The sequence below is a fragment of the Streptomyces sp. NPDC018833 genome (assembly GCF_044390825.1).
Taxonomy (GTDB): Bacteria; Actinomycetota; Actinomycetes; order Streptomycetales; family Streptomycetaceae; genus Streptomyces.
The window spans coordinates 172,132-228,912 of sequence record NZ_JBIRZM010000005.1; the positions used below are offsets into that span (position 1 = coordinate 172,132).

Below are 56,781 nucleotides of genomic sequence, written 5' to 3' on the forward strand. Positions count from 1 at the left end.
ACCGCGACGTAGGCCTTTTCGTGGCCCGGCAGAGAGACCCGGCCGCGCAGCACCCCATCGGGGTCGCGCTCGATGCGGTCGAGCAGGCGGCGGTAGATGCCGGCCATGGCGGCGACGCAGGCGCCGCTGCGGCGGTCGAGCATGGGCAGCAGCCGGTAGCCCTCGGCGAACAGCGCGCGGGCGCGGCGCACTTCGAAGTGGACCAGTCCGGCGAAGTCGGCCCCGGCAGGCGGGGTCGTGCGGTGGAAGCCTTCGGCGCAGCCGAACTTGGCGAGGTCGTCGGCGGGCAGATAGCTGCGCCCGTTGGCAGCGTCCTCGCGAAGGTCGCGGAGGATGTTGGTCAGTTGCAGGGCGAGCCCGAGCGTATCGGCGTACTCCGCGGCGCGTTCCGCCCCCCGCACGCCCGGCTGGGTGCCGAACACGCCGAGCGAGAGCCTGCCGATGGCGCCCGCGACGCAGCGGCAGTAGACCTTGAGCTCGTCCCAGGTCTCGTACTCCTCGCCGCGTACATCCATCAGGACACCGTCGATGAGCTCGTCGAGTCCGCCCAGCGGCAGAGGGAAGCGCTGCGCCGCGTCGGCGAGCGCGACGGCAACGGGGTCGGTCTCGTCGTGGTCGACGGTCCCGTTGCGGACGCGTTCGAGCAGACTGCGGGTGTCCTCCAGCCGGGCCTTCTTGGCCTCGGGCGTCAGGGCACCGTCACCGATGTCGTCGACGCGCCGGGAGAACGCGTACAGCGCCGACATGGCCTGGCGCTTGTCGGTCGGCAGCAGTCGGATTCCGTAGGCGAAGTTGCGGGCCTGCTGCCCGGTCACGGCCTCGCAGTAGCTGTACGCGGCCTGCACCGGCGCGGGCATCTGGGGCGATCCCTCCATCGTCCGGTTCATCCCTCTCTACGCGCTCTTCGCAAGACCACTCCCGTTTCGCGCAGCACATGGGCCTTTGCGGCTTTGGGTGGTCCGGGCAGCACATCATGTCCGGCCGCGGCGATCGCGGCGAGGGCGGCGCGCCCACCGCCGACGAATCCCGCGAGGAGCAGTCGCAGTCTGCCGTGGACGCTGCCCACCAGAGCCGTGCCCTCGTCGAGGAGGTCGCGGGCCCGCTGGGCCTCGTAGGCGATCAGCGCCCGCACCGAGGCGTTCGCCGTCGGGGCGGCGAGGTCGGACTCGGTGACACGGAAGCGGTCCAGGTCCTCGGCGGGCAGGTAGACGCGGTCGCGCGCGAGGTCCTCGGCGACGTCCTGGAGGTGCTCGACGATCTGCAGTGCGGTGCACACGGCGTCGGAGCGGCGGATGCGCTCGGGGCTCGTCGTGCCGGTGATCTCCAGGACCGTCCGGCCGACGGTGTTGGCCGACAGTTCGCAGTAGGCCACCAGGTCGTCCCAGGTCTCGTAGCGGCGTACGAGCTGGTCCTGCCGGTTGGCGGCGATGAGGCCGAGGAAGGGCCCGGGGGTGAGCGAGCGGCGGCGGACGGTGGGGCGCAGGGCACGCAGTAGCGGGTGCCGCGGGGTCCGGGCGGGGTCGAAGACGCGGCGCAGGTCCGCCTCGAAGGCGTCGAGGAGGGCGAGCGGGTCACCGGCCGCATCGGGCGCGACGCCGAGCCGGCGGGCGTCGGCGCCGCCGGGAGCGAGGTCGCCGTCACCGATGTCGTCGACGAGCCGGGCGTATCCGTAGAGGGCCATGAGGTCGTCGCGCCAGGCGCGCGGGAGGAAGAAGGGAGCTACGGGGAAGTTCTCGTCGGCAGCCTTGTCGAGGGTGGCACGGGTGGGCGCCTGGCGTGTCTCCCGGGCGGCTGTCATTGCACACTGCCCACTGCGACGGCGACGGCGCAGACCTCGCAGAGCTGGAGAGATCCCGTCATGGCCGTCACATCTCCCGTTCTACACTCCGAACCAATACATCCCATTTCGGACACGCCGCCGCGTTTCCCTGCCCCCGACGGTCGTCCGCACCCGGAGGGGAGAGGAGAAATTGCCGTACTTGCCGCGATTCAACTCCGCTACACCTTACGTGGTACACGGTGCGACGCGGCTCCGGGGCCACCTCGCGCGCCCGGCCTCAACGCCCCGAATCGACGCAACCTGCCCCGCGTGCACCGAACTTGGTCATTGATCGACGATCCGCGCGAATCCACGGCGGCAGGGGATCTCGCACGAAGGCCCGCCACCTCGGCCGGCGGCGGGGCCCGGTGCTGACCTACTTGCCGGTCTCCTTCTCGTACGCCTTGATGACCTCGTCGGTCGGGCCGTCCATCAGCAGCTCGCCCTTCTCCAGCCACAGCACCCGGTCGCAGGTGTCCCTGATCGACTTGTTGCTGTGGCTGACCAGGAAGACCGTGCCGGCCTCCTTGCGGAGCTCGCGGATGCGCTCCTCGGATCGGATCTGGAAGCGGCGGTCGCCGGTGGCCAGCGCCTCGTCGATCATGAGGACGTCGTGGTCCTTGGCTGCGGCGATGGAGAAACGGAGCCTGGCCGCCATGCCGGAGGAGTACGTCCGCATGGGCAGGGTGATGAAGTCGCCCTTCTCATTGATGCCCGAGAAGTCGACGATGCCCTGGTAGCGCTCGCGGATCTCCTCGCGCGACATACCCATGGCCAGGCCGCCGAGTATGACGTTCCGCTCGCCCGTGAGGTCGTTCATCAGGGCGGCGTTGACGCCGAGCAGGGAGGGCTGGCCGTCCGTGTAGACCCTGCCGCTCTCGGCGGGCAGCAGACCGGCGATCGCCCGCAGCAGTGTCGACTTGCCGGAGCCGTTGGTGCCGATAAGTCCGATCGCCTCGCCGCGGTAGGCGGTGAAGGACACACCGCGGACGGCGTGCACCTTGCGCACCCCGCGGGACTCGCCCTTGTCGCGGCGCAGGATCCGGCTCAGGGCCGCGGTGGCGCTCCCCTTGCCGCCGCTGCCCGCGTTGACGCGGTAGACGATGTGGACGTCGTCGGCGATGACGGTCGGCACGCGTGCGGCGGACCCGTTGTCGTTCTTGTCGTCAGCCACGGCCGTAGCGCTCCTCAGCCTTCCAGAAGTACACGAAGCCCGCGAAGCCGATCACGACGGCCCAGCCGAGGGCCGACGCCCACACGTGCGAGGGCAGGTTCTCGGAGCCGTAGCCGTCGATCAGTGCGAAGCGGACGAGGTCCATGTAGACGGCCGCCGGGTTGTACATCAGGACGTCGGCGATCCAGGCGGGCCTGTCCGCGAGCATGACCGGGATGGAGAACATCACACCGGAGGCGTACAGCCAGGTCCGCATGACGAACGGCATCAGCTGGGCGAGGTCCGGGGTCTTCGCGCCGAGCCTCGCCACGATCAGGGCGAGGCCGGTGTTGAACACGAACTGCAGGGCGAGCGCCGGGACCACCAGCAGCCACGACCAGGTCGGGAAGCTGCCGAACGCCACCACGATCGCGACCAGCACGATCATGGAGAACAGCAGCTGCTGGAGCTGCTGGAGCGCGAAGGAGATCGGCAGCGAGGCCCGCGGGAAGTGCAGGGCACGCACGAGGCCCAGGTTGCCCGCGATCGCCCGGACGCCGGCCATCACCGAGCTCTGTGTGAAGGTGAACACGAACACACCGGTCACCAGGAACGGTACGTAGACCTCTACCGGCATGCCCCGGCTGGCCTTGAGGATCAGGCCGAAGATCAGGAAGTAGATCAGGGCGTTGAGCAGCGGGGTCGCCACCTGCCACAGCTGGCCGAGCTTCGCCTGGCTGTACTGGGCCGTGAGCTTGGCCTGCGAGAAGGCCAGGATGAAGTGGCGCCGCCCCCACAGCTGCCTGACGTACTCGGCGAGGCCAGGACGGGCGCCGCTGACCGACAGCCCGTACTTGGCGGCGAGCTGTGCCGGCGAGAGGCCGTCGTCGGGTGACGGCGTGGGGCTCATCGCGATGGCACCGTCATGGGTTGTGTCACTCACAAGTTGAAACTTTCGTGTTCAAGATGCGCGGCGGTTCGGGGCTCCGTGTGTCCATCGGGGACCTCGGCCCAGATGCTCTCAGAACCGAGCTTGTCAGACGACAGGAGGTCGGCCCAGCCGTGTGAGCCGCCACACAGTACGCCACTTCATGGGGCGGCGCGGCCCGCAGGGCGTCCGCCATCCCTCCGCGAACCCCGCGAACCACGCCTTCAGCGCGGGCACCGTGGGCCGGCGCAGCAGCGTGAGCAGCACCCAGACGCCCAGGTAGACGGGGATCAGCGGCGCGGGCAGATTGCGGCGGGCCACCCACACGCGGTTGCGGGCCACCATGCGGTGGTAGACCGCGTGCCGCGAGGGCGGCAGGGTCGGGTGGAGCAGGACGATGTCCGCGCGGTAGTCGATTGCCCAGCCCGCGTCGAGGGCGCGCCAGGCGAGGTCGGTCTCCTCGTGCGCGTAGAAGAACTCGTCGGGCAGGCCGCCGACCTCCTCGATGACCTCGGTCCGCACGGCGTTGGCACCGCCCAGGAAGGTCGTCACGCGCGAGGAGCGCATCGGGTCCGAGGCGCGCAGCCGCGGGACGTGGCGGCGCTGGGTGAGCCCGGTGTCCGGATCGGCGATGCGGAAGCTGATGATGCCGAGCCGGGGGTCGGCGTCGAAGGCCTGGCGCACCAGCTCGCCGGTGTCGGCGCCTGCCAGCAGGCCGTCGTCGTCGAGGAAGAGCAGGACGTCGACGTCCCGCCCGGACGGCCCGAACGCCTCGATGCCCACGTTGCGTCCGCCCGGGATGCCCAGGTTCTCGGGCAGCTCCACGGTCCGCACGCCTTCGGGGACGTCGAGCACCGGGGCACCGTTGCCGACGACGACGACCTCGATCCGGTCGCCGTTCTGCTTGGCGACCGAATCGAGGAGTGCGCGCAGTTCGTCGGGGCGGTTGCCCATGGTGATGACGACCGCGCCCAGCTTGAGCGGAGCCGTCATTTCAGCCTGCTCGACGCCAGGATCGAGACCAGGTGCAGCAGTGTCTGCAGCAAGGCGATGCCGGCGAGGACGGCCACACCGAGGCGCGAGAAGAACAGGTCGTCCCTGACCGTGTCCAGGATCGCCAGGACCAGGATCAGCAGGGAGGCCTCGATCCCGAGGACGAGCCGGTGGAACCTCAGCGCCGCTGCCGCCCTGCGGGCCAGCGCCATGCCGGACGAGCGCGGTTCGGACGCCGCCTCCTTGACCGGCGGCAGCCCGCCCTGGTGACGCGCGACGCCCACGAGGTCGGTCTCGGCCTTGATGAGGATGGCGCCGAGGGCGGCCAGGGTGCCGAGGAACGCCCACAGCCAGTCGATCCGGCCGGGCCCCCACAGGTCGGCGGCGCGCAGACCGAAGCCGACGAGGACCGCGGCATCGCACAGATACGCCCCGACCCGGTCCAGGTAGACCCCGCCGAGCGAGAACTGCTTCTTCCAGCGGGCCACCTCGCCGTCGACACAGTCGAGCAGCAGATAGAGCTGGACCGCCACCACACCGAGCACCGCGCCCCAGATCCCCGGCACCAGCAGAGCCGGGGCCGCGAGGACGCCGAAGACGGTCATCAGGTAGGTCAGCTGGTTCGGCGTGACCTTGGTGGTGACCAGGACGCGGGTGATGCGCAGGGAGATCTCGCGCATGTACAGGCGGCCGCCCCAGTGCTCTCCGCTGCGCCGGTCCTTCACACCTGCCGGGTGAACGACCGGTCGGAGTTCAGCTACGGATGGTCTTGGCATAGTCGGCGTACGCGTCCCTGATCTGGTCGTCGGTGAGGTCGAGGTGCTCCAGGACGGTGAACCGTCCCGGGCGGGTCTGCGGTGCGTACTCCACGGCGCGGATGAACTCCTCCGTGGAGAACCCGATCTCCTGCGGCAGCACCGGCAGCCCGTGCCGGCGCAGCACGTCGGCGAACTGGGCCGCGTCCTCTCGCGCGCCGCGCAGGTGCATCGCGAACGCGGCGCCGAGTCCCACCTGCTCGCCGTGGCTGGCGGCCCGCTTGGGGTACAGGAGGTCGAAGGCGTGGCTGATCTCGTGGCAGGCGCCCGAGGAGGGCCGGGAGTCGCCGCTGATCGACATGGCGATGCCGGAGAGGACCAGGGCCTCGGCGAGGACGGTGAGGAACTCGTCGTCACCGACGCCGCCGGGGTGGCGCAGCACGGCCTCGCCCGCAGTGCGGGCCATGGCGGCGGCGAGGCCGTCGACCGGTTCGCCGTTGACGCGGTGGGCGAGCTCCCAGTCGGCGATCGCCGAGATGTTGGAGATCGCGTCGCCGATGCCGGAGCGGACAAAGCGCACGGGGGCGTCGCGGACCACGTCGAGGTCGATGACCATGGCGATGGGCGACGGGACTCCATAGGAGCCGCGGCCGTTGTCGTTGTCGAGGATGGAGATCGGGGAGCACAGGCCGTCGTGTGCGAGGTTCGTCGCGACGGCGACGAGCGGGAGGCCGACCCGGGCCGCGGAGTACTTCGCCACGTCGATGATCTTCCCGCCGCCGAGGCCCACGACCGCGTCGTACCGTCTGCCCTTTATGTCGTCGGCCAGCTTGACGGCCGAGTCGATGGTGCCGTCGCAGACCTCGTACCAGTCGGCACCCGGCAGCGCGGGTGCCAGGCGCTCGCGCAGCGCCCGGCCGGAGCCGCCGCTGACGGCGAAGGCGAGCTTGCCGGATGCGGAGATGCGCTGGTCGGCGAGGAGCGAGGCCAGATCGTCCAGGGCGCCCGCGCGGATGTCGACGACTACGGGTGACGGGATGAGCCGGGTCAGTACAGGCACGCGATCCCACGGCCCTTCGCGAGGTCGTCGTGGTTGTCGATCTCGACCCACTTGACGTCGCCGATGGGGGCCACGTCGATCGTGAAACCTCGGTCGACGAGTTCCTGGTAGCCGTCCTCGTAGTAGAGGTCGGGGTCCCGTTCGAAGGTGGTCTTCAACGCGTCGGCGAGGTCGGCCGCCGCGTCGGGCTCGATGAGAGTGACACCGATGTACTCGCCGGTGGCGGCCTCGGGGTCCATCAGCTTGGTGATCCGCCGGACGCCCTTTCCGTCGGCGGTGACGACCTTCATCTCCTCGTCGGCGAGGTGCTTCACCGTGTCGAGGGCGAGGATGATCCTCCGGCCGTCGCCGCGGGCGGCGAGCAGCGTCTTCTCCACGGAGACGGGGTGCACGGTGTCGCCGTTCGCGAGGATGACGCCCTCGGCGAGAACGTCACGGGCACACCACAGGGAGTAGGCGTTGTTCCACTCCTCGGCCTTGTCGTTGTCGACGAGGGTGAGCTTCAGGCCGTACTTCGCCTCCAGCGCCGCCTTGCGCTCGTAGACGGCCTCCTTGCGGTAGCCGACGACGATCGCGGCCTCGGTGAGCCCGATCTCAGCGAAGTTGCCGAGGGTGAGGTCGAGGACGGTGGTGTCGCCGTCCACAGGCACGAGGGCCTTCGGAAGCGTGTCGGTGTAGGGGCGAAGACGCCTTCCGGCACCGGCTGCCAGTACGAGGCCGATCATGCGGGTTCTCCTTCGTCATGTACTGCGGGTGCGCCCGAGGACACCCAGAAGCGGATGCTCTCGGCCAGCACCACGAGCGCGACGGCCACGGCGATGACCGTCAGCGCGATGGTGAAGTCCGTGTTGTTCAGCAGGAAGGCCAGCAGCGCGACCGCCAGGACCCGCCCCTCGTGCCCGCCGATCGCCCGCACGAGCCAGTGCGGGGGCGCGCCCGTGCCACCGCGTATGCGGTACACCGTGTCGTAGTGATGGTAGGCGACGGCCGCCACCAGCCCGAAAGCTGCCGGTAGCGCCCCGTTCACCTCCGCGTGAGCGGCGAGGATCATGACGGTGCCGTATTCGGCGGCCCGGAACACCGGGGGAACCAGCCAGTCGAGGGCGCCCTTCAGGGGCCGCGCGACCGCGATGCCCGAGGTGACGGCGTACACGGCGGCCGCGACGACGGTCCAGACGGACCCGAAGCCTGTGAAGCCGGCCGTGGCCAGGACGGCGGCCGCGCCGGTGACGGCGGCGGCGAGCGGTATGAGCCCGGGCAGGCTGCGCACCGGCTGCGCTGCGGCACGCGCCACCTGAGCGGCGAGCGGGCCGGAGTCGGCGAGGTCCGCGAGCGCCTGGGCGGCGCGGTCGGTCCGGTGGGCCCTGCGGGTGAGCGAGCGCAGCACGCGCCCCGCGGTGGTGTAGCAGGCGGCGAGCGAGCAGCCGACCAGCAGCGCCCAGAAGACGATCCGCGGCGTGGTCACGGCCGTGAGCACCGCGATCATGGCCCAGCGCTCGCCGATCGGCAGCACTATCATCCGCCGCACCCACACGGTCCATCCGACGCTGTCGAGCTTGCTGGACAGGGCGGCCGTGGGACTCGTGTTCGCGGTGGCGTCGTGGTTGGCCTCGTTGAACGAGAAGTCGACGACGTGCCGACAGGTCTGCAGGACCATGGCGCCGAGAGCGAGCGCCCATACGTCGTCGCCCCCGCGGGCGGCGCCGAGGGCGAGGCCCGCGTAGTACGCGTACTCCTTGGCCCGGTCGAAGGTGGCGTCCAGCCAGGCGCCCATCGTCGAGTACTGCAACGAGTAGCGGGCCAGCTGGCCGTCCGTGCAGTCCAGGACGAAGGAGACCAGCAGCAGCAGGCCTGCCGCGACGAAACCGAGGCGGGTGCCGGTCGCCGCGCATCCGGCGGCGATCAGCGCGGTGAGCAGCGAAGCGGTGGTGACCTGGTTCGGGGTCAGGCCGCGGCGCGCGCACCAGCGGGCGATGTAGCGGGAGTACGGGCTGACGCAGAAGGTCGTGAAGAAGCCGTCGCGTGCCTTGACGGCGGACCGCAGCCGGACGGCCTCGTCGTCGACGGCCTCGACCGCCGCGCGGGCGCGGTGCCTGTCCTGCGCCCCGGCGGGCACCTCGGCGACCAGAGAGCCGAGGTCGGGATGGTGGACGGTGGTGCCCGCGTCCTCCAGGGCCGTGGCGACGTCGTCCACGAGCCCGTCACCGGTGACGGCGGCCGCACCGGCGGGCACGGTCGCCGCGATCGTGCGCACGGCCGTGTCGAGTGCGGCGCGGGCGGCGGGCTGGGCGGTCAGTGCTCCGGTGACGGCGGCGGCCGGGAACCGCGGGTCGGTCAGCGCCAGCCGCAGGGCATGCACATGACCCACGAACCGGGGATCGACAAGGGCGATCCGCTCGCCCGCGGGCACGGCCGTGACCAGGGCCGCGGTGTGCTCGGGGCCGCCCGCGACGCGCACGTCGAAGCCCAGCGACCGCAGATCGCCTTCGAGCGGCGATCCGGGTACCGGCGTACCGGTGAGGATGGCGGTCGACAGACGAACTCACTCCTTGGAGCTGACGGTGCAAAGACGCGGCGGCTCGGCCCGGTCCCCGGGCGGCGGCACGTCGGCTGAGGCTATCGGATGGAGGGAAGCGGGAATTCATCGGCCGTTCACGCCTCGGAGGTCCGCCGGGATCATCATGGTCGATCACCGCCTCGCCGGACAAACCGCGGACGGCCGCCGCACGAGCTACCGGGCCCCGGCCCCGGCAGGAGGGGCGGCCCCGTCGTGCCGTGGTCCGCCGGGCCCGGCGGACCTTCGTCTGCGGGTGAGGTTGCCGACCCGGCCGGGGAGGCGACGAGACCCAGCCCGGGGGCAAGGCGACCGTCCTGGCCAAATTGGGGCGTTCTGCCCATCTGTGCGTGAGGCACCCGCCCGAGATGGGCTGCCCCCGTCTGCGCGCGAGGCACCGAGGCCGGCAAAGTGGCCGAACCCCACCGCGCGCCTGGCCTGGCCCCGCCGGGGAGGGGCGGCCGGTGGCGGAACCTCCTAGGGTTGCCGTTGTGACGTGGCTGATCACAGGTGGAGCGGGGATACATCGGCGCGCATGTGGCGCACGCCATGGCGGCGGACGGTCAGCAGATAGTGGTGCTCGACGACCTCGCGAGGTCACCGGCCGTCCTTTCGTGCCGGTGATCGAGGAGCGCAGGGCCGGGGACCCGCGAAGGCGGTCGCCTCGGTCGATCTGATCACCAAGGAACTGGGCTGGACGGCCTCGTACGGGGTCCGCGAAATGGTCGAGTCCGCCTGGGAGGGCTGGCTCCGGCGGCACCCGACCGCCGTTGCGACCACTGCGGCCGACCGATCGCACAAGCCTCTGCCCTGCCAACATTTCCGCAGGTCAGAGCATATGACAACGGTGTTCAGTGCCGTGTTGACCATACCCCCCGCCCGTAGTTCACTGAGGGCCGGAAGGACACGCCGGACGTTCGCTGGGAGGCATCCTCATGGGGGCTGGGCACGACCACGGGCACACGCACGGCGGGCCGCCGCCGACGGGGACCGCGGCCGCGGCCTACCGGGGACGGCTGCGTATCGCGCTCTCCATCACTCTGGGTGTGATGGTGATCGAGGTCGTCGGTGGTGTGCTGTCCGGCTCGCTCGCCCTGATCGCTGACGCGGCCCATATGGCGACGGACGCCGTCGGACTGGCCATGGCGCTGCTCGCCATCCACTTCGCCAACCGTCCGGCCGTACTGAACCGCACATTCGGACTGGCGAGGGCGGAGATTCTCGCGGCGCTGGCCAACTGCCTGCTGCTGCTCGGCGTCGGCGGCTACCTCGTGTTCGAGGCGGTCGAGCGTTTCATCACACCGACGGAGACCCGCGGCGGCCTGACGATCGTCTTCGCGGTCATCGGCCTGGTGGCCAACATGGTGTCGCTCTCCCTGCTGGTGCGCGGGCAGAAGGAGAGCCTGAACGTCCGCGGCGCCTATCTGGAGGTGCTCGCCGACGCCCTCGGCTCGGTCACCGTGCTCGTATCGGCGGGCATCATCCTGGCCACGGGCTGGCAGTACGCCGACCCCATCGCGTCCCTCGTCATCGGTCTGATGATCGTTCCACGGACGGTGCGGCTGCTGCGCGAGACACTCGACGTGCTGCTGGAGGCGGCACCGAAGGGCGTCGACATGGGTGAGGTCCGGGCCCACATGCTGGCGCTGCCCGGCGTGGAGGACGTTCACGATCTGCACGCCTGGACGATCACCTCGGGCATGCCGGTGCTCTCCGCCCATGTGGTGGTGGCACAGGAGGTGCTGGACGCGGTGGGGTACGAGAAGCTGCTCCACGAACTGCAGGGCTGCATCGGGGGTCACTTCGACGTCGAGCACTGCACGTTCCAGTTGGAGCCGGTCGGGCACGCGGCGCACGAGGCGAAACTCTGCCGCTGAAGCGCTGCCCGGCGGCTGCCGAGCTTGTTAGGGTGACGCGGAGGACGATCAACGTCCCGGCCGAACCGGTGGCCGGTGCCGGCCGATTCCCCTGGTGGGGCCCCGAGGGGAGCTGAGGTTGTTGACTGTCGCAGCGGAGGCTGCCGTGCGCAGCGCTCGGTCCGTCATCTCCCGGGCTCCCGGCCACCACTGATCGGACCCGTCCGCTTCGGCGGACCCGGTCGTGCGGTCGGCCGGAGCCCTTTCACACACAAGGGTTTCCCCGTTGTCCGACAACGCATTGCACGACGCTTTCTTCGCCCTGCACCACGGCCTGCCGCGGCAGGGTCCCGGGTCCGACGCCACCTCGCGGCGGCTGTTGGTCGCCGCCGGCCCACTCCCCGCGCGTGCGCGGGTCCTCGACCTGGGCTGCGGTCCGGGCCGTTCCGCGCTGCTGCTGGCCGCCGAGGCCGGTGCGCAGGTGACCGCAGTCGATCTGCATCAGCCGTTCCTGGACGAGCTGAGGCAGTCCGCCGACGCCCGCGGGCTCGGTGACGCGATCCGTACCGTACGCGCCGACATGGCGGACCTCCCCTTCCCCGACGGGTCGTTCGACCTCGTCTGGGCGGAGAGCTCCGCCTACGCCATCGGTTTCGACACCGCTCTCGACTCGTGGCGGCGGTTGCTCGCCCCCGGCGGTCGTCTGGTGCTGACCGAGTGTGAGTGGACGGCCGAGCCGTCGGCCGCCGCCCGTGCCTTCTGGGACAGGCACTACCGCCTGCGCACGACCGCCGAGAACGGCGCGGCGGCCTCCCGAGCGGGCTACACGATCCTGGCGGTGCGCCGGCAGCCCGGGAGTGACTGGGACGAGTACTACGGCCCGCTCGCCGCACGGGCCGCAGCCGCGGACCCCGAGGCACCGGGCATGGCCGAGGCACTGGCCGCCACACGTGAGGAGATCGCGATGCGCCGCGAGCACGGCGCGGAGTACGGCTACACCGGCTATGTGCTACGGCCCGCCGATCCCCGCCGGCCCACTCGCCCGGAGACCGCGGCGACGCCGCGGCCGTCCGGCAGCTGAATGCCGCCGCCCTCCCACGCCCGACGAAGGGCGCCTGGTGGACGCGCCCGGTCGGACGGCAAGTCGTGGCTGCCCGGCCTGTCGTACGTCGCCGAGGCGGCGGACGGCTCACCTGCCGCGTAAATGCGCTGCTCACCCGTTGCCGGTGGGCGACGCGCCCGAGCTCGCGCCGCGGTGGCGACCGCGCCCCGGTAGCGGCGCCAGGGCGCGGGGCACGCGGTGGTACGGCCGTGCCGGCCGCGGCACGGGCGCGCGGTGAGGGGCGCGGCGTGAGGACGCGGCGTGAGGGCGCGGCGTGAGGGCGCGGCGTGAGGGCGCGGCGTGAGGGCGCGGCGTGAGGGCCTGGTGGTGATTCCGAGGCATCCGGAGTACTGCCACGGTTCGGTTTCGAAGGTGGCCTCCCCGTACGGAATCCGGTCAGGTTTCGAGGTGCCGGACGAGGCCATGACGGCGTTGCCGCCCGACGGATCGGCCCCCTTTCCTTCAGGGGCCATCCGCCGGCCGGCGGCCTTCCGGGCCGACGCGCCCGTCCGCCCCGCCGTGCGCCTGCACGGCGGGGCGGACATGCCAGGCTGCCGAAGTGCGGACAAGCCCCGTTTTTGCGGCAGACTGGGCAGGCTCCCCGAGGGCCGAGGAACGATGCGAAGGATGGTCATGCCGATCACACCAGCCACCGCGGCGAACAGTTCGTCGAACGGCACATCACCAGCGATCCTGCTCGAACTGGTCGACGAACAGGGGAATACCATCGGCACCGCGGAGAAGCTCTCCGCCCATCAGGCACCAGGTCGGCTGCACCGCGCGTTCTCCGTCTTCCTCTTCGACGAGCGGGGCCGGCTGCTGCTGCAGCGCCGCGCGCTGAACAAGTACCACTCCCCCGGTGTCTGGTCGAACACCTGCTGCGGCCACCCCTACCCCGGCGAGGCACCCTTCGCCGCCGCCGCCCGGCGCACGTACGAGGAGCTCGGGATCTCGCCGTCGCTGCTCGCGGAGGCGGGCACGGTGCGCTACAACCACCCCGACCCGGCATCGGGGCTGGTGGAGCAGGAGTACAACCACCTCTTCGTCGGCATGGTGCAGTCCCCGCTGCGGCCCGATCCGGAGGAGGTCGGCGAGACGGCGTTCGTGACGCCCGACGAGCTCACGGAGTTGCACGGGCGGGCCACGTTCTCGGCGTGGTTCATGACGGTGCTGGACGCCGCACGCCCGGCGGTCAGGGAACTGACGGGGCCGTCCGGCGGCTGGTGAGGCGTGCGGGTGGTGCGTCCGGGCGCCGGCCGCACCCGCCCGCGCGGGAGCCACGGGTCGTCCCGGCGGATCAGGGCCGGAGCCGATCAGGGCCGGACATCCCTAGATCGGAGTCGCCTCACCGTTCAGGACGGGCATCAGCGGCAGTTCGGCCCAGATGATCTTGCCGCCGCTCGCGGTGTGCTCCACGTCGCACAGCCCGCCTGCCTCACGGGTGATCTCCCGTACGAGCAGCAGGCCCCGGCCGCCGGTCTGCGCGGAGTCGGTCTCCAGTGCCTTGGGCCGGTAGGGGTGGTTGTCCTCGACGGACACGCGCACCCACAGGGCGCCGATGGCGACCTCGACGGCGACCTCGGGGGAGAGCAGGGCCGCGTGCCGTACGGCATTGGTGACCAGCTCGGAGACGATCAGCAGAAGTCCCTGCACCATCTCGTCGGCGACCGGGACTCCCTGGCGGTGCAACAGGTCCCGCACAGCGCGCCGGGCCTGCGGTACGGAGATGTCCACCGCCGGAGCGGTGAAACGCCAGACCCCCTCGTACGACAGCGGCCGGGCGGGCACGCTCCCGCGGCTCTCCATAGTTTCACCCTCGGCTCGTTTGCCACTGACCTTCGAGTAACAAGTGTTGACAGGCAGTTGGTTCAGACCGAGCAGCTGAACAGAACTGATCGACTTTCGGCGTCTTTTGACCGTTTGCGTATGACAGCGTCAGTTGTGCGACTGGTCGCGACGCCCTTCTGTCCGGTTCGTCCGGCCGATCGTTTCAGCAGCCTTTTTCCCGGCACCCTTCGTGATCGACGGTCCTGACCAGGCGGATAGCATCCGGCGCATGGAACCACCCAAGTCGCCGCAGCCGCAGCTGGCACATACCGTCGAGGACGGTGTCGCCACCGTGGTCATCAGCAATCCCGCGAAGCGCAACGCGATGACCGCCGGGATGTGGCGGGCCCTGCCCGAGCTGCTCGCCGATCTGGCCCGGGACCGCGCCGTGCGGACGCTGGTGCTCACCGGAGAGGGCAAGACCTTCTGCGCGGGCGCGGACATCTCCTCGCTGCGCGACCCGGGCGAGGACCCGCAGGCGCTCGCGGTCCGCGCGGAGGAGGCGCTCGCCGGCTTTCCCAAGCCGACGCTCGCCGTGGTGCGCGGGTACTGCGTGGGCGGCGGCTGCCAGCTCGCCGCGGCCTGCGATCTGCGGTTCGCCGCGGACGACGCGCTCTTCGGCGTGACACCCGCGAAGCTCGGCATCGTCTACCCCGCGGCCTCGACCCGGCGGCTGGCGGCCCTGGTGGGACCAGCCGCGGCCAAGTATCTGCTGTTCTCCGGCGAGTTGATCGACACGGACCGGGCGCTGCTCACCGGGCTGGTGGACGAGGTACTGCCGGAGAGCGAACTGGGCAGGCGGGCGGCCGAGTTCACCCGGATCCTCGCCGCACGCTCGCAGCTGACGCAGTGCGCCGCCAAGGAGTTCACCGCGGGGCGCACCGACCGGGACGCGTACTGGGCGGCGCAGGCACGCGGCAGCGGCGACACCGCCGAGGGGGTCGCCGCCTTCCTGGAGCGCAGGGCGCCGCGTTTCGACTGGACGCCGGGGCCTACGGCAGGATGAACCGGCTCTTGGCGCGGAACTCCTCGACGAGGTGGGCGGGTGCCTTGTCCGGCGAGCCGGTGTCGTAGGGCGGCTGCGGGTCGTACTCGGTCAGCAGCTGCACGAAACGACGGCGGTACTCGGCGGGCGCGACGCCGAGCGCCTTGACGAAGGCCCGGCGCATGGCCTCCGGGGTGCCGTAGCCGCAGGCGCGGGAGACGTGCGCGATGCCGTCGGCCGTGTCCTCCAGGAGCCGCCGGGCGTGTTCGAGGCGTACGCGTTCGACGTAGCGGCCCGGTGTCATGCCGGTCTCGGCGTGGAAGGCGCGGGCGAAGTGGCGCGGTGACAGGCGTGCCCGGCCGGCGAGCGCCTCCACCGACAGGTCGGCCGCCGGATGCTCGGTGACCCAGTGCTGGACCTCCCGCAGCGGGTCGCGCCGGCGGTCTGGGCGGCGAGCTGGGCGCTGAACTGGGCCTGGTTGCCCGGCCGACGCAGGAACACGACGAGATGGCGCGCCACGGTGAGCGCCACGTCCCGCCCCAGGTCCTCCTCGAGCCCATCCTTCGCGGCGGGCCCGGTGGCGGCAATGACGAATGTCCCACCTTTCCTGCCATCCGGCGGGGCGTGTGACGACCACCCCTGTGCCGGCGTACCAACCAGTCGGTAACCTGCGCCCATGAGCTCTCTTCCCCCGCGCGCGGGACGCCGCTGCCACAACGCGCTGAACCCGCTGCACTCCACGGTCTACTTCTCGCCCGACCTGGGCAGGGAAATGGCCGGCATCGGTGTCGAGGACCCCAACGCGGCCTACTTCGCGGCCCGCTCCGCGGCGCTGGGCGCCGTCGGTCCCGGAACGGTCGCCGCCACCTTCTACAACTTCAACCCCGAACTGATCGCCCGGCATCTGCCCGCCGTGTGGGACACCGCGTCCCCCGAGACGGTGCTCGCGGCGCGGCTGCGCGCCGCCGACGCGACGCTGCGACGGCTGCTCGGCGAGGAGGTCGTCGCGTCCGACGAGCTGGCCGAGGCGGCGGAGCTCGCCCTGCGCGCCGCGCAGGCGTGCACCCGGCACGCCCGGCCGCTGTACGCCGCGCACGCCGATCTGCCCGTGCCCACCGAGCCGCACCTCGCGTACTGGCACGCGGCGACCCTGCTTCGCGAACACCGCGGTGACGCCCACCTTGCCGCGCTGCTGCTCGCGGGGCTCGACCCGCTGGAGGCGCTGGTGAGCCACACGGCCACCGGCAAGGGCATGGCACCTCGCTGGATTCTCGCGACCCGCGGCTGGCGCCGCGCGGACTGGGACGCGGCGCAGCACCGGCTGCGGGAGCGCGGACTGCTGGACGCGGAGGGCGCGCTGACGGATACGGGCACGGCGCTGCGCGGTGAGGTCGAGGACAACACGGACCGCATGGACCTCGCGCCGTACGAACATCTGGGCGCGAAGGGCGTGGAGCGCCTGACGCAGCTGGGCCGCGGCTTCCTGGTGACGGCGTTCGCGGCGGGCGCGTTCCCGCCGGATGCGACGGGCCAGGGCTGACGCGTCGCCTCGCCCCGCCGCACGCGGTGCGACGGGGCCACGCGACGAACTCGTGGGGACCGCCATGCCCCCGGGCGCGGCTACGCCCCGCGGAGCGGCGCCCGGCAGACGGGACCGCCCTGCCCGCGCAGGCGACGCCGTACGCCAGGGCAGGCGGTCATCCCGAGCCGACGGCCCTCCGCCGCCCGGCGTGGACGCCGAAGGCCGCGGGCCGTTGGACGCGCCGGACCGCCGCCGCGGCCATGCCCGCCGCGCGGCCGAGTCTGCGCAGGACCGGCACAACCCGGTCGGCAACGGCTCACGAACAGGGCGGCTCGGCTGAACACCGGCCTGTCATCCCCGGTCGAGCGGCCGAACGAACAGGGTGAAATACCCCCAGTCAGTCCCTTTTCCCTACGCGGCGGCACGCGACACGGCAGGGCGGCACCCGGCACAATGCAGGCTCAAGCACAGCCAGCACCGAGAAGGCGAGTCGGGGAACCGTGACCACGTCCATCGAAGGCAGGATCGCCGAGGAGCTCGGCGTACGCGAGCGGCAGGTGAAGGCGGCCGTCGAGCTGCTCGACGGCGGGTCGACCGTGCCGTTCATCGCGCGGTACCGCAAGGAAGCGACCGAGGTGCTCGACGACGCGCAGCTGCGCACGCTCGAGGAGCGGCTGCGTTATCTGCGGGAGCTGGAGGAGCGGCGGACCGCGGTTCTGGAGTCCGTACGGGAGCAGGGCAAGCTCACCGACGAGGTCGAGGCGCAGATCCGTGCCGCGGACACCAAGGCGCGGCTGGAGGACATCTATCTGCCCTTCAAGCCCAAGCGGCGCACCAAGGCGCAGATCGCCCGCGAGGCCGGGCTCGAACCGCTGGCGGAGGGACTTCTCGGCGACCCGTCGGAGGAACCACTCGCCGCGGCCGCCGCGTTCGTCGACGCGGAGAAGGGCTTCGCGGACCCGGCCGCGGCGCTGGAGGGCGCACGGGCGATCCTGGCCGAGCGGTTCTCCGAGGACGCCGACCTGATCGGTGAGCTGCGCGAGCGGATGTGGACGCGCGGGCGGCTCGCGGCGAAGGTCCGGGAGGGCAAAGAGGAGGCGGGCGCGAAGTTCGCCGACTACTTCGACTTCGCCGAGGCGTTCACCGAACTTCCTTCCCACCGCATCCTCGCCATGTTCCGCGGCGAGAAGGAGGAGATTCTCGATCTCGTCCTGGAGCCGGAGGAGCCGGTGGACGGCCCTTCGTCGTACGAGGGGATCGTCGCCGCCCGCTTCGGGATCTCCCAGCAGGGGCGGCCCGGCGACAAGTGGCTCGCCGACACGGTGCGCTGGGCATGGCGGACCAGGATCCTCGTCCACCTCGGCATCGACCTGCGCCTGCGGCTGCGCACGGCCGCCGAGGACGAGGCGGTGCGGGTCTTCGCCGCGAACCTGCGGGACCTGCTGCTGGCCGCGCCCGCCGGCACGCGCGCCACGCTCGGGCTCGACCCCGGTTTCCGTACGGGCGTGAAGGTCGCCGTCGTGGACGCGACCGGCAAGGTCGTCGCGACCGACACGATCTACCCACACGTCCCGGCCAACAAGTGGGACGAGTCGCTGGCGAAGCTGGCCCGCCTGACAAAGGAGCACGCGGTCGAACTGGTCGCGATCGGCAATGGCACGGCGTCCCGTGAGACCGACAAGCTCGCCGGTGAGCTCATCGCCAGGCACCCCGAGCTGGGCCTGACCAAGGTCATGGTCTCGGAAGCCGGGGCCTCGGTGTACTCGGCCTCCGCGTTCGCCTCGCAGGAACTGCCCGGCCTGGATGTGTCGCTGCGCGGGGCCGTGTCGATCGCGCGGCGGCTGCAGGACCCGCTCGCCGAGCTGGTGAAGATCGACCCGAAGTCGATCGGTGTCGGCCAGTACCAGCACGACCTGTCCGAGGTGAAGCTGTCGCGTTCGCTGGACGCGGTGGTCGAGGACTGTGTGAACGGCGTCGGCGTCGACGTCAACACCGCCTCCGCTCCGCTGCTTTCCCGGGTGTCGGGCATCGGCGCCGGACTCGCCGAGAACATCGTGGCCCACCGCGACACCAACGGTCCCTTCCGTTCCCGCAAGGCGCTCAAGGACGTCGCGCGGCTCGGCCCGAAGGCGTACGAGCAGTGCGCGGGCTTCCTGCGGATCCGCGGCGGCGACGACCCGCTGGACGCCTCCAGCGTGCACCCGGAGGCGTATCCGGTCGTACGGCGCATGGTGAAGACGACGGGCGGCGAGGTCGCGTCACTGATCGGGAACACGGCGGTGCTGCGGTCGCTGAGGCCCGCCGAGTTCGTGGACGACACCTTCGGTCTGCCGACGGTGACGGACATCCTGCGCGAGCTGGAGAAGCCGGGACGTGACCCGCGTCCCGCCTTCAGGACGGCGACGTTCAAGGAGGGCGTCGAGAAGATCGGCGACCTGGCCTCCGGGATGGTGCTGGAGGGTGTCGTCACGAATGTCGCCGCGTTCGGGGCGTTCGTGGACGTGGGCGTCCACCAGGACGGCCTCGTCCATGTATCGGCGATGTCGAAGACGTTCGTCAAGGACCCGCACGACGTGGTGAAGTCCGGCGACGTGGTCAAGGTGAAGGTGCTCGACGTCGACATTCCGCGCAAGCGGATCTCGCTGACGCTGCGGCTGGAGGACGAGGCCACCGCCACCGGTGCGCCGAAGCGTGAGCGGGGCGGCCGGCCGCCGCAGCAGCGCCAGGGCAGCGGTCGCGGTGGCACCGGCGGTGGTGGTGGCCGGGACCGGCGTGGTGGCGGGAACGGGAACGGCGGCGGGCGCCCGTCCCAGGCCCCGGCCCCCGCGAACAGCGCGATGGCGGACGCCCTGCGCAAGGCAGGCCTGCTGGACGGTGGCCGCGGCGGCAAGGGTCGCCGCTGACGCGCTGCCGTCGACCGGTGAGGCATGGGGCGGGCAGGGGTTTCCCTGCCCGCCCCGGCTCGTTTTCGGCCGACGTGCGGGGGCGACGGGGTCGTGTGACGCTGGCCGCATGAACCAGGTCGGAGACAAGCCCGAAGAGGTCCGCAAGCACCTCGAAGAGGAGCAGCGGGAGGCCCGGCAGAAGCAGAAGGAGCGCACGACCGACGACCGTGCCGCGAAGCCCGCCGAGCCCGACCGGCGCGACGACGAGACGTACGAGGAGCCGGAGGACCGCCCGTAGGGGCGGCCGCCCGCGGCTCAGATCTCGGTGACCTTGCCGGCGGCCACCTCGACGCGCCGCGTGGTGCGGACCGCGTCCAGCATCCGGCGGTCGTGCGTGACCAGCAGCAGCGTGCCCGTGTACGACTCGAGCGCCGACTCCAGCTGTTCGATGGCGGGCAGGTCGAGGTGGTTGGTCGGCTCGTCCAGCACCAGCAGATTGACTCCGCGTCCCTGGAGCAGGGCGAGGGCCGCGCGGGTGCGCTCGCCCGGGGACAGGGAGGTTGCCGGGCGCAGCACATGGGCCGCCTTGAGCCCGAACTTGGCGAGCAGCGTGCGGACTTCGGCGGGTTCGGTGTCGGGGACGGCCGCGCAGAACGCGTCCAGCAGCGACTGCGTCCCGTGGAACAGCTGTCGCGCCTGGTCGACCTCGCCGACGACCACGCCCGCGCCGAGCGAGGCGTGCCCGGCGTCGAGGGCGAGCCGACCGAGGAGAGCGCCGAGCAGCGTCGACTTGCCGGCGCCGTTCGCGCCGGTGATCGCGACCCGGTCGGCCCAGTCGATCTGCAGGTACGCCGGTCCGAAGCGGAAGTCACCGCGGCGGACCTCGGCCTCGCGCAGGGTCGCGACCACCGAGCCGGAGCGGGGCGCGGCGGCGATCTCCATCCGCAGCTCCCACTCCTTGCGGGGTTCGTCGACCGTGTCGAGGCGTTCGATCATGCGCTGTGTCTGGCGCGCCTTGGCCGCCTGTTTCTCGCTCGCCTCGCTGCGCAGTTTGCGGCCGATCTTGTCGTTGTCGGTCGCCTTGCGGCGGGCGTTCTTCACGCCCTTGTCCATCCAGGAGCGCTGCATATGGGCGCGGCTCTCGAGGGCTGCCTTCTTGTCGGCGTACTCCTCGAATTCCTCGCGCGCGTGGCGGCGGGCGGTCTCGCGCTCCTCGAGATAGGCCGCGTAACCGCCGCCGTAGAGGGTGATCTGCTGCTGGGCGAGGTCCAGTTCGAGCACCTTGGTGACCGTGCGGGTCAGGAACTCGCGGTCGTGGCTCACCACGACGGTGCCCGCGCGCAGGCCCTGGACGAAGGTCTCCAGGCGCTCCAGTCCGTCGAGGTCGAGGTCGTTGGTGGGCTCGTCGAGCAGGAAGACGTCGTAGCGGGACAGCAGGAAGGAGGCCAGTCCGGCGCGCGCGGCCTGGCCACCGGAGAGCGAGGTCATCGGCTGGTCGAGGCCGATGGCGAGCCCGAGGGAGCCGGCCACCTCCTCGGCGCGTTCGTCGAGGTCCGCGCCGCCGAGGTCCAGCCAGCGCTCCAGGCTGACCGCATAGGCGTCGTCGGCGCCGGGCTCGCCGTCGACCAGGCCCTGGGTGGCTCGGTCCATGGCGGCCTGCGCGGCGGTCACGCCGGTACGCCGGGCGAGGAAGTCCCGCACGGACTCGCCCTCGCGGCGATCGGGCTCCTGCGGGAGGTGGCCGACGGTCGCGGTGGGCGGCGACAGCCGCAGCTCGCCCTGCTCGGGGCGGTCGAGTCCGGCGAGCATGCGCAGGAGCGTGGACTTGCCGGCGCCGTTGACACCGACGAGGCCGATGACGTCGCCGGGCGCGACGACGAGATCGAGGCCGGAGAAGAGCGAACGGTCCCCGTGGCCGGCGGCGAGGTCCTTCGCGACAAGAGTGGCAGTCATCAGGAGGTCGATCCTAGGCCAGCACCGGGGACGGTCGTACGGCCCCGGAAGGCTCGTGACCCGTGACCCGTGACCCGGCACGGCGCACCAGGTCACCGACCCGGACGAGAAGCGCATGGCCTGGATGCCGTGACCCGTGGCCGTGGGCTGCGGTCCGGGCCTGCCCGCGCCCGGGGCGTGGGCTACGGTCCGGGACAGCCTGCCCCCGGGCCGACGCGCTCGGCCCCGCCCGTGCTCGGCTTGCTCCGGGCCGACGTGCTCGGCCGGTCCTGCTCCGAGCCAGCCCGCCCCCGAGCCGCCGCGCTCGGCCCCGCCCCCGGTCCGTGAACGCCGACCCCCAGATCACGAAAGCGACCGTGAGGACGGCCGTCACGCCGAACACCACGCGGTCCGTGACGGCCGGTCTCTCCTCGTGCGGGTGGCGGCCCGGCAGCGCCGCCCTGACCGGGTACCACTTCCGTTTGCCCGGTTTCTGTTCCTCGTGCGACACGGGGGCGCCTTTCACGAAGTCAGGGAGTCCGATTGCCCTCCCCGCTACCCCCTACCACACCCGCCGATCAGCGCCCGGGATCAACAGGCGTCAACAGGCTCGCCCTCGGTGAGGTGATAGGCCGCGCGGGTGTCGAGCAGCAGCGGGACCAGTGCGCGCCGGGACTGCCGCAGCGGCACGACGGCACCTCCTGCCACGGACCGGACCACGACGCCGTGCAGGGCCAGCTCGTCCTTCACGTCCGCGTACTGGGCGGTGTCGAGACGGTACGCGCAGGGCGGGTCCTGAAGGGTCTCCTCCGGTGTGGCGGGGTCGTTGTCCGCGCCGCCGAGATACACCGGACCTCGGTCCGCGAAGCCGGCCAGCCGTGCCGCGTCGGTCGCCGCCTCGATCCGGCCGCCGCGTTCCTCGCTGAAGGTAAACAGTCCCTCCAGCGCCGCGAGTTGGCTGTGCACGCGACGCCGGTTGTTCAACGCGGCGTCCGCCTGCTCCTCGGGCGTCAGCGCGTCGACGCGGCTCTCGATCAGCAGTCCGACCGCGTTCTTGATGCCGGTCGTGTTGCGCAGGATGCGCTCCTGGCCGTCACCGGCGGTCTGCTTGAGCGGTTCCCCGGTGACGGGGTCGGTCCAGATGCCGTACGTGCCGGTCGAGTAGCCCTGGTTCTCGGCGGCGGGACGGACGTGGCGCGCGGACAGCGTCCTTGCCTCCCGGTGGACGTCGGCGTGGGTGTTGAGGTTGCGGGGCCACAGGTCGAACAGGTCCTTGTCGTAGTAGGGCGGGGTGGCTCCGTACTCGTGGAGGTCGTAGACGACGTCCGGGCGCCGGTCGCGGATCACGGCGGCGACGGCCCGGCCCTCGGCGGTCTTCAGGGCGATGTGGTCGCGGTTGATGTCGACGCCGTCGGAGTTGCCCCGCGTGTCCGCGGCGCGGCCGTCGGGGTTGGCGGTGGGCACGACGAGGAGATGGGTGCGGGACAGCAGCCGGCGGGTCGCCGGGTCACTGCCGTAGGCGAGGTCGCGGACGGTGGTCAGACATGCCTCGCGGCCGGCGGGCTCGTCGCCGTGCTGACTGCAGATCAGCAGCACGGCGTGGGCGGCGTCGTGGTTGCCGAGGTTCACGAGTTGGAGCGGGCGGCCCTGCTTGGTGCTGCCGATCCGTTCGACGGACACGGAGGTGCTGTCCCGGTCCACGGCGGCGAGCAGCGCCTGTTCCTCGGGCTGAGTGGTCCAGCGGGCGCCGTTGCTGGTCTCGAAGCCGGTCCGGGGCACGGCGGGCGCGGCCTGGGCGGGCGCGGTGACCAGCGGGGCGGCCAGCGCCGCTGCCACGCCGGTCAGCAGGAGCGTGCGCAGACGCGGCATCCGGAGCATCGGTCGTGTGCGGGGCGTCATCGGGTGCTGCCTCCCGGGATCGGACGGATGGAACGCGGCCCTGCGACGCCGTCGGAGCTCCGGCCGCCCACGCCGGGGGTGTCGGTGGACGCGGTGGACCGGTCGGTGGCGCGGACGAAGGCGGCGGCTCCGCCGACGAGGGGCAGATCCGCCGTGGTGTGGGCGAGATCGAGGGTGAGCCGCGGGGTGCTCGCGGGCGGGTCGATCAGATTCCGGTCCGTGCCGGCGACGATGAGGGCGAGCCGGTGCCCGGCCGGGACCACGTGGTCGCTCGCGTGCAGATCGAGGGTGATGGTGTACGGCCTGCCGGGCGTCAACGGCCTTCCCTCGGCGGCGGACGCGTGGTTGCCCAGGTCTGCCCAGCCGCGGCTGAAGATGGTATGGCCGACGTCGGCGGTGGCCGCCTTCGTCTCCTTGAAGCAGGAGCTGTCGCCTGCGGTGCTCGCACCCCAGCAGGTGCGTGCGGGCAGCGTGGTGATGCCTTCGCCGGCTGCCGCGTAGTCGCGGATGGTGGCAGGGCCAAGGTCGACGAGTACGGCGGTCAGATGGGCGCTGCTGGTCGAGGGGGTGGCGGTGACGGTGACCCGGCCGGAGCCGGACAGGCGCAGATCCCGGTCGAGCGGGCGCGTGACGAATCCCGCCTTGGCCGCTGTGGTGGTGTCGACGGCGGCTGCCCAGTCGGTCTCGTCCTGCCGCGGATCGTCGGTGAACGTCTCGGTGGTGCCGGGGAGCGCGGGCGTCAGGGACAGGGTGCCTACGCCGGGAGCCCGGCCGGTGCCTGGGCGCAGGGCGGTCGTGGCGGTGCGGCGCGGCGGCCAGACCCGGTCGGTGGACCACTGGTCGGGGGCGTGCTCGATGTCGGCCATCGGTTCGCGGTCGATGCCGTTGTCGTGGCCGAGCAGATAGTGGTCGAACCAGCGGTGCAGGGTGGTGACCCACGTGCCGCGGCGGAAGTCGAACGGGTCGACGTGGCCGGTCTGCGAGAGCCACACCTTGCGCTCGACGCCGTTGTCGGCTGGGGTCCCCCCTACGTCAGTAAGGGGAGCGTCCCACCACTGGCCGAAGTGCTTGGCCCGGACGTTGAGGTCCTGCATGCCGTGCACGGCGAAGACGCTGGCCCTGACCTTGTCCGCGTCGGGGACGTAGTCGCGTTCGGCCCACAGGGCGGTGAGGTCACCGCTGCGCGGGGCCCCGTCGACGAGGCGCTGCTGGACGGCCTGGCAGCGTTCGCGGGCCTCGGGGCTCTCGACGTAGCCGGAGAGCCAGTCAGGGCCGGAGTCGTACAGCGGCGCGCCCTTGGCGAAGTAGTAGTCGTACCAGGAGGAGATGGCGCCGATCGGGACGATGGTCTCAAGTCCGCGTACGCCGGTGGCGGCGACGCCGTTGGCGATCGTGCCGTCGTAGCTCTTGCCGATCATTCCGGTGGCGCCCGTGGTCCAGTCGGCCCGGGTGCGTTCGCGGCCCGAGCGGGAGGTCCAGCCGTGGGCGCGGCCGTTCAGCCAGTCGACGACGGCCTTGGCGGACTGGATGTCCGAGCGGCCGCCGACGTCGACGCAGCCGTCCGACCGATTGGTTCCGGCCAGATCGACGGCGACGAAGGCGTAACCGCGCGGGACGAAGTAGTTGTCGTAGTACAGCGGGAACTGGACGGGGTCGCCGTTCTCGTCGTAGGTCTTGCGCTGGCTCTCGTTGCCGCGCCCGCAGCAGGAGTAGTACGGGCTGGCTTCCATGATCACGGGGATCTTCCGCCCGGCACGCGCGGTCTCGCGCGGGCGGACGATGTCGACGGCGACCCGGTCCGTGCGGTCGTCGCCGTCCTCGTCGAGCCCGGTGTCGACCCAGACGGACTCGCGGATCGCGTTCTCGTAGGAGTAGACGGGCCGGCTCTCGCGCGGCGGCGGCACGCCCAGTGCCCCCGCGGGGATGCCCACGGCCAGCAGAGCGGCGGAGGCCACGAGGACCAGCGATCTGTACGTCAGGCGGGTGGCCCGCACAGGTATCGGCATGGGCCGGAAGGTACTCCGGTCAACTGCCGTGCGACAGGGGGCAGTCGGGGGAACGCCGCGCGATCTGCCGGCGACGCCTGCACTCAGCTGTCGCCCGCTAATTTTTCTGCAGGGCGCGGGTGACACCCGCGATGACGGCCCTGTTCTCGTATGGCTACGGCGAACGGACATGTAGCGCAGGGTGATGCCCGGGGCTGGGTCAGACATGGGGGTCGGCGGTACAGCGATTGGCGGTAGCGGCAATTCCGCTTCGAAGTCCGCTTATCGGACTTGCGGCACCTGATGGCTCGCCGGAGTGCTGCCACAGTAAATGCCGGATTTACTGCGACAGGGCCGGAAGGGCGGGACGGCGTGACGATCGAACCAGTGACCGAACTCGGGAGTGGGGGCGCGCTCGGCCTGCCGCGCGCCCGGGTCGTGCCGCTGTCCGCCCCGCCCTCGTCGTACACCGCGGCGGTCGAGCGCAACCTCACCGGTGCGGGCATCGCGAAGTCTTCCGCGCGGATCTACCGGATCTCGCTGACGACGTGGGGGTGGATGCTCGCCGGCGAACCGGCGCCGACCGGGCCCGCCCGCCGGGGCGCGAAGCCGTCCGTCTTCCCCGTCACCGCGATCGACGACCCGGCACTGCCGGAGATGCTGGCCGAGCTGGCGGCGGCGCGGGCGGACGAGATGGACGCCGACACCGTCAACCGGGAACTGTCCATCGCGCGCAAGGTGATCGGCTGGTGGCAGCGCCAGGGCTGGATCGAAGGCGACCCGACGATCGGCATCGAGCGGCGGCCGACACCGCCCGACCGCACCAAGGCCCTGGCCGAGAACCAGATCGCCGCCCTGTGGCGCCTGGACGTCGCCCTGCGGGAGAAGACGTTCTGGAAGATGCTCTACGAATCCGCCGCACGGGCGGATGAGGTGCTGTGCCTGAACGTGGAAGACCTGTACCCGCAGGACAAGCGTGGCAGGATCACCGCCAAGGGCGGGGCGACCGAATGGATCCATTGGCAGTCCGGCACGGCCCAGTTGCTGCCCCGCCTCATCGCCCGCCGCACCCGCGGCCCGCTGTTCCTCACCGACCGCAAGGCCCCGGCCGGAACGCCGACGCTCGACGTGTGCCCGGAGACCGGCCGGGCCCGGCTCTCGTACCGCCGGGCTGAGGAGATCTTTGAGGAGAACACCCGGCTGCTGGCCAACCCGCTCGCCTCGCCCGAGGACATCGAGGACCTGGACGGCTGGACCCTGCACCGACTCCGCCACAGCGCCCTGACACACGACGCCGAGGGCGGCACCTCCACTCCGATGCTGCTGGCCCGCTCCCGCCATGCCTCCGTCCGCTCCTTGGAGCGGTACGCACGTCCCGGCGTTGACGCTGTCGCCCGGCACGTCGCCGGACTCGACACCGCCGCCCGGCGGAAGCGCTGACGCCTCCAAGATCAACTAGTGGCGGCTTCCGGGCTCACCTCGGCGCCACCCCGAGCTCGGTCGCACGGCCAGACGCGAGCGCCGGCCCTTGAGTGTCAGGGCGGGCGTCTGCGTTGTCGGCCTCGGGACTATGCGTTCCCGTCGGGGGTGTGGTCGGCCGCGCCGTCCCCGGCCGGGCCGAGGAAGAGCGTGCCAGGGTTTAGCAGGCCGATGAGGTTGTGCCACGCCTCGGCCCGCACCCGGTCCAGAGGTGAGGCGTCGGCACGGAAACCCCTCCACCAGGCTTCGCCACGAAGCGGGCCAAGCACCCCGGCCTCGATCACCTCCCGGTGGGAACGTGCCGTGCGGCCCCGGAAGGCCGGTACGTCGCTGGCCCATTCGGTGAACACATGCAGCTCCGGAGCCAGCATCTCCGCCCGGTGCCACGTCTCCTGACTCCATGGGCCGGCCCCGACCGTCGCATCGAGCACACGGCGCATCCAGTGCCCCGATGCCCTGTTGACAGCACCGACGAGCGTGCTCCACTGTGCCTCCCGACAACTGCCGGGCCAGCGGTGGGGGTTCCGGCCGATCGACACGGGAAACGTCACGGTCGGCGTATGCCCTGCCAGGCACAGCTCGAACCGCCGCCGCTCCCCCTCACCGCCCAGCCAGACCAGCTCCGCGCCCAGCACCTGCGTGACCGAGTACGTGACCGGTGGCCGCCACGGCAGGACGGGAGCGAGCCGACGCTGCACGGTGACGGCGTCGCCGTCGAAACGAGCCCGGGCACAGGAGGTTTCCGCTGAAAGGACAGGCCCGCCACCTGCTGACATGAAGCCTCCCGAGTAGTCATGGTGCCGGCGCACGGATGCCGGCACGGCCTCCCGACCACCATCACGAGTGGAAGGGCCGAACCGTTCCCTCCTCTTCCGGCAGACGGGCAAGCCGGGGACACCGAAGCCGGCCTGTGAGCGTTATTACAGGTCCGACTCTGCGGGCGGGAGCTCGGTCTCGCTGCGGTTGTGGAGCCAGTTCAGCAGCCGGAAGCCGCGCTCGCTCTGCTCAGCGTTTCCGGGGTACGGAGATACGCGCCAGACGCTCCAGCGTGCTGCGACAAAACCGTGCCTCGAAGTCCTTGACCGCCTTGCCGACCAGCCGCCGGACCTGCCCCGGGGCTGGCGGTTTGATGTGGTCGTTGCGGCAGCGAGCCACTACCGCGGCCGCGAGCCGGTCCCGCGACAGCTCCACCAGGCACAGCTCGGTGGCCAGCCATCCGGCCAGCTGCTCCTGGTCCTCCTCGGCGTTTGCCCGGAACCCGTACGCCGCCCGGATCTCGCCCCGGCGGCGCTGGATTGCCTTGCTCTGCCACTCGTACTCAGCCCACGCCTCGGCCGGGACCTTCACCTCCTGGGCCACATACTCCACCGCAGCGGCCGGAATTTCCTTGGCCGTCTCCGGGAACCGGGCCTCCACCTCGAAGAACTTCAGCAGCAGCGCGAAACCGAGCCGGGTCGCCCCCGACTTGTTCCGCACCCTCTTCATGTCTTCTTCGAGCAGCGTCCAGACGTCGATCAGGTCCTCAGGCTCCCAGTCCTGCCGCACCCAATACCCCTCCACCCCGACCGAGATCACTCGTTCGGCTCAACGAGGCACCCAGCCAGGGGAAACGAAGACGAGGGCGATTACACAGCGCTACATGTCCGTTCGTCGTAGCTATACGAGAACAGGGCCATGACGGCGGTCGTCAGCATCCAGCCGAAGGCGATCAGGAGGTAGGCCAGCCACTGGAGGCTGTCGTTCGACCAGTGAATCCACTCGGTCGCCCCGCCCTTCGACGTGACCTTGCCGCGCTTGTCCTGCGGGCACGGATCCTCCACGTTCAGGCACAGCACCTCGTCGGTTCTGGCCGCCGATTCGTAGAGCATCTTCCAGAACGTCTTGTCCCTCACCCCGGCGTCCATCCGCCACAGGGCGGCGATCTGGCTCTCGGTCAGGGCCTTGGTGCGATCCGGCGGTGCCGGGCGCCGCTCGATGCCGATCGTCGGATCGCAGATGATCCAGCCCTGGCGCCGCCACCAGCCGATCGCCTTGCGTGCGATGGACAGTTCCCGGTTGACGGTGTCGGCGTCCATCTCGCCCGCCCGCGCCGCCGCCAGTTCGGCAAGGGCCTCCGGCAGGCCGGGGTCGTCGACCACGGAGACGGGGACGGCGGGCGGCTTCGCGCCACGGCGGGCACGCCCGGTCGGCGCCGACTGCCCGGCGACCCTCCCACCCATACATTCGCCAGTTCGACTGACATCCACCTACCCTTCCCTGACTCTGTCGCAGCAAAATGCGTACACCTCGCCTGCGGCGACTGAAGAGCCCGCCGCAGGTCGCGACGATCAACGTAGGGGCTCCGTCGCAGTAATCCGGCATTTACCGCGACAGGTGAGAGTCCTGCGGTTGAGCTGCGCTGATGGGTGGGTGGTCAGGAAACGGCGTCGACGAGGGCCTGGAGCAGTCGCTGGGGGTCTTCGGCGATCCTATTGCAGACGTAGAGCCACCATTCGGTGCCGAAGACGACGTACTCGCGGGTGGGGTGGCCTCGCTCGGCCATGGCGTCCAGGCGGTCGGGTCCGAGCCCGAGGAGGGTCTCGAACTCCCAAGGAACGGTTTCGAGCGTCTTCCCGTTGGTGTGGCGGTCGATGTGGTGGATCAGATCCCAGTCGTGGGTGGCGAAGGAGCACAGGTGGCCTGAGTCCGCCAGTCGCTCCGCATGGTCGAGGTAGGCAGTGGCGAGGGCGGGGTCCTCGCGCTGGTAGGCGATGGTCTCGGGTTCGAGGAAGGCGCCTTTGACCAGGCGGATGCGTCCAGGGAGGGAGAGGAGTCGGTGCAGATCCTCGGCGGTGCGGTGCAGCCGAGCCTGGACGGTGACACCCACGTGGTCGAACGATTCGCACAGGGCGCGGTGCACGGCCAGCACGGCGTCGGTGCGGTCGGAACCCTCCGCGGAGATGATCATCTCTCGGCCGGTATCGGCAGTGGCCTGCGCGAGTCGGGTGGCGTTGGCCAGGGCGAGTTCTTCGTCGATGGCGAGGCCGATGTGGGAGAGGTCAAGGGAGATCGAACAGTCGGGCGGCAGCAGTCGGGCGGCGTTCAGGAAGACATCGGTCTCCTCGGTGGCCCGCTGCGAGTCGCGGCAGCTTTCACCCATGTACTCGACGTTCACGCGGTGGCCGCTGGCGAGGATGCTCTTCGCGCGTTCCAGCGCGTCGGTCAGGCTCTCGCCGGCCATGTAGCGCCGGGCGACCTTGCGGGCCAGTGGGCCGACGGCCGGGTCCTGGGGGATGCGCCACTTCAGGTCCTCGTCGAGCGCGAGTGTGCGCAGGACCTGCGCGGCCTGTGACGACAGTGCGGTGGTGCCGGAGGCGGGGAGGTGTGTGGTCATCGGGGCCCAGCTTTCGCGATGGTGTGCGTATGGCCGCGAGCCTTTCAGGGCAGGGCACCTGGTGGGAGTGGCGGAAATGACAGGTAGGCTGAAATTCCTGCCACCGCCCTGAAGGAAACTGGAACCGATGCTCCGAGATGTCGCGGTCCTCGCCCTCGACGGTGCCCACGCCTTCGAGCTGGGCGTCTTCTGCGAGATCTTTGGCATCGACCGAAGCGCCGATGCGCTGCCCCGCTACGACTTCGCCCTCGTCTCGGCAGCAAGCGACAGTGTGCCCACCCGGCACGGCTTCGAGGTGCGCACCCCGCATGGCCTGGAGCGGCTCGCGTCCGCGGATCTCATCTGCGTTCCAGCCTATGACCTGGGCGTGCGGCAGCCAGATCGGCTAGTCGAGGAACTGGGTGTCGCCGCCGAGCGGGGCGCCCGCATCCTCAGCATATGCACTGGCGCCTTCCTCCTGGGCCAGGTCGGCCTGCTGGACGGGCGGCGCTGCACCACCCACTGGCGGTACACCGAGGAACTCGCCCGCCGCCACCCCCGGGCCCGGGTCGAGTCGGACGTGCTGTATGTCGACGAGGACCCGGTCATCACGGGGGCCGGTACTGCCGCCGGCGTCGACACCTGCCTTCATCTGGTCCGCAAGGAGCACGGCAGCGCCGTCGCCAACGCGATCGCCCGCCGGATGGTGGCACCCCCGCACCGGGAAGGTGGCCAGCGCCAGTACCGCGAGCGCCCCCAGCCTCGGGAGGGAACCGGCTCTCTGACCCCCGTGCTGGCTTGGATCGAAGCCAACCTCGACCAGTGCCTAACCGTCGAGGAGATGGCCCGCCGCGCCCACCTGTCCCCGCGTACCTTTGCCCGCCGTTTCCAGCAGGAGACCGGAACCACCCCACTGCAATGGCTGATGGGACAGCGCGTCCTGCTCGCCCAACACCATCTGGAAACTACCGACGAACCGATCACCGCCATCGCCCGACGCACCGGCTTCGGCACCATCGACAACCTCCGCCACCACTTCGTCCGCCGGCTCGGGACCACACCCCAGGGCTACCGGCGCACTTTCCACGCTCCCCACCAGGAGCCATGACCCAACGGAACAGAGGGATACGGCTCGGGCAGGTTGGTGACGGTCGATCAGCCCAGCCCGCAAGGTCGGCGCCGCCGATCTCCAGACGCGAGCCCAGGTCGAGCTTCACCTCGCCGTACGGACGCACATGGCTCCAGAAAAGGGGCGTCAGGCCACGCCGATCGGCCGGGCCGAGCAGGCCAGAGTAGGCGGGCTCGACCAGGATGGCTTGGAGCATCAGTGTGTTGACGTACACGAGACTTGCCTGCAGGATCCGCAGGCACAGCGCCGCCATCTCCACCTCCTCGCGCCGGTTGCTGGAGATCTCCCCGCCTTTGCCGTAGTAGATCACCGCGTTCGCCGCGTTCCAGGACTCCACCACGTTCAGCCCCTCCTCGATCTCGCGCTGAAGGTCCCGGTCGCGCAGAAAGCGGGCGACGAAGCAGGTGCGTTGGGCGCGGCCGATCTCGAGCATCGCCTGGTAGGCCGGGTGGGAGGCGGAACGGGTGAAGCGCGAGGATCCGCGCGAGTGTTGCCGCGGTGATGTTGCGATCCTCGCTCAGGGCGGGGTGGCCGCGACGCCGTCTCGGAGCTCCTTCCCCAGGCGGAGGGGGGACCGACCTGGGCCGGGTCCCGCTGCGCGAGGGGGGTCCGGCTGGTCATCCGATGTGAGAGGGCTGCTTCGCACCAGTCTGTGGGGGCCGGGGGTGAAGACTCCCCGACCACCGGCCACTTGCCGGCGGCGGGGCTCACGGCTGGCTGTTGCTGGTTCCCGGTTCGACGGACGGGAAGGCATCAACGTCCCAGTCGGCCAGGATCGGCAGGAGCCGGGCGGTCTGCGAGTCGGGTTCGACGGTGTAGACGACAAGCCTCTGGTCCCGCTCGTGCGGTGAAACGACGATCTCGATGTCGAAGGACAGCGTTCCGACGGTGGGATGGTGGATGCGCTTGGCGACGGATGCGTAGTCGCGGACGGTGTGGTCATGCCACCAGCGGGCAACGTCGTCGTCGGCTGCGCGCAGTTCGTCGACAAGAGCCAGCAAAGCGAGGTCGTGCGGTCTGCGGCCGCTTTCCCGACGCAGCGTGGCGATCGCGGCGGAGGCGAAATCGGCCCAGTTGATGATCCGCTCACGGGCGACCGGGTCTTGGAACAGGAAGCGCATGAACGACGTCCCCGGCTCCAGCGGGCGACCGAGCACGGCTCGCAGCAGCGCGTTGCGGGCCAGCACGTCCCCGCGCTGGCCGAGCAGCAGCGCCGGGACGTGATCGAGCGTCCCAACGAGCCGCAGCAGTCCGGCATCGGGTCGCTGAACCGCCGGTGCGTGCGCGTGACGGCGCGCTGTGGGCGCTGCGAGGTCGCGAAGGTGGGCGCACTCGACCGCGTCCAAGCGCAACGCCCGCGCGAGCGCATCGAGCACTTGGTCCGAAATGTTCGCCTGGCGTCCCTGCTCCAGCCGGCTGTAGTAGTCCGGGCTCACGCCGGCCAAAAACGCCAACTCCTCCCGCCGCAGGCCCGGCACTCGCCGCGCGCCGGGAAACGCTTCGATTCCCGCCTGGGAGGGCGTGAGCCGGTCACGGCGGGAGCGCAGAAAGGCTCCGAGCGCGGCACGGTCATGTGGCATTTCTCCAGGGTAGGAGAGATGACCGGGCCGTGGGTGGCCCTGTCATGCCCCGGCTCGTCCGGGCCTGGCCCCTCTGCTTCACTCCGTCCTAGAAAGGAGCCATGACGTCCACCTCTGTGAACCACAGCACCCCCATCACCCACCCTGACCGCCTGGCGGGACGCACCGCCGTTGTCACCGGCTCGACCAGCGGGATCGGCGCCGCGATCGCCCGTACGCTGGCCGGCGAGGGCGCCCATGTCGTCGTCAGCGGCCGGGACGCCGCTCGCGGGAAGGGCGTCGTCGAGGAGATCCGTGGGGCCGGCGGCCGCGCCGACTTTGTCGAAGCGGACCTGGCGGGCAGCTACGAACAGCTCCGTGCCTTCACCGCCCAGGCAACCTCCGCCCTCGGCGGGCGCGTCGACATCCTGGTCAACAACGCGGGCCTGTACCCGGCGACCGCGACTGAGGACCTGTCCGACGCGGACCTCGACGCCATGCTCGCGGTCAACCTCCGAGCGCCTCACGTCCTCGTCGGCGCCATGGCACCCGCCATGGTCGAGCGCGGCAGCGGAGTGATCATCAACATCGGTTCCTGGATGGCTCAGGTGGGCAGTCCCTTCGCGGCGATGTACACCGCGACCAAGGCCGCCGACGAGCAGCTCACGCGCAGTTGGGCCGCCGAGTACGGGCCGCGCGGCGTGCGTGTGAACGCCGTCGCACCCGGCGTGACCCTCACACCTGGCAACGAGGCGCACCGCGCGCAGCTCGACGCGATGACCGCCGCCACCCCTGCCGGAGTCGTGATGCGGCCGGACGACATCGCTCAGGCAGTCCTCTACCTCGCTTCCGACGCCGCCACCATGGTCCATGGCATCACGCTCTACGTCGACGGCGGAATCTCCGGCACACGCCTGAACTGAGTTGCCGCCCGGGGTGCGGCCGAACGCCGAACCCGCTGGACCGGCTTCGACTTGACGCCGAGCTGGTTGGTCATGGAGATCACCTGGTCACTTCATGGCCGAAGAAGCCCCCGCCGACATCACCAAGGCCCTCCGAGACCCACTCGCCCGCTGAACGACCGAACCAGCCGGGAGCCAACCGAGTCGTCGACCAGCATGACCAGACAACGACCAGCAATCACAAGGTCCGAGGCTGTAATACCAGCCCATGTACAAGATCACGCGACTGTGCAACAACCCTGCCCCTTCCGGGGAGCTCCTTCATGTGAACCGCGATTTTCCCGGGTTGCAGCATTGCCGAAAGCGAGGACGAGAGCCTTATGCGGGATAGTGAAGAACTTGATGAAAAGGCCACGCCGAGAACGAAGGTGGTCCGGCCGGGCGCGGTGCTGACGGCCGCGCTCTGGCCCTTACGACGTGTCCAGGCGGTCGGCCTGGTCCTGGCGATGGCGGCGGCGTCGCTGGTGGTGGTCGGGACGGCCGCGACCCCGGTGTTCGCAGCTCCGCTGGATAACACACCGCTGATTACCCACAATCTGCAGGGTGCGCAGTCCTCGTCCGAGGACGACGGCACTGATCACAACAAGTGGCAGGAGATCGTCGGGGGCTACGCCGAGGCTGCGGAAATCGTCGCGATACAGGAGGCGGGCCCCGCCGACGGGCCGGGCAACTCCCAGCCCGTACGGAACATCATGATCCCGGCCCTGCCGCAGGGTCAGGGTGACCGCGGCTTTGTCCAGCAACGCCGGTGGACGTACCACCGCGCCTCGTACGAGGTCTACTTCCTGCAGACCGATGCGCGGGGAGGGCAGTGGACGGGCGGCCGCACCAACCTCGCACTGGTCACTCAGCGGCAAGCGGACGAGGTCACCGCCATACCCAACCCCGTCGCGGGCGGCCGGCCGGCGCTGGGCGTGCGGTTCGGCAACGACTGGTACTTCACCTGGCACGGCCGGTCCATGGGCCCGAACCAGCTCAACGACTCCCAGCAAATGGTGCAGGCGATAGCAGGCTGGGTGAACCAGGTGCCGGGACGGGACTGGACGGTGATGGCAGACTTCAACCAGGAGCCGGGCCAGTTCGGGCTTCCGCCGAACACACAGGCGTATCGCACTGGGCAGCCAACCCACCAAAGCGGCCGCGAGCTGGACTGGGCGATCTCGTCCAGGCGGATCCCCGGCCATCCGGTGCGCCGGATGGCCGGTGCGCTTCCGGACCACTACGCGGTGGCGATCGGCGCGATGCGCGCGGGTGCCGAGCCCAAGGATCTGAGGATCGAGCCGACCGGTGACTCGATCACCTATGGCACGAAGAGCTCGCATGGGTCGGGGTACCGCAAGGCGTTCTTCACCGCCCTGCTGGCGGGACTGACGTTCGCCACGCTGTTGAAGAAGGACTTCGTGGGCTCGCAGCGGTCGGGGGCCATGGAGGATCCCGACCACGAGGGTCATCCGGGCTGGGAGATCAACGACCTGGCCCGCATCATCGAGGGCTCGGTGTCCTCGAACCGGCCCAACGTGGTGACCCTGCACATGGGCACCAACGACATGAACAACGGGCACGCAGAGGGGGCGCCGGGCCGCCTGGACGGGCTGATCAGCAAGATCCAGAAGTCCAGCCCGGGTGTGACGGTGCTAGTGGCCACCCTGGTTCCGGCGTCCAACCCGGGCGTGCAGGACCGGATCGAGGACTACAACGAACAGGTCCGCGCCATCGTGAAGCGGCGCAAGGACGACGGCGAGAGGGTCCTGCTGGTCGAGATGTCCACGGTGACCACCGCCGACCTGGCCGACGGGCTGCATCCCAACGACGCCGGGTACGCGAAGATGGCCGACGCCTTCGACGACGCCCTCGGTCTGGCGCTGGAGTTCGGCTGGATCGAGGACCCCTCCGATGCGGGCGGGCCGCTGGCGTGCACCACGGCCGGCGGCTGGTACGACCGGGGACAGATCGCATCCGGAGTGGGCGGCCTGGGCGTGCCCGGGGACCAGGTCCGCTTCGCCGACATCAACGGTGACGGCAAGGACGACTACCTGGTGGTCGCCGACGACGGGACGGTGAGTGCCTGGTACAACAACGCCGGGGCCTCCGGCGCTCCGACATGGACCCGCAAGGGGAACATCATCCCCGGCACGCCCGCCGACGAGGGTGAGCAGGTCATGTTCGCCGACATCGACGGCAACGGCCGGGACGACTATCTGGCCGTCTCGGAGAACGGAGCGGTCAGGGCGATGTTCAACACCGACGACGGCCCCGAGGACGTGACCTGGGTCGACAAGGGCAAGATCGCCTCCGGGGTCGGTGACCCGCGCTGGAACGGCCCTGTGCGTGACAGGCTCCAGTTCGCCGACATCAACGGTGACGGCAAGGACGACTACCTGGTGGTCGCCGACGACGGAAGGCTGTATGCCTGGGTCAACTCCGGCGGGGACTCCGGCGGCAAGCCGGGATGGGTCGAGTGGGGCGACATCGCGCCCGGCGTCGACGACATCCGCTCTGCCGAACAGATCCGCGTCGCCGACCTCACCGGTGACGGTCTGGCCGACTACCTCATAGTCTCCGACAGCGGGGCCGTCATGCTCCGGGAGAACGCCTTCCCCGCCGCTGACCCCAAACGCGTGGGCTGGGTGTTCCACTCGAAGGAGATCGCCTCCGGCGTCGGCGCCTCCCGCGACCACCTCCGCTTCGCCGACCTGGTCGGCGACCGGTCGGCCGACTACGGGGTCGTCTCCGACACCGGGAACGTCAAGGTGTGGGAGAACAGCCGGGCGAACGGGGCGGACTGGACGCCCCGCGGTCAGATCGCCACCGGACTCGCCGGTCCCCAACTGGACTTCGCTGACATGGACGGTGACGGCAGGGAGGACTACCTCGTCGTGTCCGCCAACGGCGCGGTCAAGGCGTGGCTGAACCGCGGCGGCGACTCGGGCGGCAGTGCGGGCTGGGCCGAGCGAGGCCAGATCGCCTCCGGCGTCGGCGGCCATCGGGATCAGGTGCGCTTCGCCGACGTCAACGGTGACGGCAGGGACGACTACCTCGTCCTCCACAAGGACGGTGCCGTGGACGCATGGCTGAACACCGGCGGGGACTCCGGCGGCACGGCCTGGTGGACCAGCAGGGGGCGGATCGCCTCCGGCGTCGGCGCCACGATGGACCAGATCCGGTTCGCCGACGTCAACGGTGACGGCAGGGACGACTACCTCGTGGTGTCCGCCGACGGCGCGGTCAAGGCGTGGCTGAACCGCGGCGGCGACTCGGGCGGCAGTGCGGGCTGGGCCGAGCGAGGCCAGATCGCCTCCGGCGTCGGCGCCACACGCGAACAGATCCGCTTCGCCGACATCAACGCCGACCACCGGGACGACTACCTCGTCCTGTCCGAGAACGGAGCCGTCAAGGCCTGGCAGAACAACTGCGGCGACCCGGCATGACACCCCTGACCGCACTTGAGAAGACATCGGCCTGACCCGATGACCGGCCCGGGATGAGCACATCACCACGCTCATACCCGGGCCGAGAGGGACCATGGGCGGAATGCCGAGCCATGGCCGCTGCACCAGTTGTCCGTCCGGGCCGGTGAAAGCCGCCTCCACCCCGGCCACCGCCGCCACGTCCGGCTCGTCTGCCCGTCTCTTCCGGCCAGCTCTGCCGGGTCGCGCGCCCAACCGGCCGGCTCCTCTGAGGGTCAGCCGGGCCAGTTGGTGGCCGTGGCCCGCAGCAGTGGCCTCGGTCAGGCGGGTCGGGGCTGGCTGCCAGAACACCAGCAGTGGGCAAGCTCGAAGGCCGAGCTTCCCGGCCTCGGCCTCCCACTGGACATGTACCGCATCCGCGAGCTGGTCGGCGTTTTCTTCCCAGGGACTGCTCGGCGCCGTCTCGACGATTGGAACGACGGAAGTCCGCCCAGGCCAGCGGGGCCAGCTTGAGAAGCATGGGAAGTGCCACTGCCTCACTCGCCCCCCTGCGCCGAGCCGTTACTCCAGTACTTCAACATCAGCGCGAAGTCAAGCGTCCCACCCCGCTTCCCCACGACGAGCGCCAGCTCATCATCGAGCACCGTCCAGTGCTCCACCAACTCGTCCATGCCGACCGGCTGCCGTCCATGGGCCGCATCATGCCGAACCCGGGCAGACCCGGGACGAGCCAACGGTCAAAGATCACCCGCGTTTGGGCTCGTGACAGGTTCGTTAAAGGCACCCGGATAAGCCCAGCGGTCACACAGGTTCGGAATCGTTTTCGAGCTGGCTCGTCTTGGCCCGCAGCCATGCCGTCAGCTGGCGGACGCGTCCGTCTTGCTCGGGTGATTGACGGCTGAGGAGGTGGTAGCTGGTGCCGTCGGGGACGAAACCGAAGGGCGCGACGAGTTGCCCTCGCTCTAGGTCGTCTCGGACGACGGCATACGGTGCGATTGCGACCCCGACGCCGGCCACGGCGGCCTGGAGGGTCAGGTAGAAGTGCTCCAGGGTCTGCTGGGAGGCGGGCTCTGCTTTCATGCCGGTGATGCGTCGCCAGTCGTCCCACGCCTGCGGTCGTGTGTCGGTGTGCAGAAGGGCTACCTGCGATACGCCGGCGGCGCCGGTAAGGCGGGTCGCGAGATCGGGCCGGCAGACGGGTCCGATCCGCTCTGCGAACAGGCGGGTCCGGCTCACCTCTTCAGGGAACGGGAAGTCGTCTCGGCGGATCGCAAGGTCGATGTTGTCCCGCTCGAAGAAGACAGGGCCGCCGGCTGCGGACAGGTGGACGGCGACGTCCGGCACGTTCAGGGCCAGATCGGGGAGCCGGGGAATGAGCCATCGCATCAGGAGTGTGGGCTCACACGAGAGGGTGAGCGGTCCTGCGGGTGTGCGGTGTGAGATCTGCCGGGCTGCCGCATCGATCTGATCGAGCGCGTCCCGGACAATGGCCGCCAGCTGGCGGGCCTGCGGGGTCGGGCGCAGGGCGCGTGTCTGTCGCTCGAACAGTGATATTCCAAGGGACCGTTCCAGGTTCTGGACCTGTCGGCTCACCGCGCCGTGCGTGACATGCAGTTCCTGCGCCGCCGCGGTCATGCTCGCGTGCCGGACGGTCGCTTCGAAGGGCAGCAGCGTATTCATAGGAGGAAGGGCCGACCATCGCATGCGTGAATTCTACTCACAGGTCTTGTGAGAATGAATCGTTTGTCCTGCTCTTTCACCTGAAGGACTATTGATCTGGTCACAGAAAAGGGTGGCTAACGGAGAGGTGGGGCATGACATTCCGCAACGACGTGCGGCAGGGTATCGCCATCCTGGCGGATGACCTCACCAGCGCAGGGGACGGTGCCGCGCCGTTCCGCCAGGCAGGTCACGACGCCCGGATCCTGCTCACCACCACAGCAGGCGTGCCGCGGCACGCGGTGGGCGTGAGCGCGGTTGACCTTGGGAGCCGGGTGCTGGACGAGGAGGCCGCCGCTTTGCGTACTTGGCGGGTGGCCCGCCTGTTCGCTGGCTCCGAGTTGCTCATCAAGACGGTGGATTCCACCCTGCGCGGTCATGTCGCGGCAGAGGTCCGGGCTGCGTGGGCGGGATCGCGGAGGCGGGCCGTCGTCATCGCTCCGGCCTTCCCCGCGGAGGGCAGAGTGACGGTGGAGGGGGTCCAGTACGTGCGGGGCGTACCGGTCCACGAGAGCGACTATGCCCGCGACCCGGTACACCCCGTGCGGTGTTCGGACCTCGCCATGCTGTTCCCGGAGGCCGTTCTCGGCCAGCCAGACCGGGCAGCCGAGCTGCCCAAACTGATCGGGAACGGTGACGTGATCGTCTACTCCGCCGCCGAAGACGGCGACCTCGACCGTCTGGTGGCAGCGGTGCCGCGCCTTGACGAAGTCTTGTGGGTCGGCTCCCCAGGCCTGGCGGCCGCCCTGGCCCGAAGGTGTGCACGCGCTACGGGCAGCGCTGCGTCACTGCCAGCCTCAGCCCGACGTCCACTGATCGTGGTCGGCAGCACCAACCCGGCGACGCGACGGCAGTTGGCCAAGCTACGCACCAGGGTGGACGTCCAGGGTGTCACCGTCAGTGTTGATCCGGCCCCGGCCGTGGAGACGCTGCGAGGCATGGCGGCCCCCATCCTCACCCTGCAGACACCCGATGAACGCCACACGCCACAGACCGCACAAGCACTCGCCCGCTCTCAGGCAGCAGTCGTCCAGGCACTGACCGAAGACCACACGGTCGACGCACTCGTCATCACCGGGGGAGAAACGGCCACCACCGTGCTCCAGCCCCTCGGCGCCACCGGCATCGACCTACTCGACGAACCCGAACCCGGCGTCGTCCGCGGATCTCTGATCGGCCGACTCCCCCTTTCCGTGCTGATCAAGGCAGGCGGCTTCGGCGACGACGCCATGCTCCTGCGCCTGTGCCACCTCATCCGACATCGCCTCGACCCAGGAGAGCACGCATGACCCCGATCGCCATCACCATGGGCGACCCCTGCGGAATCGGCCCCGAGATCACCCTCAAAGCCTGTGCCGATTCCCGGCGCACCGTGCCCGTCGTCGTCATTGGCGACATGGACGTCCTCGCCCGCGCCAACAAGATCGCCGGCACCCACCTCGCAATCCGCCCCATCTCATCAGTCGACCAGGCGAAGTTCGCACCTGGCACGGTGGACGTCCTTGCCGAGAACGGCCTTCCGGCAGACCTGCCCTGGGGCACACTCGACGCCCGAGCCGGAGCGGCGTCCTTCCAGTACGTCCGCCGCGGTATCCAGCTCGCGATGGCCCACGAGATACGGGCTCTGGTGACCGCGCCGATCAACAAGGAAGCACTGCGCATGTCCGGCGTCCCGTACCCCGGGCACACCGAGATCCTCGCCGACCTGTCCAGCACCACGGACTACGCGATGATGATGGCCACCGACGAACTGCGGATCGTCCTGGTCACCGTGCACCAGTCACTCCGCACCGCAATCGACGCGATAACCACAAACCGCGTGCTCGACATCATCCGCCTCACCCACCGCACACTCCAGCGCAGCGGCCTGCCCGCCCCCTGCATCGCCGTCGCCGGCCTCAACCCCCACGCAGGCGAGAACGGCCTTTTCGGCCGCGAGGACCTGGACATCATCACCCCTGCCATCCAGACCGCGCAGAGCGAAGGCATCCAGGCCAGCGGCCCCTGGCCCGCCGACACCGTCTTCATGCGAGCCCGCGCCGGAGCCTTCGACGCCGTGGTCGCCCAGTACCACGACCAGGGACTCATCCCCGTCAAGTACCTCGGGATCGAACACGGCGTCAACATCACCATCGGCCTGCCCTTCGTCCGCACCAGTGTCGACCACGGCACCGCCTTCGACATCGCCGGTCTCGGCACGGCCGACCACACCAGCCTGCTCGCCGCCCTGACCCACGCCGACCGCCTGTCTTCAGGGGCACCGGACCGCCCCTGACCCACCGACTCACATCAGCCCCGGCACAGAAAACCGAAGGACACCATGGACTTCATCTTCATGCTCACCCGCGACGACCGCACCGTCACCGACTGCCTTGAGGTCCTCGACACCATCGAGGACCTCGGCATCACCCACATCGGATTCAAGGACATCGGCGTTGGCCCCGACACCCTCGCCCAGCTCCACACCCGCATCAAGGACATGGGCGCCACCACCTACCTCGAAGTCGTCAGCACCCACCGGGACCACGCTCTTGCCTCAGTACGGACGGCCACCGAACTCGGCGTCGACTGGCTGATGGGCGGCACCTGGATCGAGGAGACCCTCAACTTCCTGCACGGCACATCCATCGGCTACCTGCCCTTCCCCGGAGAACCCCTGGGGCACCCCACCCGCCTCGCCGGCAACCCGGACCGCATCGCCGATGACTGCCGACGAGCGGAGGCCGCCGGCTGCGCCGGCGTCGACCTCCTCGCGTACCGCGCCGCCGATGCCGACCCTCTCGACCTGGTCCGCGCCGCCCGCGCCGCCACCACCGGCCGCCTGGTCGTCGCCGGCTCCATCACCAGCACCGACCAGATACAGGCACTCGCATCAGCCGGAGCAGACGCCTTCACCATCGGATCCGCCGCTTTCGACGGCTCCCTGCAGCCCCACGCCGGCACCCTTCGAGCCCAACTGGCCCCCGTGGTGGGTCTGTAGCGAGAGCCGCCCCCGGGACTGTCAATCGTTCGGCCCTGTGCCGACCGGATGGCAATCGGATGAATGGCCGGGCTTCACTCCTGACCGGCGGCACCGGCCGTGCATAGAGTCCAACTGATCGTTACTCCCCACGACTTGGAGCTCCTGTGCACCGCAGACTCATCGTCCCGAGCGCGCTCGCGGCCACACTTTTGCTGGCGATCCCGGCATCGGCCGTAAATACGTCGAGCGGGGCCCCGGGCATCGGCGACCCCTACTACCCGGCAGCCGGGAACGGCGGCTACGACGTCTCCCACTACGACCTGAGGCTCACGTACCAGCCGCAGACGGACCTGCTGAAGGGAACGGCGACGATCCTCGCCACCGCCACGCAGCGCCTGAGCCGCTTCAACCTCGACTTCGGGCTGTCCGTCGACGAGGTGCGCGTGAACGGCAGGAAGGCGGCGTTCACGGCGAGCGGCGACCACGAGCTGGAGATCACTCCGGTGACGCCGCTGGAGAAGGGCCGGCCGATCTCCGTCACCGTCCGGTACGCGGGCAAGCCGTCCGAGCTCAGCATCGGCGGCTACACCGCCTGGCACCGCACCCCGGACGGCGGGGTCGCCGCGCAGGAGCCTGAGTCGGCGGTGTGGTGGTTCCCGAGCAACGACCATCCGCTGGACAAGGCGACGTACGACGTCTCGGTCGCGGTCCCGGATGGCACCCAGGCCATCAGCAACGGCGTTCTCGTCTCGCAGAGTTCGCGGCTCGGCTGGACACGTTTCAACTGGCGCTCCAACAAGCCGCAGGCGTCGTACCTGGCGACGCTCGCCGTCGGCAAGTTCGACATCACGACCGACAAGACCGCGGACGGGCTGCCGGTCCTCAACGCGTACAGCAAGGACCTCGGCGACAACGCGGGTGCCGCACGGGCCAGCATCGAGCGGACCGCCGAGGTCACCGAGTGGCTGACCGAGATCTTCGGCCCCTACCCCTTCAACGCGATCGGCGGTTACGTGCCGAACGTGAAGAGCGGCTACGCGCTGGAGACGCAGACCCGCCCGTTCTACAGCCCGCGGCAGTTCGCGAACGGCGCCAACGTCTCCGTGGTCGTGCACGAGATGGCGCACCAGTGGTACGGCGACAGCGTCTCGGTGGACGGCTGGAAGGACATCTGGGTCAACGAGGGCTTCGCCCGCTACAGCCAGTGGCTGTGGTCCGAGAAGGAGGGCGAGGGCACCGCGCAGGAGCTGGCGGACCACGTCTACGCGACGCGGGTGGCCGAGGACCCGTTCTGGACGGTGAAGCCGGGCGACCCGGGCCCGGACAACCAGTTCCACATCGCCGTCTACGACCGGGGCGCGCTGGCGCTGCAGGCGCTGCGGAACGAGATCGGCGACGAGGACTTCTTCGCGATTCTCAAGGGCTGGCCGGCGGAGCGTGCGTACGGCAACGCGAAGGTGGGCGACTTCGTCGGGTACGCGGAGCGGATCTCGGGCAGGCCGCTGGGCGCCCTGTTCGACACGTGGCTGTACGAGCCCGCGAAGCCGGCCGCCCCGGCGGCGGCCGGGGCGCGGATCGCTCAGGGTGACGCGGCCCGGCCGACGCAGCCGAAGTCCTGGAAGAAGATCGCGGAGACGAACAGGATCCACGAGCACGAGCACGGCCACGACCACTGACGGTGGCGGCTCGGTGCCCCGCGGCCCACGGTCCGCGGGGCACCGGCGCGTTCGGCCAGGCCGATGACGCCGGCAGGCGCCGGCCGTGCCGGGCGCCTGCCGGCGCGGAGTTCCGACGCCATCGTCGGTGGGACCGGTCGGCCCCGGGCCGCGTACACCGTCGGCGGGGCCGGGCGGCCAGGGCGGTGCACCCGGCGCCGGCGCACCGCGTGGCGGCGTCGAGCGTCGGGGGGACGGGGCGGGCGGCACGGCGCCCGCACGGACGGCCACTCGGTGGGAGCGCTCTCAGGCATGCGGGCGAGGAGTTATCCTGTGCGGCGTACAGGGCTCGAAGCCGACGGAGCACACACGAGGAGCACCCGCCTTGCCCGAGCAGAGCGCAGGGTCCCGTCCCACGCTGGAAGCCGTCGCCGCGCGCGCCGGGGTCTCACGGGCCACGGCTTCCCGGGTGGTCAACGGCGGCGCGGGAGTACGGGCCCCCCTGGTCGACAAGGTGCGCCAAGCGGTAGAGGAGCTGGGCTACGTGCCCAATCACGCGGCCCGTACGCTGGTCACGCGGCGCAACGGAGCCGTTGCCGTGATCATCGCCGAGCCGGAGTTCCGGATCTTCTCCGACCCGTTCTTCGAGCAGCAGGTCCGCGGCATCAGCCGCGAGCTGACGGCGCACGACACGCAGCTCGTGCTGCTGTGGGTCGAGGGGCCCGGCGACCACGACCGCATAGCGCGCTACCTCGGCGGCGGCCATGTCGACGGCGCGCTCGCCTTCTCGCTCCACAACGACGACCAGCTGCCCGCCGTCATCGGTCGCGCCAGGATCCCCACCGTCTTCGGCGGCCGTCCCGTCACCGGCTCCGCGCCGAGCGTGCCCTACGTCGACTGCGACAACCGCGGCGGGGCGCGCGAGGCCGTGCGCCATCTGGTCTCGCTCGGGCGCACGAGCATCGCCCACCTCGCGGGCCCCCGCGACCAGACCTCCGCACAGGACCGCGTCGACGGCTACCGCGACGTGCTGGTCGACGCCGATCCCGGGCTGCTGTGCCGGGGCGACTTCACCGAGGACAGCGGCGCCCGCGCGATGGCCGAGCTGCTGGAGCGGCGCCCGGACGTGGACGGCGTGTTCGTCGCCAACGACCTGATGGCGTCGGGCGCCCTGCGGACGCTGCGCGAGCGGGGCGTGCGGGTGCCGCAGGACGTGGCGGTCGTCGGTTTCGACGACATGGCGTCCGTCGTCGCGACGACCCGGCCGGCGCTGACCACCGTGCGCCAGGACATCGAGGGCATGGGCCGGCTGATGGTCCGGCTCCTGATGCGGCAGTTGAACGACGGCGGCGGCGACACCCCCGCGTCCGTCATCACCCCTACCACGCTGGTGCGGCGGGCGTCGGCCTGACCTCCGGCGCCCGCCGCGTCCCGCGGCCTTGTCAGCCGAAGGGGATCACCAGCACGGACTTGTCCGTTCCGGTCTGGAGCCTGGACGTGCCGTTGCCGATCGCGCTCCACACCTCCAGCCGTACGGTGCCGCCGACGAGGTTGCCGAGCGTGCCGGTCGCCGCCTTGAGGCCGCGCGACTGTGCGTACTCCTCCCAGCCCGTCACCGGGTCGGTGGCGAAGTAGTGGTAGGTCTCGGTGCGTTCGAAGGTGCCGTCGCCGGTGAGGTCGTAGCTGATCCGGGCCTGCTGACCGAGGCCGACCGTGGTGCCCGCGTCCACCGGGAGCCGGAAAGCGGTCGAGGCACCGGACTTGAGCGTGCCGTTGACCCCCCGGACCTCGTAGACCAGCGGCCGGTACGGGGTGCCGTCGTGGTTGGCGCCGTCCGCGGAGGCGATGGTGTCGCTGCCCGCCATGCCGCCGGTCGCCGTGGTCAGGGTACCTCCGCTGCGCAGCTGGAAGGTGTTGCCCGTCGGCGGCTGGGGGTCGGGGTCGGGATCGCCTCCGCCGGTCCCGGTACCGGTCGCGGTGGAACGGGCCGGCACGGAGAGCGTCCTGCCGTCGGAGAAGGTCACCGTGCGGGCCGTCGCACCGTGGTTGTGCGCGGTGTACGTCCGTACCGTGTCCCTGGTGAAGACTGCCGAGGTCGGGATGTCGCCGGTCACGGTGGCATCGGGCGCGCCGAGGGTGTCGAGGGTGCCGATCCAGTGGTACGTGTGCGCCTTCGACTCGCCCTGTTCCGGGGTGTATCCGGCGTGGCCCGCGTCCCACTTTGCCTTGGCCGTGGCGGGGTCGGCGAGCGACTGGAACTCCCACAGGATGTCGCGCCACTCGACGGCCGGGCCGCCGTTCTCGCGCTCCATCTCGGCGATGTTGCGCCGGATCGCCGCCTTCTCGCCACCGAGGTGCAGTGAACCGCCGGTCACGGGCAGCACGTTGATCCCGTGGATCTCCTCGGGATTCGCGGTCCACCAGGTGGCGTACGCGGCACCGCTGCCCCACACCATGCCGGCCGTGTCGTGGCCGAAGGAAGCGGGGAAGACCTGCTCGTCGGCGTCGAACCAGTACTGCGCGATCGACTCCGCCTCCGTCGTCAGCAGGTAGGTGCCGAGGTCGCGCAGCGAGGTGTCGCCGGTCGCCGAGCCCCACAGCACCAGTGCGGCGCTGAGGTTGGTGGACTCCGACGACGACTCCTGGTTGTTGCCCGCGGCGAACCCCTGGTGGCCCGAGGCCCAGCTGTGTCCTGCGTACACGTCGAAGCCGCGCAGGAAGGGGAAGGCGGTGTCGGTCCGGCTGGGGTTGGCGGTGTCCCGCACCAGGGTCTTCACCATGCCGCCCCACGCGGAGTCGGCGGCCCACGCCTGGTCGTACTGGGCGACGACGGCCGCCGCGTACACGTAGTAGCCGTAGTGGAAGTGGTGGTCGTTGAGCTCGGTGTCGCTGCCGTAGGAGGCCGGGTAGCCGGTCAGGGTCCGCCAGTTCCTGTCGTACGAGAACTCCGCCGCTCCGCCCGACGTGAACCACTCCTGGAGCCTGCCCCTGATCAGGCCGAGCAGCCGGTCGCGGGTGGTGCTCTCGCCGATCTGCTCGGCGACGGGTACGAGCTGGGCCAGGCGGCCGAGCGCCTTGCCGGTCCAGTAGGTGTCGGTGGCGCCTTCGAGCGGGTCGGAGGCGTTCACGACGTCGTTCAGGTAGCCGCGCAGCCGCGCGGCGTCGACACCGTTCGACTTCGGCAGGGCGGGCAGCACGGCTGACGCCTTCTGGGTCGTCGTGAACGACGCGGCCTCGCGGACCTTCATGGTGCCGCGCGGGGAGACGTAGGTGTGCGGGGTGAGCGGGTCGGTGGTGTGCAGCCACTGATGGCGGTACAGCGCCTGGAGGGTGCCGCGTTCGGTGCCCTCCTTCGCCTCGGTGGTGAGGCTGTAGGTGGCCTTCACGGTGCCGCCGGTGTAGTTCCAGGCGACCTTCGATCCGTTGACGAAGCTGTAGGCGTATTTCCTGTACGTCGCCAGAGCGCCGGTGGAGGGCAGGACGGCGAGGGAGAAGTAGTCCTTGCCGCCCAGGCCGGCGCTGATCGTGGACCCGGAGAGGTTCCAGTCGCTTCCGGTGGGCGCGAACAGGGCGTAGTGGTGTCCGGCGACGGTGATGCCGAGGACGTTGCCCTGGTCGGCGAAGACGGTGGGCGCGCCGGCGGTGGTGATCTGCGCGTTGGCTCCGGTGCCCTTGGCGTACACGAAGGGCAGGCCGTGTCCGATGGTGGTACGCAGCGTGCGGGCGCCGTCGGACCAGTAGGGGGTCACGGTCCAGTCGGACCAGTCGTCGGCCTTGGTGTCGGGTGAGTTGAGACCGGCGAGGCCGATCGTCAGGTCGCGCTTGTGGGCGAATTCGTACTGGCGGCCGTCGCCGACGATCGCGGGCGAGGTCGGGTAGCCGACGTCGAGGCCGCCGGAGGTGGCCTGGTAGGTGAGGGGGTGGCCGTACATCGGGGTGGAGTACGGGTTGTCGCCGTAGCGCTGGAAGGCGAGGGAGGACCACCAGTCGTTGGTGGGGACCGGCCGGGAGGAGGCGGCGGCGGTGACCTTGGGGGTGACCGGTGTGCCGGTGTTGGTGGTGGGGCCGGACGTGCCGGCGGGGCGGGTGTCGGAGTAACTGCCGGATCCTACGGGGACGGTGGCGGCGGCCGCGGGTGCGGCGGCGGGCCCCAGTCCTACGGCGGCCAGGCTGGTGGCCAGGACCAGCGCGGCGGCTGGTCGGGTGCGTGGGGGTGGCATGGACGGCACCTCAAGTCATCACGGAGAGGGGGACCGAGAGCGCTCTCAGATGGCCGAAACGTAAAACTCCTGAAACGCGGGTGTCAATACACCGGACAGACACGGGACTTGGGTCCGAGTCCAAGCCGTTATGCCTTCGACTATTGACGGAGGGAGCACGGAGCGGGCACGCTCCAGTCGCCACACCTGAGAGCGCTCTCACGCAACAGCCGCGCGCTCTCGCTCCACCCGAAGCCAAGGGAGACTTCCCATGCCCATAGCCCGAGCCGCCAAGAGGGCAGCCGTCCGACTGGGTGCGGTCGCGCTCGCCGGGGCACTGCTCGCCGCCTGTGGAGGTTCGTCCGACGACGCTTCCGACAGCGCGGGCGGGAAGGTCACGCTCACCGTCGACCTGTTCGGATCCTTCGGCTACAAGGAGGCCGGGCTCTACGCGGAGTACGAAAAACTCCACCCGAACGTCACGATCAAGCAGACGGACACCGAGGACGAGGCCGACTACTGGAAGTCGCTGCAGACCCGCCTGGCCGGCGGCGGCGGCCTCGCCGACGTCCAGGGCATCGAGGTGGGACGGATCGCGTCGGTCACCCAGCAGCAGGCGGAGAAGTTCGAGGACCTGAAGACGTACGGCGCGGACCAGCTCAAGAGCCGGTTCGCCGAGGCCAAGTGGGCGGCGGCGACAGGCAAGGACGGCCAGGTGCTCGGGCTCGGCACGGACGTGGGCCCGGAGGCCATGTGCTACCGCACCGACCTGCTGAAGCAGGCCGGACTGCCCACGGACCGCGAGGAGCTCGCGAAGAAGTGGTCGACGTGGGAGGGCTATCTGGATCTCGGCCGGCAGTACAAGGCCGGGGCACCGGCCAAGAGCGCCTGGCTGGACAGTGTCGGCAGCCTGTTCTCCATCATGATCGGCCAGGAGAGGGAGCGTTACTACGACGCGTCGGGGAAGCTGATCTGGGAGACCAACCCCGCACTCGAAGCCGCCTGGAACACCTCGGTCGAGGCCGCTCAGGACGGGCTGAGCGCCGAGCTCGACCAGTGGTCCCCGCAGTGGAACCAGGCCTTCGCCGCCGGTTCCTTCGCCACCATCCCGTGCCCCGCCTGGATGCTCGGGTACATCAAGGGCCAGGCCGGTGCCGGCGGCGAGGGCAAGTGGGACATCGCAGCGCTGCCCGGCGGGGCCGGCAACTGGGGCGGCTCCTACCTCTCGATCCCGCGCGCCGCCCAGCACAAGAAGGAGGCGTACGAGCTGATCGAGTGGCTCACCGCCCCCGAGCAGCAGGCCAAGCTCTTCCGCAAGCAGGGCAACTTCCCTTCGGCGACCGGCGCGATCGACGAGGTCGCCGACGCGAAGGACCCGTACTTCTCGAACGCCCCCATCGGGCAGATCTTCGGTGACGCGGCGAAGGCAGCCCCGGTCCAGGTCCTCGGCGTGCACGACCAGAACGTGAACCAGCAGATCACCAACGCGCTGAGCGAGGTCGAGCGCAAGGGCACCTCTCCCGAGAAGGCGTGGTCGAACGCGAAGAAGGGCGTCGACAACACCATCGGCTGACACCCGCAGCCTCCGGGCCGGTCCGTCGTCCACCCCCGTCCCCGGACCGGCCCGGAGGCCCCGCCCCTACCGACTCCCTTCGAAGGGCCGCACCGTGACCCTCACCGCTTCCGCGAGGCCTCTCGGGCCCGCCCGGCCGCCGGCCGTGCGGCGCGCCTGGCGCAAGGTCTCGCCGTACGCCTACATCGCCCCGTTCTTCACGCTCTTCGCCGCCTTCGGTCTCTTCCCGCTCCTCTACACGGCCTTCGTGTCGCTGTACCGGGTGGAGCTGCAGACCCCGGGCGAGATGGAGTGGCGGGGCCTCGGCAACTACACCGCGCTGCTGGGCGACGAGTTCTTCTGGACCTCGCTGCGCAACACGTTCACGATCGGGGTGCTTTCGACGGTCCCGCAGCTCGTGATGGCGCTGGGCCTGGCGCATCTGCTCAACTACCGGCTGCGCGGGCGCACGTTCCTGCGCACGGCGATGCTGCTGCCGTACGCCACGTCGGTGGCGGCCGCCACCCTCGTCTTCGCCCAGCTGTTCGGCCGCGACTTCGGGTTGATCAACTATGTGCTGGGGCTCGTGGGGTTCGGTCCCGTCGACTGGCAGAACGGGACCTTCGCCTCGCAGATCGCCGTCTCCGCCATCGTCATCTGGCGCTGGACGGGCTACAACGCGCTGATCTACCTCGCGGGCATGCAGTCCATCCCGAACGAGCTGTACGAGGCGGCGGAGATGGACGGCGCCTCCCGATGGCGACAGTTCTTCCATGTCACGCTACCCGGCCTGCGGCCCACCATCGTCTTCACCGTGATCGTCTCCACCATCGGCGCCACCCAGCTCTTCGGTGAGCTGCTGCTGTTCGAGGGCTCCATCTCCGGCGGCATCTCGCACCAGTACCAGACACTCGGCCTGTACATGTACGAGCAGGGCTGGGGCTTCTTCCACCTGGGCCGGGCCGCGGCCATCGCCTGGGTGATGTTCCTGCTGATCCTGGTGCTGGTCGGGGTCAACGCCCTGATCGCGCGCCGCCGTTCCCGCAAGGAGGCCGGCCGATGACCGCACTCGCCGACCCGCCGACGAAGCAGCCGGCCCCCCTGAAGCCCGCCCCGGCCAGGCGCGGCCGCTCCCGCGCGGGCCGCACCATGAAGGGCGGCAAGCTCGCCTACGTCATCCTGATCGCCGCCGTCCTCGTCTCCGCGTTCCCCTTCTACTGGACGATCGTGGCGGCCAGCCGCTCCAACGCCGACCTCGCCAAGGTGCCGCCGACACTCCTGCCCGGCTCCCACCTCATCCGCAACTTCGAAGCGGTGATGGAGGAGGCCGACATCGGCAAGGCGCTGCTCAACTCCTTCATCGTGTCCGGTTCCATCACCGTCGGCACCGTCCTGTGCTGCACGCTCGCCGGATTCGCCTTCGCCAAGCTGCGCTTCCGCGGCCGGGGCGCGCTGCTCGCCGTCACGGTCGGCACCATGATGATCCCGCCGCAGCTGGGCGTCATCCCGCTGTTCATGCTGATCGCCGAACTCCAGTGGGTGAACCAGCTGCAGGCGGTGATCCTGCCCGGCCTGGTGTCCGCCTTCGGCGTGTTCTTCATGCGCCAGTATCTGGTGCAGTCCCTGCCGGACGAGCTGATCGAGGCCGCACGCGTGGACGGCGCCTCCACGGCCAGGATCTTCTGGTCGATCGTGGTGCCCGTCGCCCGGCCCGGCATGGCCGTGCTCGGCATGCTGACCTTCATGGCCGCCTGGAACGACTTCTTCTGGCCCATCGTCGCCCTCTCCTCGCAGGAGCCGACCGTGCAGGTCGCGCTGCGCCAGCTCGGCGGCGGCTATGTCCACGACCAGTCCGTGATCATGGCGGGCACCCTGCTCGGCACGCTCCCCGTACTGCTGGTCTTCGGCCTGCTCGGGCGGCAGATCGTCGGCGGCATCATGCAGGGCGCGGTCAAGGGCTGACCCTCCGTCTCCCCCTCGCACCGGGTAGTTGGTCGTGAACGCCGAACCGCCCTTGCGGCAATGCGACTTTCCCTGCCCTGCTCCGCAGGAATCCGTTTCTCCCCTTGGCTCCGCCAGGGCAACCCCACTCCGCCCTGACAGGCGGAGTAACCACGGAGGAGATCCGATGACCGCGCTCGACGCACGCCCCGACACCACGGCGACGCTCCGGTTCCCGGCGGGTTTCCGCTGGGGCACCGCCACAGCGGCGTACCAGATCGAGGGTGCGGCAGCCGAGGACGGGCGTACCCCGTCCATCTGGGACACGTTCAGTCGCGTACCCGGCAAGGTCCGCAACGGCGACACCGGTGAGATCGCCGCCGACCACTACCACCGCATGAGCGAGGACATCGCGCTGATGCGGCGGCTCGGCGTCACGGACTACCGCTTCTCGGTCGCCTGGCCGCGGGTGCAGCCCACCGGCCGCGGCCCCGCCGTGCAGAAGGGCCTGGACTTCTACCGGCGGCTCGTCGACGAGTTGCTCGCCTCGGGCATCCGGCCGGTGGCCACGCTGTACCACTGGGACCTGCCGCAGGAGCTGGAGGACGCGGGCGGCTGGCCGCAGCGCGAGACGGCGCAACGCTTCGCCGAATACGCGGAGATCATGGCCGGGGCGCTCGGTGACCGGGTGGCGACCTGGACAACGCTCAACGAGCCGTGGTGCGCCGCGTTCCTCGGCTACGGCAACGGGGTGCACGCCCCGGGCCGCACCAGCCCACTCGCCTCACTGCGCGCGGCACACCACTTCAATCTGGCGCACGGCTGGGCGGCGCAGGTGCTGCGCTCACACCTGCCGTCGCGCTCGGAGGTGTCGCTCACGCTCAACCTCCATGCGGTACGGCCCCTTTCCGAGTCGGCAGCGGACCTGGACGCGGCGCGCCGGATCGACGCCGTCGGCAACCGGATCTTCCTCGACCCGGTCTTCCACGGCCGCCTCCCCGAGGACCTGATCCGGGACACCGCGCCCGTCACCGACTGGTCGTTCGTCGCGGACGGCGATCTGGAGGCGGCGTCGGCGCCGATCGACTCGCTGGGCATCAACTACTACTCCCCCACCGTCGTCGCCGCCGGTTCCTCCGACGCGCCGTCGCCGTGGGCGGGCGCCGAGGAACATGTGCGCTTCCTGCCGGCGCCCGGCCCGCGCACCGCGATGGACTGGCCCGTGGACGCGGACGGCCTGTACGAACTGCTGACCCGGCTGCGCGACGACCTGCCGGGCGTGCCGCTGGTGATCACCGAGAACGGGGCCGCCTACGACGACTACGCCGACCCTGCCGGCGAGGTCAAGGACCCGGAGCGGGTGGCCTACCTGCGCGCGCACCTCGCGGCCGTGCACCGGGCGATCGAGGACGGCGCCGACGTGCGGGGCTACTTCCTGTGGTCGCTGCTGGACAACTTCGAGTGGGCGTACGGCTACAGCAAGCGGTTCGGCATCGTGCACGTCGACTTCGCCACCCAGCGGCGCACCTTCAAGGGCAGCGCGCACTGGTACGCGGACGTCATCGCGCGCGGCGGTCTGACCTGAGCCGCTGGGCTCGGCGCGCCTCGCGGGCAAGGGGCAGATAGCGCAGCCGCTCGGGGAGCAGGGGCACCACGGCACGGACGACACGGCCGAACCGGCGCAGTGCGCGCTCCTGTTCGTCCGTCCAGTCCAGGCCGATGGCCTCACGGGCGTCGGGCGGCATCAGCCCGATCGTCATGAAGCGGCGGAAGCGGGCGAGCGGGGGCAGCAGCAGCGGCCACAGGATCCGCAAGCCGAGCCGCAGCGGCGCAGGTCCCCGGTCCGGCGGCGGCACCCGCTGGTGGACGTCGACGAGTTCGCGCACGACGACGGTCGCCTCGATCTCGTCGGCGAGCATCTTGCGGAAGTAGGGCCAGAACTCCTCGATCGTCTGCGGCATGTCCCGGTCGTGGATGCCGAGGATCCGGCCGACCTGGAGCCACTCCGCGTACAACTGCCGCTCCTCGGCCTCGGTGAGCTCGCGCACCAGATACCCGGCCGCGTGCCGGTAGACGGGGAAGCCCGTGGCATGGACCCACGAGTAGTAGGCCGGGTTCAGCGCGTGGTAGCGGCGGCCGTGGGTATCGGTGCCCTGGATGGTGCGGTGCAGTTCGCGCAGCCGCCGGCCCTCGGCGGCCGCCTCCGTGCCGCCGTAGATCCACAGCTGGAGCGAGCGCAGGGACCGCTCACCGCGGCCCCAGGGGTCGGTGCGGAAGACGGAGTGCTCGTCGACGCCCGCGCCGACCGCGGGGTGGGCCACCTGCATGGTGAGCGCCGCGGGCAGCATCAGCAGGGCGCGGACGTCACCGGCGAGGCCCCAGAGCACGCCGCCGGGCGGGGGCGGCAGGGGGTCTTCGGCGGCTGCCCTGCTCATCGGCTCTCTCCCCTGCGTGCGGCCCGGTCGGTCACCTCCCAGTATGCGACCTGGAGCATATGCGCCCCGCCGGCATCAGGGATTCTTCGGGCACCGGGCGACGCGGACTCCAGCCGGCCGTCCTCGCCCAGAACGTCGCTTCCGCTCCAGAGGTGCCGCTCGTGTCCGGGCCGCACGGTGAACTCGGCCGGCGGCTCGGGCGAGCGCCGCCAAACGACGCCGGGCAACCCACGTCGTCCATGACCTGTACGGCGCACCACGCTCGTCTTCCCGAGCGGCCCCGGTGGCGCGAGCTGCCGAATCGCGGCTGTCTGTACGAAAGGAGTACAGAAAGCGAGGAAGCATGGAGTCGAAGCACGAGCGCCTCGGAACACCGCGGGCTGCCGGGATCGCCGGGGTGGTGTTCGCCCTCCTGATTGCCGCGGCGATCGTCCTGGTGCGCATCGCCCTGCCCGGCGGGGCCGACGGGGACGACATCACCGTCGACGCCGGGCAGCGGCACGCCGTGCAGACGGCGCTGGCGCTGCTCCCGTTCGCCGGGATCGCCTTCCTGTGGTTCATGGGCGCCCTGCGCCAACAGGCCGGTGAGGCCGAGGACCGGTTCATCTCCACCGTGTTCCTGGGCAGCGGACTGGTCTTCGTCGCCACCCTGTTCGGCAGCGCCGCGGCGGCCGGGACCGTGCTCGACGAGAGTCAGCAGCCCTCGCCCTTCGGCCGCCACTTCGCCTACACCCTGCTGACCACGTACACCATGCGGATGGCGGCGGTGTTCATCTTCACGACCTCGGCCATCGGTCGCCGACTCGGCGTCTTCCCGCGCCCGCTGGTCGTCCTCGGCTATCTGGCGGGCCTGACACTGCTCGTGGTGGGAGCGGACCTGCCGTGGTCCGAACTGGTCTTTCCCGGCTGGGCCCTGGTCGTCGGCCTGTACATCCTGGGGGGCCGGCGCCCCGCCGGGTCACGGCCCGCCGCCCCGCTCTGACGAGGCGGCGCTCACACCAACGGGCTCCTCCTGCTCGCCGTACCCCCTCCTACCCCCGAGGGTTGTCCCAGGGGGTGACCGAGCCCATGGAGAGGACCGATCCCTTGGTAAGGCTTGTCGTCGACCTGAACCGCTGTCAGGGGTACGCCCAGTGCGCCTTCCTCGCCCCCGAAGTCTTCGCCATGCACGGCGAGGAGGGGCTGCTGTACCACCTGGAGGCCGACGAGGCACAGCGCGAGAAGCTGGCACAGGCCTCCGCGGCCTGCCCCGTCCAGGCCATCCTCGTCGAGGCGATGGACGTACCGGCCGAGGCGGTGTCCGGTGAACGGTGACGGATCCCTGGAACGGCTCAGACGTGAGGGCCGCATCGTCGTCGTCGGCGCCTCGCTGGCGGGCCTGCGGGCGGCGGAGACCCTGCGCGACAAGGGCTTCGCCGGTTCCCTGACGATGATCGGCGACGAGCCCTACGAGCCGTACGACCGGCCCCCGCTGTCCAAGCAGGTACTGCTGGGCACGGCGCCCGCCGACCGCACCGCGCTGCCCAGGCGCCGGGCCGTCGACGCGACCTGGCGGCTCGGCGTACCGGCCACCGGCCTGGACATGGCCGCCAGGCGAGTGCGGCTGGCGGACGGCGACGAGGTGCCGTACGACCGGCTGCTGATCGCCACCGGGGTGCGGGCCCGACCGTGGCCGCGTGAGGCCGAGGCGGAACTCGACGGCGTCTTCGTGCTGCGGACCCGCGAGGACGGCGCCGCGCTCGCGCGGCGGCTCGGCGAGGGACCCAAACGGGTCTTCGTCATCGGAGCCGGGTTCACCGGCTCGGAGATCGCCTCCGCCTGCCGCGAACGCGGCCTCCCCGTCACCGTCGCAGAGCGCGGTGCGGCACCCCTGGTCGGCGCGCTCGGCGGGGTGGTCGGCGCCGTCGCCGGCGACCTCCAGCGCGAGCACGGCGTGGATCTGCGGTGCGGGGTCATGGTCACCGCCCTGGAAGGAGACTCCTCGGGACGGGTGCGCGCGGCGCATCTGTCCGACGGCTCCACCGTCGAGACCGACGTGGTGGTCGTCTCGCTCGGCGCCACCCGCAACACCGAATGGCTCGCCGGGTCCGGACTCGGGGCCGGCCCCCGCGGCATCGCCTGCGACGCCGGCTGCCGCGCCTTCGACATCCGCGGAATCGTGACCGACGACATCTTTGTGGCCGGCGACGTCGCCCGCTCCCCGCACGCCCTGTTCGGCTACCAGTTCCTCTCCCTGGAGCACTGGGGCAACGCCGTCGCCCAGGCCGAGATCGCGGCGCACAACATGCTCAGTGAGAGCGCCGACCGTCTCCCCCACATCTGGGTGCCGGCCTTCTGGTCCTCGCAGTTCGGCGTGAACATCAAGTCGGTCGGGGTGCCGTCGCTGGGGACGGAGATCATCGTCTCGCAGGGCACGCTGGGCGGTCGCAGGTTCGTCGGCGTCTACGGGTACCAGGGGCGCGTGATCGGCGCGGTCGCCTTCGACCACGCCCGGTGGCTGCCGTTCTACCAGGAACTGATCGAGACCACCGCGCCGTTCCCGCCGCCGTTCCCCACGGTCGACCGGCACCCGGAGGGACAGCGGCCGATGGACGCGGACTTCCCCGACCCGTCGGTCCCGACCCACGGCCCCACTGTGACCCTCAGCGGATATTCGCCGGCCGACCGCCGGATGACGTTCACTCCCGCGCACTGACCCGCACGGCCACGAGGACCCGCCATGACGCAATCCCTGCTGCACCAGATCCTGGACTACGCCAACCGCCCTGATCCGTACCCGATTTACGAAGAGCTGCGGAAGACACCGGTCCACCACGAGGAGGACGGGCCATACGTCGTCAGCACCTACTACGAGATCCGCAGCCTCCTCCACGATCCCCGGATCAGTTCCGACTCCCGCAATCTTGCGTCGACCACCCGCGACCCGCTGGCCGAGTCGGCCCAGGAGGAGGAGAGCGCGCTGCCGCCGAGCTTCCTTCGGCTCGACCCACCGGAGCACGACCGGCTGCGACGCATGACGAACCGGCCCTTCGGCCCACCGCACTCCCCCCACCGGGTCGACGGGATGCGTGGGGAGCTCCAGGGCATCGTCTCCGGTCTCATCGACGGCATCGGCGACCCCGGCCGGATCGATCTGGTGGAGCAGTTCTCGTACCCGTTCCCGGTGACGGTGATC

At 70.6% G+C, this 56,781-nt stretch carries 46 protein-coding genes and 3 pseudogenes (2 of these 49 cut by a window edge); 25 read left to right on the forward strand and 24 right to left on the reverse strand.

Going from position 1 to position 56,781, the window contains the following annotated elements:
- From hpnD to ACH5AF_RS12835, 9 genes are all read right to left on the reverse strand, one after another.
- Positions 1 to 887, reverse strand: the 5' portion of a protein-coding gene (hpnD, locus tag ACH5AF_RS12795) for a presqualene diphosphate synthase HpnD (RefSeq protein ID WP_398901623.1). 64 nt of this gene lie to the left of the window's left edge; only the first 887 of its 951 coding nucleotides appear in the window; it begins with the start codon at positions 885 to 887; its stop codon lies beyond the left edge, outside the window.
- Positions 884 to 1,798, reverse strand: a complete 915-nt coding sequence (gene hpnC, locus ACH5AF_RS12800) for a squalene synthase HpnC (RefSeq protein ID WP_398901625.1) — start codon at positions 1,796 to 1,798, stop codon at positions 884 to 886. The genes hpnD and hpnC overlap by 4 nt, the downstream gene beginning before the upstream one ends.
- Positions 1,799 to 2,195: 397 nt before the next feature.
- Positions 2,196 to 2,993, reverse strand: coding sequence for an ABC transporter ATP-binding protein (locus tag ACH5AF_RS12805; RefSeq protein WP_398901627.1), 798 nt, complete (start codon positions 2,991 to 2,993; stop codon positions 2,196 to 2,198).
- Positions 2,986 to 3,915, reverse strand: a complete 930-nt coding sequence (locus ACH5AF_RS12810; protein WP_392322362.1) for an ABC transporter permease — start codon at positions 3,913 to 3,915, stop codon at positions 2,986 to 2,988. The genes ACH5AF_RS12805 and ACH5AF_RS12810 overlap by 8 nt, the downstream gene beginning before the upstream one ends.
- Positions 3,916 to 4,008: 93 nt before the next feature.
- Positions 4,009 to 4,893: a glycosyltransferase family 2 protein gene (locus ACH5AF_RS12815; RefSeq protein ID WP_398901628.1), complete on the reverse strand. Its 885-nt coding sequence runs from the start codon at positions 4,891 to 4,893 to the stop codon at positions 4,009 to 4,011.
- The gene (locus ACH5AF_RS12820; protein WP_398901630.1) at positions 4,890 to 5,669 is read right to left on the reverse strand and encodes a CDP-alcohol phosphatidyltransferase family protein; all 780 of its coding nucleotides are present in this window, start codon (positions 5,667 to 5,669) and stop codon (positions 4,890 to 4,892) included. Before ACH5AF_RS12820 ends, ACH5AF_RS12815 begins: the two co-directional genes overlap by 4 nt.
- Complete coding sequence (locus ACH5AF_RS12825; RefSeq protein WP_398901631.1) at positions 5,647 to 6,708, reverse strand: iron-containing alcohol dehydrogenase family protein; 1,062 nt, start codon at positions 6,706 to 6,708, stop codon at positions 5,647 to 5,649. Before ACH5AF_RS12825 ends, ACH5AF_RS12820 begins: the two co-directional genes overlap by 23 nt.
- A complete protein-coding gene (locus tag ACH5AF_RS12830) occupies positions 6,696 to 7,433 on the reverse strand; it encodes a sugar phosphate nucleotidyltransferase (RefSeq protein ID WP_398901632.1) in 738 nt (245 codons plus the stop codon). Before ACH5AF_RS12830 ends, ACH5AF_RS12825 begins: the two co-directional genes overlap by 13 nt.
- Positions 7,430 to 9,244, reverse strand: a complete 1,815-nt coding sequence (locus tag ACH5AF_RS12835; RefSeq protein WP_398901904.1) for a DUF5941 domain-containing protein — start codon at positions 9,242 to 9,244, stop codon at positions 7,430 to 7,432. The genes ACH5AF_RS12830 and ACH5AF_RS12835 overlap by 4 nt, the downstream gene beginning before the upstream one ends.
- Before the next feature lie 605 nt (positions 9,245 to 9,849).
- Between ACH5AF_RS12835 and ACH5AF_RS12840 the strand changes: the two are divergent.
- The 4 genes and pseudogenes from ACH5AF_RS12840 to idi all read left to right on the forward strand — a co-directional run.
- A pseudogene (locus ACH5AF_RS12840) lies at positions 9,850 to 10,034 on the forward strand (UDP-glucose 4-epimerase GalE); the annotation flags it as partial.
- 163 nt (positions 10,035 to 10,197) lie between these two features.
- Positions 10,198 to 11,139, forward strand: a complete 942-nt coding sequence (locus ACH5AF_RS12845; protein WP_398901633.1) for a cation diffusion facilitator family transporter — start codon at positions 10,198 to 10,200, stop codon at positions 11,137 to 11,139.
- A 265-nt stretch (positions 11,140 to 11,404) separates the two neighbouring features.
- Positions 11,405 to 12,199, forward strand: a complete 795-nt coding sequence (locus ACH5AF_RS12850) for a class I SAM-dependent methyltransferase (protein ID WP_398901634.1) — start codon at positions 11,405 to 11,407, stop codon at positions 12,197 to 12,199.
- Between the two features lie 654 nt (positions 12,200 to 12,853).
- A complete protein-coding gene (gene idi, locus ACH5AF_RS12855) occupies positions 12,854 to 13,447 on the forward strand; it encodes an isopentenyl-diphosphate Delta-isomerase (protein WP_398901635.1) in 594 nt (197 codons plus the stop codon).
- Between the two features lie 102 nt (positions 13,448 to 13,549).
- On the opposite strand, the gene ACH5AF_RS12860 is transcribed toward idi, so the two are convergent.
- Positions 13,550 to 14,026, reverse strand: coding sequence for an ATP-binding protein (locus ACH5AF_RS12860; protein ID WP_398901636.1), 477 nt, complete (start codon positions 14,024 to 14,026; stop codon positions 13,550 to 13,552).
- 250 nt (positions 14,027 to 14,276) lie between these two features.
- On the opposite strand from ACH5AF_RS12860, the gene ACH5AF_RS12865 reads away from it, so the two are divergent.
- Positions 14,277 to 15,053 carry an enoyl-CoA hydratase/isomerase family protein gene (locus ACH5AF_RS12865; RefSeq protein WP_398901637.1) on the forward strand — a complete coding sequence of 259 codons (777 nt, stop codon included), beginning with the start codon at positions 14,277 to 14,279 and terminating at the stop codon, positions 15,051 to 15,053.
- On the opposite strand, the pseudogene ACH5AF_RS12870 reads toward ACH5AF_RS12865, so the two are convergent.
- A pseudogene (locus ACH5AF_RS12870) lies at positions 15,040 to 15,587 on the reverse strand (GlxA family transcriptional regulator); the annotation flags it as partial. The gene ACH5AF_RS12865 and the pseudogene ACH5AF_RS12870 sit on opposite strands and share 14 nt — an antisense overlap.
- Before the next feature lie 121 nt (positions 15,588 to 15,708).
- On the opposite strand from ACH5AF_RS12870, the gene ACH5AF_RS12875 reads away from it, so the two are divergent.
- The 3 genes from ACH5AF_RS12875 (at position 15,709) to ACH5AF_RS12885 (ending at position 19,737) form a co-directional block, all read left to right on the forward strand.
- Positions 15,709 to 16,572 (forward strand): hypothetical protein, encoded by an 864-nt coding sequence (locus ACH5AF_RS12875; RefSeq protein ID WP_398901638.1) that lies wholly within the window; start codon positions 15,709 to 15,711, stop codon positions 16,570 to 16,572.
- Between the two features lie 482 nt (positions 16,573 to 17,054).
- The gene (locus ACH5AF_RS12880) at positions 17,055 to 19,457 is read left to right on the forward strand and encodes a Tex family protein (protein WP_398901640.1); all 2,403 of its coding nucleotides are present in this window, start codon (positions 17,055 to 17,057) and stop codon (positions 19,455 to 19,457) included.
- 109 nt (positions 19,458 to 19,566) lie between these two features.
- Positions 19,567 to 19,737: a hypothetical protein gene (locus ACH5AF_RS12885; protein WP_398901641.1), complete on the forward strand. Its 171-nt coding sequence runs from the start codon at positions 19,567 to 19,569 to the stop codon at positions 19,735 to 19,737.
- A gap of 17 nt (positions 19,738 to 19,754) precedes the next feature.
- Here the strand turns inward: ACH5AF_RS12885 and ACH5AF_RS12890 are convergent, their stop codons facing one another.
- From ACH5AF_RS12890 to ACH5AF_RS12900, 3 genes are all read right to left on the reverse strand, one after another.
- On the reverse strand, positions 19,755 to 21,392 hold the full coding sequence (locus ACH5AF_RS12890; RefSeq protein WP_398901642.1) for an ABC-F family ATP-binding cassette domain-containing protein: 1,638 nt from the start codon (positions 21,390 to 21,392) through the stop codon (positions 19,755 to 19,757).
- 570 nt (positions 21,393 to 21,962) lie between these two features.
- A complete protein-coding gene (locus tag ACH5AF_RS12895; RefSeq protein WP_398901905.1) occupies positions 21,963 to 23,240 on the reverse strand; it encodes a M14 family metallocarboxypeptidase in 1,278 nt (425 codons plus the stop codon).
- 26 nt (positions 23,241 to 23,266) lie between these two features.
- Positions 23,267 to 25,276, reverse strand: coding sequence for a Xaa-Pro dipeptidyl-peptidase (locus ACH5AF_RS12900; RefSeq protein ID WP_398901643.1), 2,010 nt, complete (start codon positions 25,274 to 25,276; stop codon positions 23,267 to 23,269).
- A gap of 351 nt (positions 25,277 to 25,627) precedes the next feature.
- Between ACH5AF_RS12900 and ACH5AF_RS12905 the strand changes: the two genes are divergently transcribed.
- The gene (locus ACH5AF_RS12905; RefSeq protein ID WP_398901644.1) at positions 25,628 to 26,695 is read left to right on the forward strand and encodes a tyrosine-type recombinase/integrase; all 1,068 of its coding nucleotides are present in this window, start codon (positions 25,628 to 25,630) and stop codon (positions 26,693 to 26,695) included.
- A 128-nt stretch (positions 26,696 to 26,823) separates the two neighbouring features.
- Here ACH5AF_RS12905 and ACH5AF_RS12910 read toward each other — a convergent pair whose 3' ends face one another.
- The 4 genes from ACH5AF_RS12910 to ACH5AF_RS12925 all read right to left on the reverse strand — a co-directional run bounded on the left by ACH5AF_RS12910 (position 26,824) and on the right by ACH5AF_RS12925 (position 30,107).
- Positions 26,824 to 27,432 (reverse strand): hypothetical protein, encoded by a 609-nt coding sequence (locus tag ACH5AF_RS12910; RefSeq protein ID WP_398901645.1) that lies wholly within the window; start codon positions 27,430 to 27,432, stop codon positions 26,824 to 26,826.
- 307 nt (positions 27,433 to 27,739) lie between these two features.
- Positions 27,740 to 28,279, reverse strand: coding sequence for a DUF4158 domain-containing protein (locus tag ACH5AF_RS12915; RefSeq protein ID WP_398901646.1), 540 nt, complete (start codon positions 28,277 to 28,279; stop codon positions 27,740 to 27,742).
- Between the two features lie 80 nt (positions 28,280 to 28,359).
- Positions 28,360 to 28,953 (reverse strand): hypothetical protein, encoded by a 594-nt coding sequence (locus ACH5AF_RS12920; RefSeq protein ID WP_398901647.1) that lies wholly within the window; start codon positions 28,951 to 28,953, stop codon positions 28,360 to 28,362.
- Positions 28,954 to 29,147: 194 nt separating this feature from the next.
- Complete coding sequence (locus ACH5AF_RS12925) at positions 29,148 to 30,107, reverse strand: proline dehydrogenase family protein (protein WP_398901648.1); 960 nt, start codon at positions 30,105 to 30,107, stop codon at positions 29,148 to 29,150.
- Positions 30,108 to 30,234: 127 nt separating this feature from the next.
- Here ACH5AF_RS12925 and ACH5AF_RS12930 point away from each other — a divergent pair, with 127 nt between their 5' ends.
- Positions 30,235 to 31,194 carry a GlxA family transcriptional regulator gene (locus ACH5AF_RS12930; RefSeq protein ID WP_398901649.1) on the forward strand — a complete coding sequence of 320 codons (960 nt, stop codon included), beginning with the start codon at positions 30,235 to 30,237 and terminating at the stop codon, positions 31,192 to 31,194.
- 169 nt (positions 31,195 to 31,363) lie between these two features.
- On the opposite strand, the pseudogene ACH5AF_RS12935 reads toward ACH5AF_RS12930, so the two are convergent.
- Positions 31,364 to 31,648: pseudogene (locus tag ACH5AF_RS12935) on the reverse strand (Tn3 family transposase); the annotation flags it as partial.
- A 274-nt stretch (positions 31,649 to 31,922) separates the two neighbouring features.
- Complete coding sequence (locus tag ACH5AF_RS12940) at positions 31,923 to 32,795, reverse strand: helix-turn-helix domain-containing protein (protein WP_398901650.1); 873 nt, start codon at positions 32,793 to 32,795, stop codon at positions 31,923 to 31,925.
- A 101-nt stretch (positions 32,796 to 32,896) separates the two neighbouring features.
- On the opposite strand from ACH5AF_RS12940, the gene ACH5AF_RS12945 reads away from it, so the two are divergent.
- Complete coding sequence (locus ACH5AF_RS12945; protein ID WP_398901652.1) at positions 32,897 to 33,697, forward strand: SDR family NAD(P)-dependent oxidoreductase; 801 nt, start codon at positions 32,897 to 32,899, stop codon at positions 33,695 to 33,697.
- Positions 33,698 to 34,056: 359 nt separating this feature from the next.
- Positions 34,057 to 37,164, forward strand: coding sequence for an FG-GAP-like repeat-containing protein (locus tag ACH5AF_RS12950; protein WP_398901653.1), 3,108 nt, complete (start codon positions 34,057 to 34,059; stop codon positions 37,162 to 37,164).
- A 515-nt stretch (positions 37,165 to 37,679) separates the two neighbouring features.
- On the opposite strand, the gene ACH5AF_RS12955 is transcribed toward ACH5AF_RS12950, so the two are convergent.
- Both ACH5AF_RS12955 and ACH5AF_RS12960 read right to left on the reverse strand, forming a co-directional pair.
- Positions 37,680 to 37,814: a hypothetical protein gene (locus ACH5AF_RS12955; RefSeq protein ID WP_398901655.1), complete on the reverse strand. Its 135-nt coding sequence runs from the start codon at positions 37,812 to 37,814 to the stop codon at positions 37,680 to 37,682.
- Positions 37,815 to 37,944: 130 nt separating this feature from the next.
- Positions 37,945 to 38,823, reverse strand: coding sequence for a LysR family transcriptional regulator (locus tag ACH5AF_RS12960; protein WP_398901656.1), 879 nt, complete (start codon positions 38,821 to 38,823; stop codon positions 37,945 to 37,947).
- A 134-nt stretch (positions 38,824 to 38,957) separates the two neighbouring features.
- Between ACH5AF_RS12960 and ACH5AF_RS12965 the strand changes: the two genes are divergently transcribed.
- The 5 genes from ACH5AF_RS12965 to ACH5AF_RS12985 all read left to right on the forward strand — a co-directional run bounded on the left by ACH5AF_RS12965 (position 38,958) and on the right by ACH5AF_RS12985 (position 44,890).
- Positions 38,958 to 40,151 (forward strand): four-carbon acid sugar kinase family protein, encoded by a 1,194-nt coding sequence (locus ACH5AF_RS12965; protein ID WP_398901658.1) that lies wholly within the window; start codon positions 38,958 to 38,960, stop codon positions 40,149 to 40,151.
- Entirely contained in the window at positions 40,148 to 41,137 is a 990-nt protein-coding gene (gene pdxA, locus ACH5AF_RS12970) for a 4-hydroxythreonine-4-phosphate dehydrogenase PdxA (RefSeq protein ID WP_398901660.1), read from the forward strand. Before ACH5AF_RS12965 ends, pdxA begins: the two co-directional genes overlap by 4 nt.
- Positions 41,138 to 41,182: 45 nt before the next feature.
- Positions 41,183 to 41,842: a HisA/HisF-related TIM barrel protein gene (locus ACH5AF_RS12975; RefSeq protein ID WP_398901661.1), complete on the forward strand. Its 660-nt coding sequence runs from the start codon at positions 41,183 to 41,185 to the stop codon at positions 41,840 to 41,842.
- A gap of 146 nt (positions 41,843 to 41,988) precedes the next feature.
- Positions 41,989 to 43,500, forward strand: a complete 1,512-nt coding sequence (locus tag ACH5AF_RS12980) for a M1 family metallopeptidase (protein WP_398901662.1) — start codon at positions 41,989 to 41,991, stop codon at positions 43,498 to 43,500.
- Positions 43,501 to 43,864: 364 nt separating this feature from the next.
- On the forward strand, positions 43,865 to 44,890 hold the full coding sequence (locus ACH5AF_RS12985) for a LacI family DNA-binding transcriptional regulator (RefSeq protein WP_398901663.1): 1,026 nt from the start codon (positions 43,865 to 43,867) through the stop codon (positions 44,888 to 44,890).
- A gap of 31 nt (positions 44,891 to 44,921) precedes the next feature.
- On the opposite strand, the gene ACH5AF_RS12990 is transcribed toward ACH5AF_RS12985, so the two are convergent.
- The gene (locus ACH5AF_RS12990; protein ID WP_398901664.1) at positions 44,922 to 47,699 is read right to left on the reverse strand and encodes a glycosyl hydrolase; all 2,778 of its coding nucleotides are present in this window, start codon (positions 47,697 to 47,699) and stop codon (positions 44,922 to 44,924) included.
- 250 nt (positions 47,700 to 47,949) lie between these two features.
- Between ACH5AF_RS12990 and ACH5AF_RS12995 the strand changes: the two genes are divergently transcribed.
- The 4 genes from ACH5AF_RS12995 (at position 47,950) to ACH5AF_RS13010 (ending at position 52,756) form a co-directional block, all read left to right on the forward strand.
- Positions 47,950 to 49,251: an extracellular solute-binding protein gene (locus tag ACH5AF_RS12995; protein WP_398901665.1), complete on the forward strand. Its 1,302-nt coding sequence runs from the start codon at positions 47,950 to 47,952 to the stop codon at positions 49,249 to 49,251.
- Between the two features lie 94 nt (positions 49,252 to 49,345).
- Positions 49,346 to 50,293 (forward strand): carbohydrate ABC transporter permease, encoded by a 948-nt coding sequence (locus tag ACH5AF_RS13000; protein WP_398901666.1) that lies wholly within the window; start codon positions 49,346 to 49,348, stop codon positions 50,291 to 50,293.
- Positions 50,290 to 51,192 carry a carbohydrate ABC transporter permease gene (locus ACH5AF_RS13005; protein WP_398901667.1) on the forward strand — a complete coding sequence of 301 codons (903 nt, stop codon included), beginning with the start codon at positions 50,290 to 50,292 and terminating at the stop codon, positions 51,190 to 51,192. Before ACH5AF_RS13000 ends, ACH5AF_RS13005 begins: the two co-directional genes overlap by 4 nt.
- A gap of 166 nt (positions 51,193 to 51,358) precedes the next feature.
- The gene (locus tag ACH5AF_RS13010) at positions 51,359 to 52,756 is read left to right on the forward strand and encodes a GH1 family beta-glucosidase (RefSeq protein WP_398901668.1); all 1,398 of its coding nucleotides are present in this window, start codon (positions 51,359 to 51,361) and stop codon (positions 52,754 to 52,756) included.
- On the opposite strand, the gene ACH5AF_RS13015 is transcribed toward ACH5AF_RS13010, so the two are convergent.
- A complete protein-coding gene (locus ACH5AF_RS13015; RefSeq protein WP_398901669.1) occupies positions 52,731 to 53,606 on the reverse strand; it encodes an oxygenase MpaB family protein in 876 nt (291 codons plus the stop codon). The two genes, ACH5AF_RS13010 and ACH5AF_RS13015, sit on opposite strands and share 26 nt — an antisense overlap.
- A gap of 343 nt (positions 53,607 to 53,949) precedes the next feature.
- Between ACH5AF_RS13015 and ACH5AF_RS13020 the strand changes: the two genes are divergently transcribed.
- The 4 genes from ACH5AF_RS13020 to ACH5AF_RS13035 all read left to right on the forward strand — a co-directional run.
- Entirely contained in the window at positions 53,950 to 54,588 is a 639-nt protein-coding gene (locus ACH5AF_RS13020; RefSeq protein ID WP_398901670.1) for a hypothetical protein, read from the forward strand.
- Positions 54,589 to 54,674: 86 nt separating this feature from the next.
- Positions 54,675 to 54,920 carry a ferredoxin gene (locus tag ACH5AF_RS13025; RefSeq protein ID WP_398901671.1) on the forward strand — a complete coding sequence of 82 codons (246 nt, stop codon included), beginning with the start codon at positions 54,675 to 54,677 and terminating at the stop codon, positions 54,918 to 54,920.
- On the forward strand, positions 54,910 to 56,301 hold the full coding sequence (locus tag ACH5AF_RS13030; RefSeq protein WP_398901672.1) for an NAD(P)/FAD-dependent oxidoreductase: 1,392 nt from the start codon (positions 54,910 to 54,912) through the stop codon (positions 56,299 to 56,301). Before ACH5AF_RS13025 ends, ACH5AF_RS13030 begins: the two co-directional genes overlap by 11 nt.
- Positions 56,302 to 56,325: 24 nt before the next feature.
- Positions 56,326 to 56,781 carry the 5' end (the start) of a cytochrome P450 gene (locus ACH5AF_RS13035; protein ID WP_398901673.1) on the forward strand. The gene runs 783 nt beyond the window's last position, so the window shows 456 of its 1,239 coding nt (coding positions 1-456); its start codon is at positions 56,326 to 56,328; its stop codon lies beyond the right edge, outside the window.

What these genes read in the sequence shown, in the direction of transcription:
- hpnC (WP_398901625.1), bottom strand. Translation starts at nt 1,798, where the DNA reads ATGACAGCCGCCCGGGAGACACGCCAGGCGCCCACCCGTGCCACCCTC.
- ACH5AF_RS12815 (WP_398901628.1), bottom strand. Translation starts at nt 4,893, where the DNA reads ATGACGGCTCCGCTCAAGCTGGGCGCGGTCGTCATCACCATGGGCAAC.
- ACH5AF_RS12820 (WP_398901630.1), bottom strand. Translation starts at nt 5,669, where the DNA reads ATGCCAAGACCATCCGTAGCTGAACTCCGACCGGTCGTTCACCCGGCA.
- ACH5AF_RS12830 (WP_398901632.1), bottom strand. Translation starts at nt 7,433, where the DNA reads ATGATCGGCCTCGTACTGGCAGCCGGTGCCGGAAGGCGTCTTCGCCCC.
- ACH5AF_RS12845 (WP_398901633.1), top strand. Translation starts at nt 10,198, where the DNA reads ATGGGGGCTGGGCACGACCACGGGCACACGCACGGCGGGCCGCCGCCG.
- idi (WP_398901635.1), top strand. Translation starts at nt 12,854, where the DNA reads ATGCCGATCACACCAGCCACCGCGGCGAACAGTTCGTCGAACGGCACA.
- ACH5AF_RS12860 (WP_398901636.1), bottom strand. Translation starts at nt 14,026, where the DNA reads ATGGAGAGCCGCGGGAGCGTGCCCGCCCGGCCGCTGTCGTACGAGGGG.
- ACH5AF_RS12865 (WP_398901637.1), top strand. Translation starts at nt 14,277, where the DNA reads ATGGAACCACCCAAGTCGCCGCAGCCGCAGCTGGCACATACCGTCGAG.
- ACH5AF_RS12875 (WP_398901638.1), top strand. Translation starts at nt 15,709, where the DNA reads ATGAGCTCTCTTCCCCCGCGCGCGGGACGCCGCTGCCACAACGCGCTG.
- ACH5AF_RS12885 (WP_398901641.1), top strand. Translation starts at nt 19,567, where the DNA reads ATGAACCAGGTCGGAGACAAGCCCGAAGAGGTCCGCAAGCACCTCGAA.
- ACH5AF_RS12890 (WP_398901642.1), bottom strand. Translation starts at nt 21,392, where the DNA reads ATGACTGCCACTCTTGTCGCGAAGGACCTCGCCGCCGGCCACGGGGAC.
- ACH5AF_RS12895 (WP_398901905.1), bottom strand. Translation starts at nt 23,240, where the DNA reads ATGCCGCGTCTGCGCACGCTCCTGCTGACCGGCGTGGCAGCGGCGCTG.
- ACH5AF_RS12900 (WP_398901643.1), bottom strand. Translation starts at nt 25,276, where the DNA reads ATGCCGATACCTGTGCGGGCCACCCGCCTGACGTACAGATCGCTGGTC.
- ACH5AF_RS12920 (WP_398901647.1), bottom strand. Translation starts at nt 28,953, where the DNA reads ATGGGTGGGAGGGTCGCCGGGCAGTCGGCGCCGACCGGGCGTGCCCGC.
- ACH5AF_RS12925 (WP_398901648.1), bottom strand. Translation starts at nt 30,107, where the DNA reads ATGACCACACACCTCCCCGCCTCCGGCACCACCGCACTGTCGTCACAG.
- ACH5AF_RS12930 (WP_398901649.1), top strand. Translation starts at nt 30,235, where the DNA reads ATGCTCCGAGATGTCGCGGTCCTCGCCCTCGACGGTGCCCACGCCTTC.
- ACH5AF_RS12940 (WP_398901650.1), bottom strand. Translation starts at nt 32,795, where the DNA reads ATGCCACATGACCGTGCCGCGCTCGGAGCCTTTCTGCGCTCCCGCCGT.
- ACH5AF_RS12945 (WP_398901652.1), top strand. Translation starts at nt 32,897, where the DNA reads ATGACGTCCACCTCTGTGAACCACAGCACCCCCATCACCCACCCTGAC.
- ACH5AF_RS12950 (WP_398901653.1), top strand. Translation starts at nt 34,057, where the DNA reads ATGCGGGATAGTGAAGAACTTGATGAAAAGGCCACGCCGAGAACGAAG.
- ACH5AF_RS12955 (WP_398901655.1), bottom strand. Translation starts at nt 37,814, where the DNA reads ATGGACGAGTTGGTGGAGCACTGGACGGTGCTCGATGATGAGCTGGCG.
- ACH5AF_RS12960 (WP_398901656.1), bottom strand. Translation starts at nt 38,823, where the DNA reads ATGAATACGCTGCTGCCCTTCGAAGCGACCGTCCGGCACGCGAGCATG.
- ACH5AF_RS12965 (WP_398901658.1), top strand. Translation starts at nt 38,958, where the DNA reads ATGACATTCCGCAACGACGTGCGGCAGGGTATCGCCATCCTGGCGGAT.
- pdxA (WP_398901660.1), top strand. Translation starts at nt 40,148, where the DNA reads ATGACCCCGATCGCCATCACCATGGGCGACCCCTGCGGAATCGGCCCC.
- ACH5AF_RS12975 (WP_398901661.1), top strand. Translation starts at nt 41,183, where the DNA reads ATGGACTTCATCTTCATGCTCACCCGCGACGACCGCACCGTCACCGAC.
- ACH5AF_RS12990 (WP_398901664.1), bottom strand. Translation starts at nt 47,699, where the DNA reads ATGCCACCCCCACGCACCCGACCAGCCGCCGCGCTGGTCCTGGCCACC.
- ACH5AF_RS12995 (WP_398901665.1), top strand. Translation starts at nt 47,950, where the DNA reads ATGCCCATAGCCCGAGCCGCCAAGAGGGCAGCCGTCCGACTGGGTGCG.
- ACH5AF_RS13005 (WP_398901667.1), top strand. Translation starts at nt 50,290, where the DNA reads ATGACCGCACTCGCCGACCCGCCGACGAAGCAGCCGGCCCCCCTGAAG.
- ACH5AF_RS13010 (WP_398901668.1), top strand. Translation starts at nt 51,359, where the DNA reads ATGACCGCGCTCGACGCACGCCCCGACACCACGGCGACGCTCCGGTTC.
- ACH5AF_RS13015 (WP_398901669.1), bottom strand. Translation starts at nt 53,606, where the DNA reads ATGAGCAGGGCAGCCGCCGAAGACCCCCTGCCGCCCCCGCCCGGCGGC.
- ACH5AF_RS13020 (WP_398901670.1), top strand. Translation starts at nt 53,950, where the DNA reads ATGGAGTCGAAGCACGAGCGCCTCGGAACACCGCGGGCTGCCGGGATC.
- ACH5AF_RS13025 (WP_398901671.1), top strand. Translation starts at nt 54,675, where the DNA reads ATGGAGAGGACCGATCCCTTGGTAAGGCTTGTCGTCGACCTGAACCGC.